This is a genomic window from Micromonospora sp. NBC_01796 (assembly GCF_035917455.1).
GTDB lineage: Bacteria > Actinomycetota > Actinomycetes > Mycobacteriales > Micromonosporaceae > Micromonospora_G.
Window position 1 is genome coordinate 2,579,953 of sequence record NZ_CP109078.1, and the last position, 57,671, is coordinate 2,637,623.

At 71.6% G+C, this 57,671-nt stretch carries 48 protein-coding genes, 1 tRNA gene and 1 pseudogene (2 of these 50 only partly in view); 22 read left to right on the forward strand and 28 right to left on the reverse strand.

The genetic code is table 11. The features are described 5' to 3' along the window. Positions 1-1,094, forward strand: partial view of a hypothetical protein gene (locus OIE47_RS11865; protein WP_326561554.1) — the 3' portion only. 295 nt of this gene lie to the left of the window's left edge; the window shows 1,094 of its 1,389 coding nt (coding positions 296-1,389); the start codon falls outside the window, past its left edge; its stop codon occupies positions 1,092-1,094. Further along, positions 1,091-1,705, forward strand: coding sequence for a hypothetical protein (locus OIE47_RS11870; protein ID WP_326561555.1), 615 nt, complete (start codon positions 1,091-1,093; stop codon positions 1,703-1,705). Before OIE47_RS11865 ends, OIE47_RS11870 begins: the two co-directional genes overlap by 4 nt. A gap of 64 nt (positions 1,706-1,769) precedes the next feature. Here OIE47_RS11870 and OIE47_RS11875 read toward each other — a convergent pair whose 3' ends face one another. The 5 genes from OIE47_RS11875 to OIE47_RS11895 form a co-directional block, all read right to left on the reverse strand. Next, positions 1,770-4,574 (reverse strand): hypothetical protein, encoded by a 2,805-nt coding sequence (locus OIE47_RS11875; protein ID WP_326561556.1) that lies wholly within the window; start codon positions 4,572-4,574, stop codon positions 1,770-1,772. Between the two features lie 579 nt (positions 4,575-5,153). Next, a tRNA-Lys gene (locus OIE47_RS11880) sits at positions 5,154-5,226 on the reverse strand. Between the two features lie 129 nt (positions 5,227-5,355). Continuing rightward, on the reverse strand, positions 5,356-6,678 hold the full coding sequence (locus tag OIE47_RS11885; protein ID WP_326561557.1) for an ABC transporter permease: 1,323 nt from the start codon (positions 6,676-6,678) through the stop codon (positions 5,356-5,358). Further along, positions 6,675-7,433, reverse strand: a complete 759-nt coding sequence (locus tag OIE47_RS11890; RefSeq protein WP_326561558.1) for an ABC transporter ATP-binding protein — start codon at positions 7,431-7,433, stop codon at positions 6,675-6,677. The genes OIE47_RS11885 and OIE47_RS11890 overlap by 4 nt, the downstream gene beginning before the upstream one ends. Beyond that, positions 7,430-8,314: an efflux RND transporter periplasmic adaptor subunit gene (locus tag OIE47_RS11895; RefSeq protein WP_326561559.1), complete on the reverse strand. Its 885-nt coding sequence runs from the start codon at positions 8,312-8,314 to the stop codon at positions 7,430-7,432. Before OIE47_RS11895 ends, OIE47_RS11890 begins: the two co-directional genes overlap by 4 nt. 449 nt (positions 8,315-8,763) lie before the next feature. Between OIE47_RS11895 and OIE47_RS11900 the strand changes: the two genes are divergently transcribed. Next, positions 8,764-9,129 (forward strand): signal peptidase I, encoded by a 366-nt coding sequence (locus OIE47_RS11900; protein WP_326561560.1) that lies wholly within the window; start codon positions 8,764-8,766, stop codon positions 9,127-9,129. Here OIE47_RS11900 and OIE47_RS11905 read toward each other — a convergent pair. Beyond that, positions 9,126-9,989 (reverse strand): SDR family NAD(P)-dependent oxidoreductase, encoded by an 864-nt coding sequence (locus OIE47_RS11905; protein ID WP_326561561.1) that lies wholly within the window; start codon positions 9,987-9,989, stop codon positions 9,126-9,128. The two genes, OIE47_RS11900 and OIE47_RS11905, sit on opposite strands and share 4 nt — an antisense overlap. Before the next feature lie 134 nt (positions 9,990-10,123). Between OIE47_RS11905 and OIE47_RS11910 the strand changes: the two genes are divergently transcribed. From OIE47_RS11910 to OIE47_RS11920, 3 genes are all read left to right on the forward strand, one after another. Next, positions 10,124-10,690 carry a TetR family transcriptional regulator gene (locus tag OIE47_RS11910; protein WP_326561562.1) on the forward strand — a complete coding sequence of 189 codons (567 nt, stop codon included), beginning with the start codon at positions 10,124-10,126 and terminating at the stop codon, positions 10,688-10,690. Positions 10,691-10,836: 146 nt separating this feature from the next. Further along, entirely contained in the window at positions 10,837-11,304 is a 468-nt protein-coding gene (locus tag OIE47_RS11915) for a hypothetical protein (RefSeq protein WP_326561563.1), read from the forward strand. Between the two features lie 67 nt (positions 11,305-11,371). Then, a complete protein-coding gene (locus tag OIE47_RS11920) occupies positions 11,372-12,205 on the forward strand; it encodes a class I SAM-dependent methyltransferase (protein ID WP_326561564.1) in 834 nt (277 codons plus the stop codon). Here the strand turns inward: OIE47_RS11920 and OIE47_RS11925 are convergent. Further along, positions 12,191-12,685, reverse strand: a complete 495-nt coding sequence (locus OIE47_RS11925) for a helix-turn-helix transcriptional regulator (protein WP_326561565.1) — start codon at positions 12,683-12,685, stop codon at positions 12,191-12,193. The two genes, OIE47_RS11920 and OIE47_RS11925, sit on opposite strands and share 15 nt — an antisense overlap. A 121-nt stretch (positions 12,686-12,806) precedes the next feature. Here OIE47_RS11925 and OIE47_RS11930 point away from each other — a divergent pair, with 121 nt between their 5' ends. After that, positions 12,807-13,970 (forward strand): NADH-quinone oxidoreductase subunit D, encoded by a 1,164-nt coding sequence (locus OIE47_RS11930; RefSeq protein ID WP_326561566.1) that lies wholly within the window; start codon positions 12,807-12,809, stop codon positions 13,968-13,970. 6 nt (positions 13,971-13,976) lie between these two features. On the opposite strand, the gene OIE47_RS11935 is transcribed toward OIE47_RS11930, so the two are convergent. The 4 genes from OIE47_RS11935 to OIE47_RS11950 form a co-directional block, all read right to left on the reverse strand. Then, positions 13,977-15,923 carry a hypothetical protein gene (locus OIE47_RS11935; protein ID WP_326561567.1) on the reverse strand — a complete coding sequence of 649 codons (1,947 nt, stop codon included), beginning with the start codon at positions 15,921-15,923 and terminating at the stop codon, positions 13,977-13,979. A gap of 133 nt (positions 15,924-16,056) precedes the next feature. After that, entirely contained in the window at positions 16,057-17,061 is a 1,005-nt protein-coding gene (locus OIE47_RS11940) for a glycine betaine ABC transporter substrate-binding protein (protein WP_326561568.1), read from the reverse strand. Positions 17,062-17,428: 367 nt separating this feature from the next. After that, positions 17,429-18,151, reverse strand: a complete 723-nt coding sequence (locus OIE47_RS11945; protein WP_326561569.1) for an ABC transporter permease — start codon at positions 18,149-18,151, stop codon at positions 17,429-17,431. After that, positions 18,148-18,837 (reverse strand): ABC transporter permease, encoded by a 690-nt coding sequence (locus tag OIE47_RS11950; RefSeq protein WP_326561570.1) that lies wholly within the window; start codon positions 18,835-18,837, stop codon positions 18,148-18,150. The genes OIE47_RS11945 and OIE47_RS11950 overlap by 4 nt, the downstream gene beginning before the upstream one ends. Before the next feature lie 116 nt (positions 18,838-18,953). On the opposite strand from OIE47_RS11950, the gene OIE47_RS11955 reads away from it, so the two are divergent. After that, positions 18,954-19,916 carry an ABC transporter ATP-binding protein gene (locus OIE47_RS11955; protein ID WP_326563064.1) on the forward strand — a complete coding sequence of 321 codons (963 nt, stop codon included), beginning with the start codon at positions 18,954-18,956 and terminating at the stop codon, positions 19,914-19,916. Positions 19,917-20,030: 114 nt separating this feature from the next. On the opposite strand, the gene OIE47_RS11960 is transcribed toward OIE47_RS11955, so the two are convergent. The 7 genes from OIE47_RS11960 to folP all read right to left on the reverse strand — a co-directional run bounded on the left by OIE47_RS11960 (position 20,031) and on the right by folP (position 25,113). Continuing rightward, the gene (locus OIE47_RS11960; protein ID WP_326561571.1) at positions 20,031-20,522 is read right to left on the reverse strand and encodes a hypothetical protein; all 492 of its coding nucleotides are present in this window, start codon (positions 20,520-20,522) and stop codon (positions 20,031-20,033) included. 174 nt (positions 20,523-20,696) lie between these two features. Then, positions 20,697-21,011, reverse strand: a complete 315-nt coding sequence (locus tag OIE47_RS11965) for a hypothetical protein (RefSeq protein ID WP_326561572.1) — start codon at positions 21,009-21,011, stop codon at positions 20,697-20,699. A gap of 78 nt (positions 21,012-21,089) precedes the next feature. Beyond that, positions 21,090-22,496, reverse strand: a complete 1,407-nt coding sequence (locus OIE47_RS11970; RefSeq protein WP_326561573.1) for an ABC transporter permease — start codon at positions 22,494-22,496, stop codon at positions 21,090-21,092. A 182-nt stretch (positions 22,497-22,678) separates the two neighbouring features. Continuing rightward, on the reverse strand, positions 22,679-23,197 hold the full coding sequence (locus OIE47_RS11975; RefSeq protein WP_442792077.1) for a DUF3180 domain-containing protein: 519 nt from the start codon (positions 23,195-23,197) through the stop codon (positions 22,679-22,681). Between the two features lie 187 nt (positions 23,198-23,384). Continuing rightward, positions 23,385-23,912, reverse strand: a complete 528-nt coding sequence (folK, locus tag OIE47_RS11980; protein ID WP_326561574.1) for a 2-amino-4-hydroxy-6-hydroxymethyldihydropteridine diphosphokinase — start codon at positions 23,910-23,912, stop codon at positions 23,385-23,387. Then, positions 23,909-24,274 (reverse strand): dihydroneopterin aldolase, encoded by a 366-nt coding sequence (gene folB / locus OIE47_RS11985; protein WP_326561575.1) that lies wholly within the window; start codon positions 24,272-24,274, stop codon positions 23,909-23,911. The genes folK and folB overlap by 4 nt, the downstream gene beginning before the upstream one ends. Next, complete coding sequence (gene folP / locus OIE47_RS11990; RefSeq protein WP_326563066.1) at positions 24,271-25,113, reverse strand: dihydropteroate synthase; 843 nt, start codon at positions 25,111-25,113, stop codon at positions 24,271-24,273. The genes folB and folP overlap by 4 nt, the downstream gene beginning before the upstream one ends. Before the next feature lie 461 nt (positions 25,114-25,574). Between folP and OIE47_RS11995 the strand changes: the two genes are divergently transcribed. From OIE47_RS11995 to OIE47_RS12025, 7 genes are read left to right on the forward strand one after another with little or no spacing between them, the layout of a single operon-like run. Next, entirely contained in the window at positions 25,575-25,889 is a 315-nt protein-coding gene (locus tag OIE47_RS11995; RefSeq protein ID WP_326561576.1) for a hypothetical protein, read from the forward strand. A gap of 16 nt (positions 25,890-25,905) precedes the next feature. After that, positions 25,906-26,268, forward strand: a complete 363-nt coding sequence (locus tag OIE47_RS12000; protein ID WP_121158026.1) for a hypothetical protein — start codon at positions 25,906-25,908, stop codon at positions 26,266-26,268. A gap of 49 nt (positions 26,269-26,317) precedes the next feature. After that, the gene (locus tag OIE47_RS12005) at positions 26,318-29,989 is read left to right on the forward strand and encodes an ATP-binding protein (RefSeq protein WP_442792078.1); all 3,672 of its coding nucleotides are present in this window, start codon (positions 26,318-26,320) and stop codon (positions 29,987-29,989) included. Between the two features lies 1 nt (position 29,990). Continuing rightward, entirely contained in the window at positions 29,991-31,952 is a 1,962-nt protein-coding gene (locus OIE47_RS12010; protein ID WP_326561577.1) for an MFS transporter, read from the forward strand. 6 nt (positions 31,953-31,958) lie between these two features. Beyond that, the gene (locus tag OIE47_RS12015; protein WP_326561578.1) at positions 31,959-32,507 is read left to right on the forward strand and encodes a hypothetical protein; all 549 of its coding nucleotides are present in this window, start codon (positions 31,959-31,961) and stop codon (positions 32,505-32,507) included. Between the two features lie 19 nt (positions 32,508-32,526). Beyond that, positions 32,527-33,690, forward strand: a complete 1,164-nt coding sequence (locus OIE47_RS12020; RefSeq protein WP_326561579.1) for a peptidoglycan DD-metalloendopeptidase family protein — start codon at positions 32,527-32,529, stop codon at positions 33,688-33,690. 37 nt (positions 33,691-33,727) lie between these two features. Further along, positions 33,728-34,345: a hypothetical protein gene (locus OIE47_RS12025; protein ID WP_326561580.1), complete on the forward strand. Its 618-nt coding sequence runs from the start codon at positions 33,728-33,730 to the stop codon at positions 34,343-34,345. A gap of 15 nt (positions 34,346-34,360) precedes the next feature. Here the strand turns inward: OIE47_RS12025 and OIE47_RS12030 are convergent, their stop codons facing one another. Continuing rightward, positions 34,361-34,927: a hypothetical protein gene (locus tag OIE47_RS12030; RefSeq protein ID WP_326561581.1), complete on the reverse strand. Its 567-nt coding sequence runs from the start codon at positions 34,925-34,927 to the stop codon at positions 34,361-34,363. Positions 34,928-35,136: 209 nt separating this feature from the next. Between OIE47_RS12030 and OIE47_RS12035 the strand changes: the two genes are divergently transcribed. Both OIE47_RS12035 and OIE47_RS12040 read left to right on the forward strand, forming a co-directional pair. Beyond that, positions 35,137-37,902 (forward strand): FtsK/SpoIIIE domain-containing protein, encoded by a 2,766-nt coding sequence (locus OIE47_RS12035; RefSeq protein WP_442792079.1) that lies wholly within the window; start codon positions 35,137-35,139, stop codon positions 37,900-37,902. Beyond that, positions 37,899-38,196, forward strand: a pseudogene (locus OIE47_RS12040) (hypothetical protein); the annotation flags it as partial. The gene OIE47_RS12035 and the pseudogene OIE47_RS12040, both read left to right, overlap by 4 nt. 160 nt (positions 38,197-38,356) lie before the next feature. On the opposite strand, the gene folE reads toward OIE47_RS12040, so the two are convergent. The 4 genes from folE to OIE47_RS12060 form a co-directional block, all read right to left on the reverse strand. Then, positions 38,357-39,025 carry a GTP cyclohydrolase I FolE gene (folE, locus tag OIE47_RS12045; protein ID WP_326563068.1) on the reverse strand — a complete coding sequence of 223 codons (669 nt, stop codon included), beginning with the start codon at positions 39,023-39,025 and terminating at the stop codon, positions 38,357-38,359. A gap of 29 nt (positions 39,026-39,054) precedes the next feature. Then, entirely contained in the window at positions 39,055-41,079 is a 2,025-nt protein-coding gene (gene ftsH / locus OIE47_RS12050) for an ATP-dependent zinc metalloprotease FtsH (RefSeq protein ID WP_326561583.1), read from the reverse strand. 486 nt (positions 41,080-41,565) lie between these two features. Beyond that, positions 41,566-42,141, reverse strand: coding sequence for a hypoxanthine phosphoribosyltransferase (gene hpt / locus OIE47_RS12055; RefSeq protein WP_326561584.1), 576 nt, complete (start codon positions 42,139-42,141; stop codon positions 41,566-41,568). A 98-nt stretch (positions 42,142-42,239) separates the two neighbouring features. Beyond that, entirely contained in the window at positions 42,240-42,383 is a 144-nt protein-coding gene (locus OIE47_RS12060; protein WP_326561585.1) for a hypothetical protein, read from the reverse strand. Between the two features lie 151 nt (positions 42,384-42,534). On the opposite strand from OIE47_RS12060, the gene OIE47_RS12065 reads away from it, so the two are divergent. Further along, positions 42,535-43,488: a GlxA family transcriptional regulator gene (locus OIE47_RS12065; protein WP_326561586.1), complete on the forward strand. Its 954-nt coding sequence runs from the start codon at positions 42,535-42,537 to the stop codon at positions 43,486-43,488. A 65-nt stretch (positions 43,489-43,553) separates the two neighbouring features. Here the strand turns inward: OIE47_RS12065 and OIE47_RS12070 are convergent, their stop codons facing one another. The 4 genes from OIE47_RS12070 to dacB form a co-directional block, all read right to left on the reverse strand. Beyond that, complete coding sequence (locus tag OIE47_RS12070) at positions 43,554-45,206, reverse strand: gamma-glutamyltransferase family protein (protein WP_326561587.1); 1,653 nt, start codon at positions 45,204-45,206, stop codon at positions 43,554-43,556. A 9-nt stretch (positions 45,207-45,215) separates the two neighbouring features. After that, positions 45,216-46,208 carry a tRNA lysidine(34) synthetase TilS gene (tilS, locus tag OIE47_RS12075; RefSeq protein ID WP_326561588.1) on the reverse strand — a complete coding sequence of 331 codons (993 nt, stop codon included), beginning with the start codon at positions 46,206-46,208 and terminating at the stop codon, positions 45,216-45,218. A gap of 9 nt (positions 46,209-46,217) precedes the next feature. Next, entirely contained in the window at positions 46,218-47,288 is a 1,071-nt protein-coding gene (locus OIE47_RS12080; protein ID WP_326561589.1) for a zinc-dependent metalloprotease, read from the reverse strand. Between the two features lie 93 nt (positions 47,289-47,381). Next, positions 47,382-49,004: a D-alanyl-D-alanine carboxypeptidase/D-alanyl-D-alanine endopeptidase gene (dacB, locus tag OIE47_RS12085; RefSeq protein ID WP_326563069.1), complete on the reverse strand. Its 1,623-nt coding sequence runs from the start codon at positions 49,002-49,004 to the stop codon at positions 47,382-47,384. A gap of 619 nt (positions 49,005-49,623) precedes the next feature. Here dacB and OIE47_RS12090 point away from each other — a divergent pair. Next, complete coding sequence (locus OIE47_RS12090) at positions 49,624-50,133, forward strand: inorganic diphosphatase (RefSeq protein WP_326561590.1); 510 nt, start codon at positions 49,624-49,626, stop codon at positions 50,131-50,133. 54 nt (positions 50,134-50,187) lie between these two features. Here OIE47_RS12090 and eccD read toward each other — a convergent pair whose 3' ends face one another. After that, on the reverse strand, positions 50,188-51,615 hold the full coding sequence (eccD, locus tag OIE47_RS12095) for a type VII secretion integral membrane protein EccD (protein WP_326561591.1): 1,428 nt from the start codon (positions 51,613-51,615) through the stop codon (positions 50,188-50,190). A 125-nt stretch (positions 51,616-51,740) separates the two neighbouring features. On the opposite strand from eccD, the gene eccCa reads away from it, so the two are divergent. The 3 genes from eccCa to OIE47_RS12110 form a co-directional block, all read left to right on the forward strand. After that, positions 51,741-55,751, forward strand: coding sequence for a type VII secretion protein EccCa (eccCa, locus tag OIE47_RS12100; RefSeq protein ID WP_326561592.1), 4,011 nt, complete (start codon positions 51,741-51,743; stop codon positions 55,749-55,751). A gap of 152 nt (positions 55,752-55,903) precedes the next feature. Then, complete coding sequence (gene mycP / locus OIE47_RS12105) at positions 55,904-57,259, forward strand: type VII secretion-associated serine protease mycosin (protein ID WP_442792146.1); 1,356 nt, start codon at positions 55,904-55,906, stop codon at positions 57,257-57,259. 36 nt (positions 57,260-57,295) lie between these two features. After that, positions 57,296-57,671 carry the 5' portion of a GNAT family N-acetyltransferase gene (locus OIE47_RS12110; RefSeq protein ID WP_326561593.1) on the forward strand. It continues 164 nt past the right edge of the window, so the window shows 376 of its 540 coding nt (coding positions 1-376); it begins with the start codon at positions 57,296-57,298; the stop codon falls past the right edge of the window.

Genomic DNA, 57,671 nt, shown 5'->3' on the forward strand with positions numbered 1-57,671 from the left:
TCGCGGTGGTGACCGCGTACGTCCTGGTGTTCCTCATCGCGGCCGGATGGGTGGTGCCGACATCGGAATACTTCCCGACCGCCGCGATCGTCGTCACCTCGGTCGGGGCCCTGTCCCTGGTCGCCGCCGGTTGGCTCGGGATGGCCGCCGGCCGAGCGGTGCCCCGGGTGATCACCGCGCCCGTCCTTGCCGTGATCGGGTTCGCCCTGGTGGGGTTGGCTCCGGAGCTGGTGATGACGCCCGACCTCAACGCCGAAATTGCCAGATTCCGGCCCGAGCCCTCGGCGGTGCTGCTCGTACCGGTCTTCAGCGGCGGCCTGGACGACCTCCAGACGATCGTGACGCGGATCAGCCTGCTCCAGACGCTGTGGCTGGTGGCCCTCGCGACCACCGGACTGCTGCTGCTGAGCGCGGTCGGCCGGCGTGCCACCGTACTGGCCGTACTCCCGGCGGTGCTCGGCGCGGCGGTGGCCGTACCGCTCCTGCCGGCCGGCGGGACCCGCGGGGCAGCCGCCGTCGACCCGGTCGCCGCCGAGCTGGTCTGTGACGCAGAAGGCCCGCAGGTCTGCGTGACGCGGGTGCACGCCGGGCTCCTGCCGGACCTCGTCGGCCCGGCCCGGCAGGCACTGACCATGATGGCGGCGAAGCTACCCAACGCCCCCACCCGGGCGGTGCAGAGCCAACAGGTCGCGTACTGGGCGCAGCTCGTCCCGGACTCGGCCCCGCCCCGGCACCAGGCCGACACGATCGTCTTCGACACCCCCACCATCGGCCGCACCGGGCACGCCGAGCTTTCCGCCGATTTCCTGCCGTCCCTGCTGCTGGCTCCGTGGGAGCAGGAATGCGGCGAAGGGTCGGACCTCGACGAGGCGTACCTCGCCCAGGTGGTCGCCGCCGCCTGGCTCAGTGGTCAACCACCAACCCCGCCGCCGGGCTGGGAACCAGTGGAAACAGAGCAGGCGAAGACCGCGTACGAGGCGTTGATGGCCCTGCCGGAGGCCGAGCAGCAGCGTCGGATGGCGGCGGCACGCGACGCCGCCATGGACTGCCGGGCCGACGGCCTCCTGGCGATCCTGCCGGAGGAGAACTCATGAGATGGCTGAAACTGCACCTGCGCTCCCGGCGGGTCCCCCTCGCACTGACCACCGCGACATCGACGATCGCGCTGGTGTGGGCGCTGTCACTGGCCTACACCGACTCCCCGACCATCAACGCCCGTACGGCCAGCGTCACCATCGTGCTCGCGGTGATCGCGCTCGGCACCACCCTCAGCGGTGCCGACGATGCCCTCGACCGCACCGCGTCGGTCAACTGGCCGGTACGCCGGGCCGGGCACCTGCTGCTCGGCGCCGCCGTGATCACCGCCCTGTTGCTCCTCACCACGGTCACCGACGCGAGCTTCGAGCCGCTTACGCTCGTGCTGCGCAACACGGCGGGTCTGCTCGGACTCACCGCCCTCGGCGCCGCCCTGTTCGGCGCCGCCCTGGCGTGGATCGCCCCGCTCACCTGGACCCTCGTCGCGGTCATGCCGTTCATGGGACCCAGCCGGGAACTGAAGATGCAGCTTGCGAGCTGGCTGATCCAACCCACCGGCACCACCGCCGCCACCGTCTGCGCCATCGTCCTGGCGGTGACCGGTCTGCTCGCGTACGCGTTGCGCGGGTGCCCCCTGCGACCCGCCTCCGAAACAGCCCCCGACCAGTGACGCTCCCCCACCGGCCGCAGCGGGCCCGTCCCAGTACGGACGAGCCCGCTGCGGCAACCAGGGGTCAGGAGTAGTTGACCAGGATGTAATGACTCGTCGGGTCGGTCCACACCCCGTCGGCGGTGCGTCCGCGCACCGACATCGTGTGCGGCCCCGGCGAACTCGGCACGTAGCTCACGGTGGCGGTGCCGGTCGTGCTCGCCGCCACCATGGCCGGCTCGCCGCCGTCGAAGCCGTACTCGAACTCCACGACACCCGGACTGCCCTGGGTGAGGGTGAACTCACCGGCGACGCCGACGCCACCGGCCCAGTCGCCGTACGGGTAGGTGCTCGACGACACCAACGGCGCCGTGCCGACCAGGAAGGCGTAATCGGTCTGCGGCGTGTACGCGCCCGCTCCGGTCCGACCCCGCACCGAGAAAACGTTCTCGCCGTTGCGATCCATGGTCACCCAGATGTCGGTCACCTGCGAGTTCGGCGTCTTCGGCACGCTCTGCCACGCCCCACCGTTGAGCTGGTACTCGAAGGTGGTCGCCTCGCTGATCTCGGTACGGACCTCGAACCGGCCCGACGTACCGATGCCACCGCGCGGGGTGTACTCGTCGAAGGCGCTCGACACCCGCACCTGCGGGTCGCGTACGTAGAAGTTGTAACGCCGCTCCGCGCTGACCGACCCATCGGCGGTCCGGCTGGTTACCGACAGCATGGTGCTTCCGGGATGCGTCGGGGTCAGCTCGATCGTCGCCTTCCCGTCCGTTCCCGCAGCGACAACCTGCTCCTCGCTGCTGTACTCCAGGGTGTAGCGGTACTCGACCACGTCGGAGCGGCCGGGGTTCAGGGTGAACCGCCCCACCTGACCGGGCTGGCCCGCCGGATCGTTCTCCGGGTAATCGGTGGAGACGACCACCGGAGCGTCACTGACCCCGAACGTGTAGGTCCGTACCGGCGAGAATGACCCATCCAGGAACCGCGTACGCACCGTCAACGTGTTGCTGCCGGAGCGGTCGGGTGCCAACGTCACCAGGGCGGAGCTGTACTCCGGGTCGGCGACCTGCTCCGGCCCACCGTTGAGCTGGTAGAGGTAGACGTCGACATCCGGCATGGCGGTGTCGAAGTTGAACTCGCCGGGGATGCCCACGCCACCCCACGAACCGAACTCGTAGTAGGTGCTGGAGTAGACCGTCGGCTTCGCGTCGATGACGTTGAACTGGTACTGCGCCGACTCGGAGTAGGTGCCGTCCGCGTCGATGCTGCGTACGTTGAGCGTGTACCAGTCCGGCTCCGTCGGCGTCCACTCCAGCACCGCACTGCCGTCGGCCCCCGCCTCGATGCGCTGCGGATCGTCGTAGCGGAACGCGTACTCGTACGCCACCACGCCCGCCCGGCCGGGTCGGAGGGTGAAGCTGCCCGAGCGGTCGACCACGCCGTCGGCGTCCGGGAAGGCGAAGTCGGTCGACTCCACGAACGGGGTGTCGGTGACCCGCACATTCTCCGTGTACGCACCGACGAACTGGGTGCCGACGTAGCTACGCACCTGGAGGTTCACCGAGCCGGCCTGCCCGAACACCACCGGGACGGTCGCGCTGCCGCCAGCGCCGGCCGCGACCCTGATCTCGGCGGCGTCGCCGATCCGGTAGCCGAACTCGGTAACCCCCGCGACATTGGTCGAGATGGCGAGCTGGCTCGGCAGCCCGACACCACCCACCGTCACCCGTACCGACGGCGCGGTGGAGCGTACGTAGAACTCGTACCGGGTCGTCGGTGAGGAGTTCGAAGCGCTGTCGACGGTACGCACGCTCAGAGCCTCGGAGAACGACGTCGGCGTGTATTCGAGCGTGACCGGTGCGCCCGGCGATGGCGCGGCAATGTAGTTGTACGTGTCGCCGAACCGTCCCCAGTAGTAGCCGACCACGTCCGGCGATCCGTTCGCCGTGAACGTGAACGTCCCCGGCACCCCCGAGCCGCCGTGCTGCTGACCGTCGTTCGGGTACGTGGCCGACGTGATGACGGGTGCGGCCGGGGCCTGCCCATCCACCTTCACGTAGCAGGGCTTGGCCCACTTCGAGTAGTCGTAGCCGTCGTACGCCCGTGCGGTCCAGGCCACCACCGTGCCGTGCGGGTATTGCGCCATGTTCCAGGTGCCCTTGGAAAGGGTGCCACCGTAGCTCTGCCCGAACTGCTCGGAACGCTGATCGTCATGGCCGACCGGCCACGCGGCGAACTGCCCGTTGAAGTTGTAGTCGTAGGGGTCGGCGTCCGCGCCCTCGACCATCAGCGTGTAGTTGCGTGCACCGACCGGCTGCGGGTTCGCCTTTGTGCCGCACCCCCACGAGGGGAATTCGAGGCCGATCCGCGTCACCGTCGGTGCGTGGTTGTACCGAGTGTTGATCGTGGGGAACGGGCGGAGCTTGCGGCCGTGGGAGAGCTCACCCTCGTAGCCGTGCGGCACCCGGATCTCGACGGTGAGGACCTGCTCGCCCCGGTCCGCCAACCGCTGAAGTGCGGGCTTGATGTCCCACACCAGATAGCCGGGGCAGGTGGCCTCGCCGCCGGCCTGGACGGTGCCGATCAGCTCTCGCCGCCGTGGCTTCGACTCCCAGCTCGTGGTCGCCGTGATCGGGTCGGTGCGCCACAGCTCGACCGGCTGGGCGGTCGCGCAGTCGGCCGCCGACCGCTCCTGGATCACCAGATCGGCCTGGTGGATGACAGTTGCGTCGAAACGCGCGACGTCGAAGCTGAAATAGGACCGGGACTTGTGCTTCTTGCCGTCCGTACCCGTCCAAGCCCCGATCGGCGCGTCCCCCTGCGGGTTGACAAACGACTCATTCGGCAACCGCGAGTCCGTGTACGCCCAGCCGGACTTGTTCACGGTGCGGGATTCGTAAGCCTGTGCCGGTGCGGCTGTGACGCTGAGTAAACCCGTTCCGACTATGACCCCGAGTGATGCGGCCATGAATCTTCGCGCGAGCAAGCGCAATCCACCTCCCCGTTGACGACGGCGTGCATGCCATCGATGGCGGGAGCATATCCGGCCCTGTCACACCTCAGGCATCCGATTTCCCGCTGCCCAGGGGCAAGATCCACACAGATACGACGAGGCCGTCACCCAGCCTCCTCAACCATCCCAATTGCCAATTACTGCTGTTATCTCCGGATACCGGTGCCCCTTGTGGATGTACCTCTACCTGACAACGATCGGGCACCTACAGATTGACATTCTCACTGAGCGTCATGCCCGAGTCCCGAATAAGGAGGCAGCGCGGTGGGGCCTGAGCCGGCCACCCACTTCGCCCCGTCCCGTTCTTCTCACGGCAAAGGAGAACACTCAGCGTGACCGTGCGACCACTGCCGAGCAGACACAGGGTGCTGCAACTGGGATTGCAACCACAGATCGCCCGGATCTTGGTCGTACCCGTCTGAGAGCCGGCCTGACCTGGTGTTACAGCGGTGGGCCGCCTGGGACTCGAACCCAGAACCCGCGGATTAAAAGTCCGCTGCTCTGCCAATTGAGCTAGCAGCCCGCGAGGGCCAAGACTACCGGATCACGTACCCGTCGCGCCCGGCTGGCCACCGGGGCACGGCGTACGGATATCCGACGCTCGGGCCCGCCGACGTGCTGGCCGGCGGGCCCGGAGACGACAGTGCTCCGCTCAGGCGCGCATCACGGTGGCGATCGGGATCCGGGCGGCCCGGATCGCCGGGATCAGACCGCCGAGTACCCCGGCGACGAGGCCGGCGACGACCCCCGCCACCCCCGCCTGCCAGGGGAAGACGAGGTCGGCCAGGAACTGCTCCCGGTCACCGAAGAGGGTGCTGATCGCGGTCAGGGCGGCGGCCGACAACCCGATCGCGGCAGCCGCCGTGAACAACCCGGTCAGCAGGGTTTCCGCCAGCACGATGCCGGCCAGCAACGACCGTGGGGTGCCGACCGCCCGCCTGAGGGCGAACTCCTCGACCCGTTCGCCGACGGTGGCGAGGCCGACGTTCAGGATGCCCGCGACACCGATGAGCAGCACCAGGCTGGCCATGCCGAGGAAGATCCAGCGCATCAGCGCCAGTTCCTTCGCGATCTCCTTGCGGGCCTGGATCGTCTCGGCGTGCATCTGGTCGGCGGGGATGCCGCTGGCAACCAGCCGGACCCGCAGCAGTTGTTCCACGTCGAGCGCCGTGGGCGCCATCATGATCTGCAAGCCGGGGCCGTAGTTCGAGTTGCCGGTCGGCGCCGGGAGCCAGTAGCCCAGCTCGTCGGCCCTGGCGTATGCGGCCGGCTGCGAGTTGCCGTCGTCGACCACCCCGAGGATCCGGGGCGTCGGGTTGGCGGTCGCCCCGTTGATCCGCATCTCGGCCGGCACCCGGTTGCGGCTGAAGCCCTTGGCCGCCTCGAGGTTGATCACGATGCCGGGGGACAACGACGGCTGGGTGGAGAAGTCCAGCCAGTTACCGGCAACCGACCGGAACGGCCGGAACTGCCGGATGTCACCGGTGAGCGCGCTCAGGCTCATCTCGATCGCCGCGCCGGGCACCTGGACGGCCGGGTCCTGGCCGTTCGTCGGTACGGGATAGCAGTTGCCGCTCTGGTCGCAGGTCACGTTGTAGCTCATGCCGTAGCCGCCGGGCTGGTCGAACGGCGCCCCACCGGGATTGATCGGCGTCACGCTCGGCTCGCCGATGATCACCTGGAAGTTGGTGACCGCGATCGCGTCCGGGCGTCCCTTCAGCGTCTCCTGGCTGATCCGGATCGAGTCCGCGGTGCCCTGGAGGTACATCTGCCGGGTGCCGTCCTTGCCCGCGTGCAGTTCGAGGTCGGCCAACCGGGCGCTCTTGGCGGTCTCGGCTCCGACCTGGACGACCACGACGGCGAGCACGCCCAGGAACAGGCTGACCATCGAGAGCAGGGTGCGCGTCTTGCGGGCCCGGATGCCCTGACCACCGATGATCAGCGCGGAACGGAACCGCCCGGACAGCCGGATCACCGGTACACCGCCGTGGCGTCGGCCACCGGTACGGGCTGGGCGGACGGGACGGTCTCCGCGACCGGCCTGGTGTCGGTGGCAGGTTCGAGCAGACCGTCGCTCAGCCGCAGCACCCGCTGCATCTTGTTGGCGTGGTCCCAGTCGTGGGTGACCAGGATCAGCCCGCAGCCCCGGTCGGTGGCGGCACGCATCACCTCGATCACCAGGTTGCCGGTCTCGGTGTCGAGCGCACCGGTCGGCTCGTCGGCGAGGAGCAGCCGGGGTTCGCGTACGAGCGCTCGGGCGACCGCGACCCGCTGCTGCTCGCCACCGGAGAGCCGGGCCGGCTTGTGCTTGGCCAGGTGGGCGATGCCGACCTGGTCGAGGGCCGCCATCGTCCTGGCCTTGCGCTTGCGACGGGACATCCAGCCCTGGCCGTTGACCAGGGCCATCGCCACGTTCTGCGCCGCGGTGAGGTGTTTGAGCAGGAAGAACCGCTGGAACACGAAGCCGAACTCGGCGCTGCGCAGCGCCGCCGCCCTACGCTCGGAGAGCTTGGTGATGTCCCGGCCGCCGAGCAGGTACTGCCCGCCGTCGGGCCGGTCGAACAGGCCGATCAGGCTCAGCAGGGTGCTTTTCCCGGAACCGGAACGGCCGAGGATCGCGACGCTCTCGCCACGGTCGACGGTCAGGTCGGCACCGGCGAGGATCGTACGCGGGGCCTGCTGTCCCTTGAGGGTCTTGGTGATGCCGTTGAGTTCCAGCAGCGCCGTCATTTTCCACCCATCGGCGCGTTCGGGTCACCCTCGCCGGGCTTCGCCGCGGGCAGGTTCGGACCGGGTACGGCAACCGTCTCCGTACCGGTCAGACCGGACTTGATCTCCACGACCTTGCCGTCGCTGAGCCCGAGCACCACATCCGTGGTCTGGCGTACGCCGTCCGGGCCAACCACGTCCACCTTGCCCTTGCCCTGCACCCCGGCAACCGCCTCGACCGGCAACGTCAGTACGTCGGCGGCCCGCTGGGTCACCACTTCGAGGGTCGCGGTCGCCCCGTTGATCAGCTTCACGTCGGCCGGGGCGGTGCAGACCACCCGCAGCCCGGTCGGCTCCGACGGCTCGGTCTTTCCCTGCTCGTCCGGGCGTACCGAGATCGGCGGTGCGACCGACGCACCCGGCACCGGCGCCACGGGCGGTGCGGCCGGCGGATCCGGAATGGTCCCGGCGGGCAGGGCCGCGATGGTGCCGAGCACCTTGCACGGGAACGGACCCGGGCCGTTCTTGATCTGGGCCTGTACGGTCGCGAGCCCCTCGGCGATCTGGTACGCCTGGGCCCCGTCCAGGTCGGCGACCAGCCCGTACCCGATCATCTTGGCTGAGACGATCGGCATGCCGACGGTCACGTTGGAACGGTCGTCCACCAGGCGGCCGGCGAACACCGCGCCGGCCGGCACCTCGATCCGGGTCGCCTTACCTGACACCCAGACGCTGGCCACCCTGGTGGGTTTGGTCGGGGTGCTCGTCGGCGTCTTCACGTCCAGGTAGCGAACCTGCCCCTTGACCGGCGCCACCAGCCCGAACACCGGGTTGACGGTGACCTTGCCGGTGAGGCTGACCTTGTTGGCCAGGTCCTGCCGGGTGGGCTGCACGGTGGTCATCGTCGTGCCCCTGGATTCGAGCCCCGGGGTTTCCGTCGCCGCGCCCGATTCGCTGCACCCGGCAGCGGCGCCCACCACCAGGGCGAGGACGCACGAACGGAGTAGCAATTGCCTTCGCACCGGTTCCCCTAACTCGATTGCTTCAGGCGTACATCTGAAAGACGCATGGCGATGGCGGTCCGTTGCGGCTGACACGCGACTATCTCGACGGCCATCGAAACCTGGCAAAGACTACCGTCGAAGATGGTTTCCCGAGGCCCGGCGAGCCCGGTCTTCATAGGAAATACACGACTCCCGAACGCATTCGCAGGACGATTGCACCGGCGGTAACGGTGCACAGCACGGCCGGCAACGGACCGGCCCCGGGCAGGTATTGCACCACCACCACCGCCATTCCCGCACCGACCAGAACCTCACCCGCCGGAACCGCCGTGTTAGCTTCCCGGACCATGATCGAGGATGTGTACGTCGGCAACGCCGGCCCGGACGCGGCGGGTGACCGGGGCTGGTTGCTCGGCCACTTCAAGCCGGTCGACGACGTACGGCACAGCACGGATGTCGAGATCAAGTGGGGTGTGCACCCGCCCGGTGACGAGCGGGCGGAGTGGGTCACCGGGGAACGGCGTACCGCCCTGCTCATGCTGATCAGTGGGCGTTTCCGGGTGGAACTGCCGGGGCGCAGCGTGCTGCTGTCGAAGCAGGGCGACTACGTGGTGTGGGGTCGGGGCGTGGACCACTCCTGGTACGCCGAACAGGAGTCGGTGGTGCTGACCGTACGGTGGCCCTCGGTCCCCGGATACGCCGTCGACGGCTAACTGTTGAGCGGGTCGAGTTCGGCGGCGGTGACGTCGTCGTGATTGGTCGAGACGCTGAGCGTGCGCCACTGCGCGTCGGTCTCGGCCCGGGTCCGCCCGGCCTGGGCGGCGTAGTTGACCGCGTCGGTGCCGAGCAGCAGCCGTACCGGGGGCTGGTCGAGGTCGGCGACGGTGAGCACCACCTGGGCGACCTTCGCCGGATCACCGGCGGCGTTGCCGGTGCCGCTGCGCAGCATCTTCGCGACGACCCCGACGGTCTGCCGGTAGGGCTCGCTGATCGGCGGGATCGCCATCGACGAGCCGGCCCAGTCCGTACGCATGCCGCCCGGCTCCAGCACCGTGACCCTGATGCCGAGCGGGGCGACCTCCTGGGCGAGGACCTCGGAGAATCCGCCCACCGCCCACTTCGATGCCTGGTACGCGGACAGTCCGGCGGTCGCCATCCGGCCGCCGAGCGAGGAGACCTGGATGATGTGCCCGGACCCCTGTGCCCGCAGTACGGGCAGCGCCGCCCGGGACACGTTGACCACGCCGAACAGGTTCGTGTCGACCTGGGCGCGGAAGTCCTCGGCGGTGATGTCCTCGGTCGAGGCGAGGTTGGCGTAACCGGCGTTGTTCACCACGACGTCGAGTCGGCCGAACGCGTCGACGGCGGTCCGCACGGCGGCCTCGGCTCCGGCGACGTCGGTGACGTCGAGCGCCACCGGTCGGATCCGGTCGCCGTACCTGTCGACCAGGTCGGCGAGCTGCTCCGGCGTACGGGCGGTGGCGACCAGTTGGTGCCCGGCACCGAGTACGGCCTCCGCGATGTGCCGGCCGAGGCCGCGTGCGCTACCGGTGACCAGGAAGACTTTTGACATGGTGTGGTGCCTTTCGTGACGTTCCCTGACTGACAGAGCACCCCCGGGCGATCTGCCAACTGACTGGTTAGTTGAAGTGAAGCACGGGCTTGCCGGAGCGTCAACTAGATGGTTAGTGAGCTAAGCTACGGGCCATGGTGGGGGACGCGCAGGCAACCAGACAGCGCCTGCTCGACGCGGCGACGAAGGAGTTCGCCGCGTACGGCATCGCCGGTGCACGGGTGGACCGGATCGCGGCCGAGGCCCGGTCGAACAAGGCGCAGATCTACCACTACTTCGGCAACAAGGACGGGCTGTTCGACGCGGTCTTCAACGCCCTGGTCGCCAACACCGTCCGCGAGGTACCGATCGACGTCACCGACCTGCCCGGCTACGCCGGCCGACTCTTCGACGGCTACGAGGCCCACCCCGAGGTGATCCGCCTGGCCACCTGGTACCGGTTGGAACGGGCCGGCTCACAGGCACCCCTTGAGTCGATCATGACCAGCAACCAGCACAAGATCGACGAGATCGAACGGGCACAGCGGGCCGGACAGCTCACCACCCGCTACACCGCGGTCGACCTGCTCGCCCTCGTGGTCCACCAGGCCGCCCTCTGGACCGCCGTCACACCCGAGTTCGCCACCCTGCTCGACACGCACTCGCGAAGCCACCGCCGCAGGATCGTCACCGACGCGGTCGCGGCCCTGCTGGCACCGTAGAAGACCACACCGACCGGTCCGCCGCCGGTCACCGTCGACCATCCACGGGTACGGGCGTACGCACGGTCGGACCGGGCGATCCACACGGGAAACCGGTGACAGTCCACGGGTGGGACCTGCGCGCCCCGACCGGCAGCCTCGAAGACATGACGGACAACGGAATCGAGCTGACCGCCCGACAGGACCGGCGGGATCACGTACACCCGGGGCTGACGGCCACGCTGCGGCGGCCCGCCGTGCACCTCGGCATCGCGCTCGGCGTACTCAATCTCCTCGACCTCGGCCGGTTCGAACCCGCCGGGTTCCTGACCTGGCTGCTGCCCCTGCTCGCGCTCTGCTACCTGGTGCTCGGCGTCGCCCGGCGGCGCCGCACGACCCGCGAGATCCTCACCCGCCAGAGCGCCGGGCTGCTGCTGTTCACGGTGATCGCGCTGGTCGCCCTGGTCGTCGACGCCACCATCGGGCAGTACGTGGTGGCCGCCGGCTACCTCGCCCACGCGGCCTGGGACTACGCCCACCGGGACGGCCGGGTGGTGCCACGCTGGTTCGTCGACTTCTGCGTCCCGTTCGACATCCTGATCGCGGCCTCGCTCGTCCTGGCAGCGCTGCGATGAGTACCGCCCCGGCTGCCCTGAGCAGAATCGCTGTCCGGACCCGGGAACCGGCTGCCAGGCTGTGGCGATGGCGCAGGAGCTGGGATTTCGCGGCGACGTTGTCGACTACTACCACCGGTACCGTCGCGGCTATCCGGCAGCGGTCATCGACGCCCTGGTGGCGGCCTTCGCACTGACCCGCGACGACACCGTGGTCGACCTCGGATGCGGCACCGGACAGCTCACCACCCCGATCGCCCACCGGGTACGCGCCGTGGTCGGCGTCGACCCGGAGCCGGACATGCTGACCCGAGCCCGATCCGCCGCCGCCGAGCGGGGCGTCGGCAACGCGACCTGGATGATCGGAACCGACGCCGACCTGCCCGCACTCGGCGCCCTGCTCGGCATGGGCGCCCTGGGCGCGGTGACCGTCGGCCAGGCGCTGCACTGGATGCGGCCCGACGAGCTGTTCCCCACCCTGTTCCCGCTGCTGCGCACCGGCGGCGGGGTGGCCGTGGTGACCAACGGAACTCCACTGTGGCTCCAGGACACCGACTGGTCCCGGGCCCTGCGCCGCTGGCTGGAGGCGTGGCTGGACAAGGATCTCGGCTACGCCTGCGGCACCGACGCCGACAGCCAGCTCCGCTACCGCGAAGCCCTGACCGTGTCCGGCTTCGACGTACGCGAACAGCACGTCGAGTACGCCGCCGACCTGGACCTGGAACACCTCGTCGGCGGCGTCTACTCGGCCCTGCCGGTCGACCGGCTACCCCCGCCGGACCAGCGCCCCCGGTTCGCCGAACAGCTCCGCCACGCCCTGCCCCCCGAGGACCGTTTCGCCGAGCACATCCGCGTCACGATGCTGCTCGGCACCAAGGTCCAGCACCAGGCAACCGAGCTGACCGGCCTACGCGGCAAGTAGATCCGACAGCGCGGCCATGTGCGCGACCCGTCCCCGGTGTTGACGAGCCTGAAGCACCAGGTTGGCCACCACGAGGGCGAAGTCCGTCTCCGGTACGTCCAGACCGAGCTTTCGATTGAGCCAGGGCGCCACCTCGCTCCACCGGTAGAACACCGTTCCCTCCCGAACAGGATCCACCGGAGGCGGAAAGTTGCCGGGCCCGCGGTCGCCTGTGGCGTATCGACGTACCGACTCCCGACTTTGACCGATCCGATCCGCGATGTCGGCAAGCGTCAGAAGATCCTGGTCCAGTACACGCAGTGCCACCAGGCCGACCGAGTCGATCGCACGAACCGCCGACGCGATGGCGTCCGCCAGGGTGGGCGCCTCCCGGTCAAACTCCGCGACGGGGAAGCCATGTTCCCGCCCGAACGCCGCGTCATCGAGCCCGGCGGCGAAGAGCGAGTCGAACTCCTCCTCGGCCGGCTCGCGATCGAGCACAACCGTGAACGTATGGGTTGTCACCGCCCACCTCCTACCACTCGCCCGGTGCAATAGTGCACCACCTCCTACCAATCGGAACGGGCGGGCCAGTCCCGTCGCGGGGGTGGGGCGTGCCACGATGACGGGTATGACCACCGACACCGGCGCCTTGCGGGAGCTGACCGTCGGCACCGGGGCGGGGCTCGACACCGCTGACATGGTGCTCAACATCGGGCCGCAACACCCGTCGACGCACGGCGTACTCCGGCTCAAGCTGGTGCTCGACGGCGAGCGGGTGGTCGCCTGCGAACCGATCGTCGGCTACATGCACCGGGGCGCGGAGAAGCTGTTCGAGGTACGCGACTACCGGCAGATCATCGTGCTGGCCAACCGGCACGACTGGCTGTCGGCCTTCGCCAACGAGTTGGGTGTGGTGCTGGCGGTCGAACGGCTGATGGGCATCGAGGTGCCGGAACGGGCGATCTGGTTGCGCACCGCCCTGGCCGAGCTGAACCGGGTGCTCAACCACCTGATGTTCCTCGGCTCGTACCCGCTGGAGATCGGCGCGATCACGCCGATGTTCTACGCGTTCCGCGAGCGCGAAACGCTCCAGGCGGTGATGGAGGAGGCCTCCGGTGGCCGGATCCACTACATGTTCAACCGGGTCGGCGGGCTGAAGGAGGAGGTACCGGCCGGGTGGACCGGTCGGGCCCGAGCCGCGATCGGCGAGGTACGCCGGCGGATGCCCGACCTGGACAACCTGATCCGACGCAACGAGATCTTCCTGGCCCGTACCGTCGGGGTCGGCGTGCTCTCCGCCGCCGACGCGGCCGCGTTCGGTGCCTCCGGCCCGGTCGCCCGCGCCTCCGGACTCGACCTGGACCTGCGCCGGGACGAGCCCTACCTGGCGTACGGCTCGCTCGACGTGCCCGTCGTCACCCGGACCACCGGGGACTGTCACGCCCGGTTCGAGGTCCTCCTCGACCAGGTGTACGTCTCACTCGACCTCGCCGAACAGTGCCTGGACCAGGTCGACCGGCTCGCCGGGCCGGTCAACGTCCGGCTCCCCAAGGTGGTGAAGGCCCCCGAGGGGCACACCTACGCCTGGACCGAGAACCCGCTCGGCATCAACGGCTACTACCTGGTGTCCAAGGGCGAGAAGACCCCGTGGCGGATGAAGCTGCGCACGGCGTCGTACGCGAACGTGCAGGCCCTGGCCACCCTGCTCCCCGGCTGCCTGGTACCGGACCTGATCGCCGTACTCGGTTCGATGTTCTTCGTGGTGGGCGACATCGACAAGTAGTGCCGCTCAGCGGCGGCGGGTTCCGCCCGCGCGGGGCACGTCGTCGTCGGGCGGATAGCCGTACGCCGGCTCCTCGGCGCGGCGGCGGCCCGGACCGGCCGGCTCGCGCCCCGCCGAGTCCCAACCCCCACGCCGCGAGGCCGACGGCTCCGCACCCCCGGCCGGCAGCGCCGGGGCACCGCCCCACCGATCCTGGCCACCGCCCGACCACGCCCCCGCATCCGCACCCGGCCAGTGCGCGTCACCGGAGCCCCCCGATCCGGGCCGGCGTGCCTCACCGGAGCCGCCCGATCCGGGCCGGTACGCCTCGCCTGAGCCGGCGCCGGTCGAGCCGGGCCACTGGGCGCCGCCCGCATCGCCGCGTGCACCGGAACCGGACCACTCGTCGGCCCTGCGGCGCCCACCCGATGCCCGGTCGTCGCCCGCCCGGCCGCCACTGCCGCCGGGTGCCCTGTCGTCGGCCGCCCGGCGTCCGCCCGGCTCGTCACGCCACGACTCGGCCCGCTGCGGCTCGCCTCGCCAGGAATCCTCCCTGCCGGACTGGGCGCGCCACGCCTCCTCGCGCCGGGGCTCGTCACGCCGGGCCTCCGCCCGTCGGGGCTCGTCCCGCCGCATGCTCGCCCAGCGGTCCTCCACCCGCATCTCGGTGCCCGAGTCGTCGGCACGCACCGCTGCCCGCCGCTCGCCCATCCGCAGCTCGCTGCCGTGCTCGTCCCGGCGTACCGAGGCCCAACGGTCGCCGGCCCCGCCCGACCAGTGCGGGTCGCCCTCGTACCCGGGGTCGTCCGGCTCGTCCCGGTCGTACCGGCCGGCACGCCGCGCCCCGCTGTCGCCACGGTCCCGGGGCCACTGGTCGGACCGGGAATCCTCGTCCGGACCGGCCCTGCGCCGGCCACGCGCCGGTTGCTCGGGCCAGTCGTCCTCACGGTCATCGCCCCGGCCCCCGTAGGCGTTGCCGGGCGGATAGCCGGCACCCGACGGGTACGCCGACCCGGAGTCGTAACCGGTCCCGCCGTAGACGGAGCCGGCCCCGCCGTCGTCACCGGGCGGGCCGACGATGGTCTGCCGGGTGGTGACCTTCACCGTCTCGGTGTGCCGGACCACCCCACCGGCCAGGTGCGGCCGATGCGCGGGGCCGGCGCCACCGGCGGGTGCCGACGCGCCCCGACCGCCGCCCCGGTCCGCGCCGTAGCCGGGTTCGGGCTCCCCGGCCGGATACTGGCCGCCGCCGTACTGCTGGCCGGAGCCGTACTGGCTGGTGCCGCCGTACTGGGCGGGGCCGCGCTGGGGGTTGCCGTACTGACCCGCGCCCTCGGCCCGCCGGGGGTCGGCCCGACCGAAGTCGCCCGGCTCGAAGTCCTGTTCACGTCCTGCGGGACCGGAGCGTCCATCCCGCTCCGGGCGGGGCGGCGTCGGAGCGGCACGTTCGGCGGCGGGGCGGGACGGGGCGCCGTACACGCCCTCGCGGGCCGGCTCCCGCCGCTCCGGCTCGACCGCTGGTCCGGCCGCCGCCGGGGCCGAGCCCGACCGGACGGCTCCGGCCGCCGGCACACCGGCCCGACCGGGTACGGCATCCGCCCGCGCGTCGAGCTGACGGCGCAGTGCCTCCACGTTCTGCTGCATCACCTGCAACTGCTCACCCACGGACTGGTGGGTGGCTCGGTTGGCGGTGCCGATGTCCTGGCGCAGTTCGCCGCGAAGTTCCTCGATCTCTTCGAGGAGGGTCTCCTCCAGCTCCGAACGTACGGTTTGCACGTCACCACGGAGTGTGATCGACAGTCCAATCAGGACAACCGCGAGTACGGCCAGCACGGCGGCGATCCGCAGCGGCCCGTTGCTCTGCCCGAACAGGAGCATCAGCGCAGCCAGCGGGGCCAACCCGACACCGACCCAGAACAGCACGGTCAGCAGTTGCCGGCGGTACGGCTGCTCGGTGTCATCCCCGGCGGGCATGGCACTGGAGCCTACCCACAGTTGCCGAATCCGGGGAGGGGGCGTCCACCGTCACCGCACACCGCCCGTACGCGACGCGGGGGCCGTCGCCGCGACCAGCGGCGCCGACCCCCACGGGCGGTGTACGGGTAGGTCAACCGACGGCGAGTTCACCGTCGGAGGAGAGCACCAGACCCACGCTGATCGCACCACTGGTCAGCGCGGACTTGGTCTGGGGACCACCGGCGTCCAGCGAGCTGAACGAACCGGCCTTGAAGTTGTAGACCTCGACCAGCCCGGCCTGGCACTTCGGTCGCTGCGGGCACTCCGGCGGCCCACCGAGGATGGTGGCCGTACCGGAGCACTTGGCGGCCAGGTCGGACAGGGTCTTGAGCCCGTGCTGGTCGGCGAAGGCCTGGGTGACCGCGAAGGCGTTCTGGTCCTGGGCGGTGGAGGGGGTGCCGAAGGTCAGGCCGACCTTCTCCCCGAGGCCCTTCAGGTTGGTGACCGTCTGGTTCAGGTCGGAGGAGGCGACCGGGGTGGTGCTGCCCTGGTTGATCTTGCCATTGAGGAAGGTGGCCAGGGTGGCGGCGTACTCCGGCACCACCTGGATCTCACCCTTCTCCAGCGCCGGCTCGTACAGTTCCCGGTTGCCGATCGTCTGGACCTTGACCTGGAAGCCGGCCGCGGTCAGTGCGATCGAGTAGAGCTCACCGAGGGTCTGGTTCTCGCTGAAGTTGGCCACTCCGACGGTGATCGGCCCACCCGCACCCTTGGTGATCCCGCTGGTGAGGTTGTTCGCGGAGGCGAACTCCTCCGCCGCCACCTTGGGGGTCTTCCGGTCGACGTCCACGGCCTTGTTGAGCTGGATCAGCTTCGGCGTGTCGACCGCGGCGGAGACCTTGTCCAGCGCGGCGACCAGCTCCGGCTTGGCGGCCTTGGCGTTGATCGCCGGAATGATGTTATCGGTGTCCTGCAGTTTCTTGTCGTCGTCGAGGACCACCAGCTTCTTGCCGGCCACCGGTGCACAACCGGCACCCGCCGCCGCGCTCGGTGGCGCCTCGGTCCCCGATGATCCTGACTCCCCGCATCCGGCGAGGAACGTGGCCGCCGCGAGTGCGCCGACCGCTCCCACCGCCAGACGTGTACGTGCGCGCATGACGCCCGCCTTCCGTGTCCCGGCGCGGCCCGGGGGCCGGCCGCGTGTCCGACGGACGATCTGACGTGGTGATCGCCCGCGACCTCCCACCCAACATCGTCGCGTACCGGCGGACAACTCGGGGGCGATGTCGTCACAGGATCGTCACACTGTTAGCCGGCCCGAATAACGGGTACGCCACCAGCCGGTCACGTACTGTTCCGGCGGGCCGGTCGCCTCGGCCCGGCGGACGGCGACAACCGCTCGCCCGGCGGTGGCCGGGATCACTCACCTCGGCGGTGCGAGCAACGACACCTCCGGGCCGGTCACCGGCGGTGTCGAACTCCCACCCGTCCCCACCTCGTCGGCCCGGCCGGACGGACTCCGCTCAGGAACCCCCGATGGCGGCGGCGGCGCGGCGGTCCGCCCGCCGGCTCCTACGGCGCAGCGGGCGCGGGGTGACCGCCCGCTCGACAACGGCCAGGATCGCCTCGACCAGCACCGCGAGCAGTGCCACCAGCAGGCCCCCGGCCAGGATCTGGCCCCCGCCGACGGCGATGCCGAGCCCGAACCCGGCGCTGATGATCTGCCCGAGGCCACCGCCGTTGACAAACGAGGCGAGCGCCGCGGTGGCGACCACCTGCACCGCCGCGGTACGGAATCCGGCGGCGAGGTACGGCACCGACAGCGGGAGTTCCACCCGCCGGAGCAGTTGCCCCCCGGACAGTCCCATCCCCCGGGCGGCGTCCCGCGTCTCCGGATCGACCTCCCGCACCCCCGTGTACGCGTTCGCGAGCAGCGGCGGCACCGCGAAGACCGCCAGCGCCACGATCACCGGCCGTTGGCCGAAGCCCAGGGCGGTCAGCGGGAGGATGGTCAGCAGGGCGATGGTCGGGATGGCCAGCGTCACGTTCGAGATCAACAGCACGAAGCCCCCGCCCCGGCCGATGTGGCCGAGCCAGAGCCCGATCGGCCAGGCGACCAGGCAGCCGAGCGCGACCGCGGCGGCGGAGATGGTGAGGTGCTCGCCCAGCCGGTCCAGGATCCCTCCCGGATTGGTCCAGTTCAGCGGGTCGTTGAGCCAGGTCACGGCCTGTTCGAGCGCGTTCATCGGGCCCTCCCCCGGACGATCCACGGTGTCAGCAGCCGGCCGATGCCGGCGAGGATCAGGTCGAGCACCAGGGCCAGGACCACGCAGAGCACGGTCCCGGTGAGGATCTCGGCCTTGAAGAAGTTGTTCCGGAAACCGCCGAGGATGAGCTGACCGAGCCCGCCGTGCCCGACCAGGACCCCGACCGTGACCAGCGCCACGGTGGAGACGGTGGCCAGGCGTACGCCGGTGAGGATGCCCGGCAGGGCCAGGGGAAGGTCGATCCGGAGCAGGCGACCCAGCCGGCCGTACCCCATTCCCTCGGCGGCGTCGCGTACCTCGGCCGGCACCTGGTTGAGCCCGGCGAGCGTGTTTCTGATGATCAGCAGCAATGCGTAGAGGACCAGACCGACCAGAACGGTCGTGGTGCCGATGCCGAGCACCGGAGCGAGGAAGGCGAACAGCGCGAGTGAGGGGACCGTGTAGAGAATCCCGGATAGTGCGAGAATCGGCCCGGCGAGAGCACGGAACCAGTACGCCGCGACCGCAAGCGGTATCGCTATCAGTGCGGCGAGTAACACCGCCTGCGCGGTCAGGCTCGCGTGTTCTCGCAGTGCGGCAAGAATGGTGTCAGAGTTGTCCCGCACGTACTGCCAGGAGAACCACGGATTGCCCGGGGCTTCCCGGTAGGCCAGGTGGAAGGACATAGGTGAACGCTACCCCGGAGGGCGATTCCGCGGCATCGCACCGCAGCGCGCCGAACAACGCCGGCGCGTCGAACAACGGCGGCGCGTCGAACAACGGCGCGCCGAGTGCGGCGTCGATCCGGCTGGACGGGGTCCGCAAGCAGTACCCGGACGGGACCGTCGCGGTCAACGAACTCGACCTGTCCGTCCCGGCCGGCGAGCTGGTGGTGCTGATCGGTCCGTCCGGCTGCGGCAAGTCCACCGTCCTGCGCATGATCAACCGGCTGATCGAGCCGACGGGCGGGCGGATCCTGCTCGACGACGAGGACGTCACCCGGGTCGACCCGGTCGAGCTCCGCCGCCGGATCGGGTACGTGATCCAGAACGTCGGACTCTTTCCACACCAGACGGTCCAGGCCAACGTCGGCACCGTACCGCGCCTGCTCGGCTGGTCCCGGGCCCGCATCCGGAGCCGCTCCGACGAGCTGCTCGACCTGGTCGGCCTCGATCCGGTCCAGTTCGGCCGGCGTTACCCGCACGAACTCTCCGGCGGGCAGCGGCAGCGGGTCGGGGTGGCCCGGGCACTGGCCGCCGACCCGGTGGTGCTGCTGATGGACGAGCCGTTCTCGGCGGTGGACCCGATCGCCCGCGCCCGGCTCCAGGAGGAGTTCCTCCGGCTGCAGGCGGAGGTGCACAAGACCATCGTGCTGGTGACCCACGACCTGGACGAGGCGGTCCGGCTCGGTGACCGGATCGCCGTACTCTCCCAGGGCGGGCGGCTGGAGCAGTACGACCAGCCGGCCACCCTGCTGGGCGAGCCGGCCTCACCGTTCGTCCGGGAGTTCGTCGGCGCCGACCGGGGCATCCGCCGGCTCGCGGTCACCCCGATCACCGCCGACCTGCTCAAACCGCTGCCGGAAACGCCGTCCGACGCCTCCCTGCCCCGGCTGGAGCTGGGCTCGTCGCTCTACGACGCACTCGCCACCCTGCTCATCACCAACGCCGACGAGGCCCAGGTGACCGAGGCCGGCAAGCCCGTCGGACTCCTCACCCGCCACCGCATCCTCAGCATCGACTACCCCGCCGACCCCGTCGCCTGACGTCCTCCTCCGCCGCGAGCGGGGCCTGATGTAGAGAAAGAGTGGCAATCCCCGAGGGAATTCCCACTCTTTCTCTACAACTGCGTGAACCCCGGCGAGGCGCGGGACGGGGCATCAGCGGCGGCCGCGCCAGCTGCCGAGGGTGGCGAGGCCGATGATCCAGCCGACGAAGAGGCCGTAACCGGCGCCGTCGCCGGCTGCTCGGAAGGCGCCGAGCAGCGTCGGGTTGGCCTGGATCAGGGTGGTGAACAGTGCCGCGAAGGCACCGGCGAAGACGTACGACGCCCAGCCGGCGAAGAGCTGGCTGAGGGTGCCCCGGGCTCGGGCGAGCTGTGAACCGGGCAGGAGATAGAGGAAAAGCGCGGTGAGTACGACGACCAGGATCGCCTTGAGGTCGGCGGCGATGACGTTCTGCACCGAGTCGTCGGAGTCGAACCGCCAGGCCGGCCAGGAGAGCAGCCGGAGGAACCAGCCACCCGCCGTGTTCGGATCGGTGTTGTCCGCGGCCCAGTTCACGTACCACGGGCTGCCGAAGACGAGGACCAGGATGAGTGCGGCCAGGGTGCCCGCACCCGTTGCGGTCTTGTAGCGATTGGTGAGAGCCATGGCGCGTTAGTTCCCAGCGCGCTCCGGCGGACAAACCTGAGAGTTGCTCACCCGTTGGTGCCCAGCCCGATGATAGGCATCAACGGGTCACAGCCGAACATCACCGCGGAACAAGCAAATATCCGGAAGAGTGGACATTCGAATGGTGCCCCGATTGGTGGTCCGGTTACCGGTTCAGTGCTTCAGCAGGTAGTCGATGAAGGCTGCCCGCAGCAGCGGTTCGGTGTCCGGCTCCGCGTACCCGTGGCCGGTGAGCTGCCGCCAGAGCGCCACCGCCTCGTCCACCGTCGGGCCGACCGAGTTCGGCGAGCCGTCCAACACGGTGAACTCGTCCGCGTTCGGCAGGTGGCGCAGCACCGACCAGAAGAAGCCGACATCGAGCCGCTCCCGAGCCCGGGTGAACGCCCGCTCCCGCAGCTCCTCAGTGGACAACGCATCGAGCTGCGCGAAGTCGGATCCGGCCCGGTCACCGCCTGACGATTCGGTCATAGCGCCGAGCCTAACCCGCACCGGTCCGGGCGGCACCGGGAGTCCCCAGGTGACCGGCCACCCCGACCGTCGGAGAGATCAGCGGTCCGAGCCCCACCGGTCGTTCCCCCACGGGTCCGTACGCCCGGACGGCGGCTGCTCGGGCAGCACCGAGGACCACTCCGGCCGCTCCGGCGGCTCCTCGCTCCAACTCGGTGCCGTCGGCCCCGGCCCCGGCGTGACGGGCTCGGGCTGCCACTCCTCTTCCGTGTCACCGGCCGAACGGGGCCGACCGAACGTCTCCACCAGCCGGGTCACGACCAGTCCGGCGGCCACCGTGACGGCGGCGGTGGCGGCGAGCGCGATGCCCCAGTCCGCCTCGTTCTCGTACGCGAGGAAGAGGGTGAGCGCGGTCACCGCGAACAGGGTGCCGAAGACCCCGCCCCGGCGGCCGTACGCGCTGGTCCCGCCGACCAGGGCGGCGCCGAGCGCCAGCCCGGACCACTCCAGCCCGGACGTCGGTGCCACCCGCCCGGTCCCGTCGGCGGCCAGCAGCACCCCGGCCAGGACCGCCGCGACCATCGAGATGACGATCGACAACGTGGTGATGGTCGCGGCCACCCCGCCCCGACGGCGGGCCGGGTCGGCCACCGGGCGGAACCGGCCGACCGAGCGGCGGACCGCCTTGATCATGCCGAGGAGTCCGCCCAGCAGCGCCAGCGCGGCGAAGCCGCCGAACAGGTAGAGGGCGTGCCTGGTCGGGTCGTAGTCGCCCTGCACGTCGACCGGGCCGGACCGCTGCTGGATGAAGACCAGCACCCCGAGCGCGGCGGCCAGGCTCGCGGCCCATCCCGGCACGTGGAAGCCGACCACCAGGAGCGCGACCACCAGCCCGAGCCCGATCGCGAACAGCAACGCCGGGATTATCGCGGTGATGACGCCCCGATCCCCGTTCTCGGCGAAGTGCAGGGCCGCCGCGACGGCGACCGGGCCGAGGGCGAGGTTCGGCGCTCCGGCGCGCAGGGTCAGGCCGGCGCCGAGGGTGAGCGCGCCGATCGCCGCCCCGTCGACCAGCAGCCGGTCCAGCGGTGCACCGCGCAGCAGGTCCGGGTCCGCCCGGTAGAGCGCGTACGCCAGCAGGCCCACGCCCAGCAGCAGCACGAACTCCCAGGCGAAGTGCACACCCAACCGGTCGCGGCCGGGCTCGCCGTGTGCCGGGTCGTCGAAAACGTCATCGAGTACGGCGGGCGGCACACCCGGCCGGACCGGGGTCATCGGCTCCGGGGCCTCGGAGAACTGGGCCGTCGTCGAACCCCTGCGGTAGTAGGTGTCGGAGGGGTACTCGTCGGCCGGGTAACCGGCGGCGTAGGCGGGCTGCTGGTAGCCGGAGGCGGGGTCGTCGCGGTAGTCGGGCTCGCCGTACCAGGAGTCGTCCCGGGGGCCCGGACCAGCCGGCTCCGGCCCGGCCGGCTCGTGCCGCCGATAGATCGACTCGTCGTACGCCATATCGCGCGCCTCCCGCGGTCGTCGTGCCGACCATCCCAGCCCCGCGACGGTCGCCGGGGCCCGAACCGGTCACAGCGCCGGACCCGACCCGACGGAACTCGAGTTTCCACCGGTCGCAGGCACGCTACTCGGATCCGGCACCGGCGTCACCCCCTGCGCAGGCCACGATTCACGCCTGTCCGCTATGGCTCGCGGTCGGTGTTTTCCCGCTCGTCGTCGGGGCGCTTCGGCACCCGGCAGGCCCGCTCCAACAGCAACGCCGCCACGACCAGCCCCAACGACGCGACCAGCCCGGCGGTGGCCGCCGGTACGTCGTCCACCGCGGCCCTGGTCCGCTCGACCAGCAGCCAGGCGTCGAAGCCGGCGTAGAACCCGGCGAAGATGGCCGCGGCGAGCGAGGACGCCTTGGCCAGTACGACATAGCGCGCCACGGTGAGCGGGTCCACCGGGTCCCTACCGGGCCGGCGCTCGATCCGCAGGCGGGTGTCGATCGCCGCGTAGCCCTCCAGGACCGCGAGCGCCGCGATGGTCGCCGGGGGCAGCCACGGCAGGTCGGGGAACTCCCCGTAGAACAGGCTGATCAGCAGCCAGGCCAGGGCGGCCGAGCCCAGGGCGGCGACCACCAGGGTGGACAGCCGGGTCGGGCCCATCCGGGGACGCTCGTCCGTCGGCCCGCGCGGTGGGGACTCCCGCTCGGTCATGAAGTCTCCTCGCTCCGCTCGTCGTCATCATGACTGCCACAACTGAGCCGACCGGTGACCTCGCTCCGCTCGGTCATGAAGTCTCCTCGCTCCGCTCGTCGTCATCATGACTGCCACAACTGAGCCGACCAGTGACCTCGCTCCGCTCGGTCACGACGTCTCCTCGCTCCGCACACTCACCAGCTCGTTATATCGACTCTAACTGGAGATCCGGCCGGGGGCGCATCTCAAGCACGTCGGTCGCGACCGGGTCGGTGTTCATCACGTCGGTCAGCCAGCCGTGTCCGGGGAGCTTGCCGTACGGCTGGATGTCGATCCACGGGCGCAGCACGAACGCCCGCAGGTGCGCCCGTGGGTGCGGCAGGGTCAGTTCCGGATCGTCGCTGTGCACCGGTGCACCGTCCTCGGTCCACACCCCGATGACGTCCACGTCCAGGCTGCGGGGTCCGTACCGCCGGTCCGGGTCGCGGGTCCGGCCCGCCGCGTCCTCGATCGCGTGGGCCCGGTCGAGCCAGTCCCGGGGGCTCGCCGCCGGGTCCGCGACCAGCAGCACGGCGTTGAGGTACGCGGGCTGGTCCGGGTCGTCGCCCCACGGCGGGGTCTCGTAGACCCCGGAGACCACCAGGAGTACGTCCCGGAGCGCGACGACGGCGGAGCGCAGGTGCCCGAACCGGTCGCCGAGGTTGCTGCCGAGCGACAGCACGGCCCGGGTCACCGCCGCCTCCGCCTGGTCAGGGTGACGGCCACGTCCGCGAACTCGTGCGGAATGGGTGCCTGTGGCTTGTGCACGGTCACGGTGGCCGCGCCGACCCGTGGGTCGACGAGGCAGGCGGCGGCGAGCCGCTCGGCGAGTGTCTCGATCAGGTTGACCGGTTCGCCGCCGACGATGGCGACCAGGGCTCCGGCCAGTTCTCCGTAGTGCACGGTGTCGGTGACGTCGTCCGAGCGGGCCGCCGGGGCGAGGTCGAGTTCCAGCACCACGTCGACGATGAAGTCCTGCCCCTGCGCCCGTTCGAAGTCGAAGACGCCGTGGTGACCTCGGGCGCGCAGCCCGGTGAGTTCGATCCGGTCGCTCATCGCCCGGGCTCCGATCCGACCGGCGCGGGTACCGCACCGACCAGGCGGGGTCGGCCGCTCGCCTGCCAGACGGCGAGCGCGTCCGCGGTGCCGCGTACGTCGTGCACCCGTACGCCCCACGCGCCGGCGGCCACCGCGAGCACGCTGGTGGCGATGGTCGCCGCCGCGCGTTCGTCGGTCGGGCGCGGGCTGCCGTCCGGCCCGGCCAGCAGCGCACCCAGGTACGACTTGCGGCTGGCGGCGAACAGCAGCGGGTAACCGAGCGCCAGCAGGTCGGGGAGGCGGGCGGTGAGCTGCCAGTTGTCGGCGGCCCGCTTGGCGAAGCCGAGTCCGGGGTCGATCACGATCCGGTCGGCGGCGACACCGGCGGTGAGCGCGTCGTCGATCCGCTGGCCCAGCTCGGCCTTCACGTCGGCCACCACGTCGGTGTAGTTGGCCAGGTCCCGCATCTGTTTGGCGTGCCCGCGCCAGTGCATCAGCACCCACGGGCAGCCGGCGTCGGCGACGACCTTCGCCATGTCCGGGTCGGCCAGTCCACCGGAGACGTCGTTGACGACCGTCACGCCCGCGGCGAGCGCGGCGGCGGCCACGCCGGCCCGGTAGGTGTCGATGCTCATCGGTACGCCGTGCGCGGCCAGTTCGCGGATGACCGGCAGCACCCGGGCGGCCTCGGTCTCGGCGTCCACCCGCTCCGCGCCGGGTCGGGTCGACTCGCCGCCGACGTCGACCAGCCGGGCGCCTTCGCGGTACATCTGCAACCCGTGCCGTACGGCCGCGTCGAGATCGGCGTACCGCCCGCCGTCGGAGAACGAGTCCGGGGTGACGTTGAGGACCCCCATCACGACCGGCCGGTCCGTACGCAGCAGATCGTCCGGTCCGGCCCCGGTGGGCGGGGCGTGGTCGGGGGCGTCCGGGGGCGGCCCGGGGGGCGATCCGGGAGCGCCGGCGGGGCCGTGAGCCAACTCAGTCACGGCTAGACGTTACCTACCGGCCGTCGGCGTACCACGCTCCACCTGGGCAGTAATTGGTCAACTAGACCGGACAAGCGAGCCGTAACGGTGACACTCCACTTGGCTTGTTCGAAGCAGGCACGGGCCGTACCCTTTGGAATTGCGCAACAGCCGGACGTCGAAGCTTGAGGAGATGGGCCGAAGCGGACCAAAACGCCCAGAAACCGTCACCGCTCGCGGTGATGGTCGAGACAGAGGGTCAACCCGGCACCGTTTCGCCGACCCGCTTGTTCGGCCGGGTTTGACAACTGCAGTGCGCGACTTTGGTCGCCGCACCGGGGAGGATTCCGATGATCGCCATGGAGCTGGCGGAGACGGCGTGGGCCAGCACCACGCACGCGCTCCACACGGTTGCCGTGCTCGCCGCCGAGCCGGAGCCGACGCCGGGTATCAACACCGAAGGCGTGGTCCAGTTCTTCGCCAGCAAGATCGCGCCCATCCTGCTTGCCGTACTCGGAGTGATCTTCATCGGTCGGGCCAGCCGCGGTGAGATCTCGAAGGTGCTGACCAGCTCGGCCATCGCCATCGTTGGCCTGGCCTTCATCGCCGGTGCCGCCACGCTCTTCTTCGTCGGCGACTACCTGATCAAACTGATCTTCGAGTAGACCGCGGAGCTTCCAGATGCGGCTGCGCACCGACGACGACATCTACCGAGCACGTCTGGTCTACCTCGGGCCGCCCGGCTACACCCTGCCGGTGCACCTGCCCTACGCCCAGTACGGCCTGTTCCTGCTGCTGGTGCCGCTGTACATCTTCATCCACTGGCTGTTCACCCTCAAGGTCGAACTCTTTCCGGCCTGGGAAATCGCACTCGCGATCGTCACCACGTCCTTCATCTTCCGGCACGTCGACCCGGACCGGCCCGCCCGCATGGTCATCCGCACCGCGCTGACCGACTGGCGGCGTACCCGCGAACCGGCCACGGAGCAGCGCGATCCCCGGTTGATCGCGACCCGCATCCGGATCCGGGAGGACCTGGCATGAGTAGGCAGCGGACGAGCGTAGGGCTCGGGGTGGCGGCCGGAGCGGCCGTGTGGAACGAATCGAGGCGGCGCGTGGACAACTGGTCGAGGTCTGTGGCGGGAGCGTTCCGGTCGGGCGAGGCGACGGCATGACCCGCCCCGCCACGCCGGGTTCCGCTCACCCGGCCGACGGTCCGGCCGGCCCCAGGGGTCACGGTACGCGACCAATCAGCTACGCCGAGCCTGATCTTGACGAGGACGAGACCGTCAACGACGCGCTCGTCGCCACCCCCGGCAACGGTGGCGCGGCCGTCTTCCAGGCACCCCAGCCGACGCGGGGACGCCCGACCGCACCGGCCACGCCCAGCGCCACCCCGCCGCCGGCCGACGGGCCGGACATCGACTCGCCCTTCCTCGACCTGTTCGGCGGCGCGCTGCCGGTCCCGCCGCCGCCCCGGACGATCGCACCGCCCGCGACCGGGCAGCCGCCGTCGGCCCCGCACACCGGAGCGACACCACCGGCGATCGCCCCGCACCAGGGACCGCCGCCCCGTCCGGTGGGGAGCCGACCCACACCCGGCCGGGCCGTCGCCGACCACCCCGAACCGCCCCGGACCATCCCGGAAGTCACCGTCGTGGCGGACACCGGATGGGCCGCGCACCCCGCCGAACTGCCGGCCTGGGAGCCGGACGAGCTGCCCGAACCGGCACCGAGGACCCGTACGACGGATCCGGCCATACCGGCGATGGACCCGGCCCGGCGACGGATCGCCGCCGGCCCGCCCACCCAACGCGCCGCCACCTCGGCCGGTGCACCCCCGCGTCGCCGCATCCCCGAGCAGGCGACCAACCCGGCGGTGGCACCGGAAACGGCGTACCCGCAGTCGCCGGGCGACCCGTACGCCGAACGGAACGCGGAGGCACGGACCTCGGCCCGCCCGGCGGACACCGACACCCGCGCACCCGGCGCGGACCCCCGCTTCACCGAGACCGGCTTCCGGCAGGGCCGTCCGGACCCGCGACAGGCCGACCAGGAGCCCCGGGAGGACTACCGGGACCCTCGGGAGGACGACCCGCGCCAGCAACCGGACGACACCGGGTCTAAGCGGGGCCGGGAGCGGACCGGCCGGTCCCGGCGCCGCGAATCGGAACCGAAGCCCACCCAGGTACGTCCACCAAAGGTGAAGTTCACCGACCGCGACCCCGCGATCGAACTCGCCATCACCGAGATCGCCGGCCACCTGACCTTCACCCCGAACACGGTGACCGCCTGGTACTGGCTGCCCGAGGTGCGCTGGGCGTTCCGCCCCGACGCCGAACGGGAGGCCCTGCTCGCCGCCATCTCCGAGCAGTACGCCGGCCTCGCCGGGTTCCGGCTGCACCTGCGCCGGACCACCCGCCCGTTCCCGGCCGACGAGTGGGCCCGCACCGTCGACGCCCACACCCCGAACCCGCTGGCCGCCGTACCCGGCGCGGCGAGTTGGTCGGACCACCTCGTCGCCGCCCAACGGCACCTGCTCTCGGTCAACCACGCCGAGGGTCAGACCTACCTCGGGGTCACCTTCGCCCGCCGGTCCCTGGGCAACTCGCTCACCGAACGGGTCCTGCGGACCTTCGGACGCGGGGTCGCCGACGGGGAACGCCGCAAGCTCGGCCGCACCGTCGAACAGTTCGACGAGGTGCTCGGCGCGTTCGGCATGCGCGGCCGGCGGGTCACCGCGACCGAACTGGAATGGCTGCTCTACCGCTCGGTGGCCCTCTGCATGGCCCCGCCCGGCACCCTCTCCCCGGTGACGAACGGCCAGTGGGAACGCGGCGACCTGCTCGCCCTGACCGAACAGGTCGAGCGTTACCGCAGCCCGTACGGGTCCACGGTCAAGCTGGTCAACCGGATGACCGGCGAGGAACGCCACGTGGCGGTGCTCGCCGTCGGCCGGATGGAGCCGCTGGAGATCCCCGAACGGCACGAGCCGTGGCTGCACTTCCACGAACGACTGCCCTGGCCGATGGAGCTGTCCACCCGGATCGACATCCTCGGATCGGGTGACTCGTTCCGGAACCTGGAACACCGGCTGCGGATGATCCGGTCACAGCAGCTCGACTACGCCGAGCACGGTATCGACGCCCCGCCCGAGCTGGAACGGCTCGCCAAGCGCGCCCTCATCATCGGCGACGAGATGACCACCGGCCTGCCCGTCGACTCCGCCCGCGCACACGGCTGGCACCGGATCGCGGTCGGCGGACGCACCCGCGAGGAGTGCCTCGAACGGGCCCGACGGCTCATCCAGCTCTACTCCCGGGAACTGCGCATCTCGCTGCAACACCCGAAGAACCAGGACTGGCTGGCCCGCGAGTTCATCCCCGGCGAACCGATCGCCAACACCGGCTACATCCGACGGATGCCGGTCAACCTCCTGGCCGCCGCGCTGCCCCAGGCCGCGTCCACGGTCGGCGACCGCCGTGGGGACCTGATCGGGCGTACGGCCGGAACCTGCCGCCGGCCGGTCTTCCTCGACCTGCACTTCCCCACCGAGGTACGCGAACGCTCCGGACTGGCCGTGTTCGTCGCCGAGCCCGGTGGTGGCAAGTCGACCCTGCTCGGCGCCCTGGGTTACCTGGCCGCCCGGCGGGGTGTCCAGGTGACCCTGCTCGACCCGTCCGGCCCGCTGGCCCGGCTCTGCTCGATGCCGGAGCTGCGGCCGTACTCCAGGGTGCTGAACCTGACCGGGTCGGAACAGGGCACGCTGGCGCCGTACGCGCTGATCCCCACCCCGCTGCGGTCGGAGTTCGCGACCGGGGCGGCCGGTGACCGGGAGTTCGAGATCTCCCTGTCCAACTCCCGGGCCGAGCGCCGGATGCTGGTGCAGGACATCTGCATGATGCTGGTGCCGCCGCAGGTGGCCCGCGAGGCGTCCACCGCCACCCTACTGCGGCACGCCGTACGCCAGGTGCCGGCCGAGGAGACCTCCACCCTGGACGACGTGGTCGCCTGCCTGGCCACCCTCGACAACGACGAGGGCAAGGAGCTGGCGAACCTCCTGCTCGACACCGCCGAGATGCCGCTTGCGCTGCTCTTCTTCGGCCGCCCGCCGGCCGGACTGCTCGGTGCCGACGCCGCGCTCACCGTGATCACGATGGCCGGGCTGCGCCTGCCCGACCTGAAGATCGAGCGCGAGTACTGGTCGGCCGAGGAGGCGCTCGCGCTGCCCATGCTGCACACCGCGCACCGGCTCGCGGTCCGCCGCTGCTACGGCGGGTCGATGGCCTCGCGGAAGATGGTCGGGCTGGACGAGGCCCACTTCATGGAGGGCTGGCGCTCCGGCCGGTCGTTCCTGGTCCGGCTGGCCCGGGACTCCCGGAAGTGGAACATCGCCGCCCTGGTGGCGTCGCAGAACCCGCGCGACATCCTGGGCCTGGACGTACAGAACCTGGTGTCGACGGTTTTCGTGGGTCGGATCGCCGAGGACACCGAGATCGCCTCCGAGGCGTTGCGCCTGCTCCGGGTGCCGGTCAACGACGGCTACGAGGCGACCCTCGCCTCGTTGTCCAACGTGGACACTTCATCGGCCTCCCGGCTGGGCTTCCGCGAGTTCGTGATGCGGGACGTCGACGGACGGGTGCAGAAGATCCGGGTCGACGTGTCGTACGTCGAAGGCCTGCTCGACCACCTGGACACCACTCCGGCGAGCGCGGCCTCGACTCCGGCCAACCTGCCGATCCCCCTCGCGGACCTGGAGGCTTGACATGGCGCGGGCCGGCGTACGCAGCATCGCGTTCCTCCTCGCCCTCGCCGTACTCGCGGTGGCGACCGTGTCCTGGCCCCTGTTCGGCGCGGCCACGGCGTCTGCCTCGGTCACGCCGACCGCCGGGCTGCCGACCCTGGCCCCCACCGACCTCTGCACCACGGAGGAGTGGCAGGCGGACTTCCGGACCTGCGTGGACAAGCTCCAGGACGTCACCGGTGGGGCCGCCGACTGCCTGGACCCGCCCACCCCGGGGACCCCGGACTCCGGCCTCGCCGGGTGGTTCGCCGCCCGCCCGGACTCGGTGACCACCCCCGGTGTACGCGGGCTCTACAGCGACTACGGCTACGCCGGGTACAGCTACGAGACCTACGACCAGGAGGGTGGCTGTGCCGCCGGTGTGGTCAACCCGGCGAGCCTGGCGCTGACCAAGGTGGCCAGCGGTGAGCTGATGGCGGCGACCGCGATCATCGGTGCGTCGAACGCGCTGCGTGAGCGGGCCTGGGATCCCCGGACCATGTGGGACTGGGCGAATCCGCTGGTCGAACAGGCGACCAAGGCGGTCTACGAGAAGGTCTTCAGCGTCTTCGGGATCATCACTCTCTGTATTGTCGGTCTCTATCTGCTGTGGCGGTCCCGGCAGTCCGAGATGAGCCACGCGATGACCACCGCCGCCTGGGCGCTGCTGGTGATGGTCGCGGTGACCGCCCTCGCCGCCTGGCCGGTCCAGTCCGCGAACGTGGCGGACAACGCCCTGATCACCACGTTGAGTGTGGTGCACGGCGCGGTCGGCCCGTCGAGCAAGGACGTACCGCCGGACGAGTGCGTGCTGCCCGACCCGACCTGGTGCGCCGACAACCGCCCACCCGCGGTACGGGCGAGCGACATCTCGACCGAGACCATGCTCTACCGGAACTGGCTGCGCGGGCTGCTCGGCTCGGCCGAGAGCGAGACCGCCAAGAAGTACGGCGAGGCGCTGTACGACGCCAAGTCGCTCACCTGGGAGGAAACCCAGGGGCTCCGGGCGAACCCGAGCACCCGGAACGCCATCTTCGCGGCGAAGAAGACCCAGTGGAACAAGGTCGCCCAGCAGATCAAGGTCGAGGACCCGGAGGCGTACGAGTACCTGCAGGGCACCCGGGACATGGAACGGATCGGCGCAGCCTTCATCGCCCTGCTCGCCGCCCTGCTCTTCGCCCTGTTCGACCTGACCGCGTCGCTGCTCGTACTGCTCGGTTTCCTGATCTTCCGGTGGGCGGTGATCGCGGCCCCGGTCCTCGGCACGGTCGGGCTGATGCGACCGGCCAGCGCCGGTCTGCGTCGACTGGCCAACGCGGTGGTCGCGGCCGTGTTCAACATCGCCATCTTCGGCACCGGCGCGGCCATCTACCTCTTCGCCGTCGACCTGGTGATGAGCACGTCCACCCTCCCCGGCTGGCTCCAGGTGGTCCTCGTCTTCCTGACCGGGGTGGTCGGGTGGCTGCTGCTGCGGCCGTACCGCCGGATCACCCAGCTCGGCGGCAAGACCAGCACCCGGACGGTGGAGGCCGAGCAGTCCTGGCACCGCAGGTTCCTGCGCGACCTGCGCGAGTCGTCCCGGTCGGACCAGTCCGACTCGCGCGGCGACCGGGCGGCGGGCAAACGCCGGGAGGTGGTTGCCGAGCAGACCAACCTTCGCCCGGAAGCCCGGTTGGAGGACCCCTCCCACTCGGCGGACACCCGCTCCAACGAGCGTCCGGACGGCCGGGAGAACGCCGGTGGATCGACCGGGGCGACCGAGGAGGCCCCGTCTACGCAGCCGGCCACGGCACCGGCTCCCCGGCGGAACCGGGCGGGTGAGTGGACCGACCCGGACGTGCCGGCGGAGAAGCCGACCTACGTCCTCTACCGTCCCGATTCCGCGCCGAGGCCGGAGACCACTCCGGCACCGACCGCTCCGCGGATCCGGACCGAGGCGAGGTAGGTCGTCGTGCGGCGCGCGCTTGAAACCCTGGTCACCGGCATCCTGCGGTCCCGGCTCGGGATCGCGTTGGCCCTCGCGGTGGTGATCCTGGGCGTGGTCGGGGCGGCCCGACTCTTCTCCGGCGTAACCGGCGACGACGGCGGGCTGGCCGGCGCACCGGTCGCCCCGATCTCCACGGTCGATCCGACCGCCGGAAACGACGGCATCCTCGCCACCGAACCGCCCCCGACACCACGGACGAGTCCGGGGGCGCCCGCACCGGAGGAGATCGCCCGCAAGTTCGCCACCTCCTGGCTCAAACACGACGGAGTGCCGGCCGAGCAGTGGTACGCCGCGCTCCGACCACTGTCGACCGGCGGGCTGGCCGATCGGCTCAGCGGGGTGGACCCGGCGGGCGTACCGGCCAGCCGGCTCACCGGCGAACTGGCCGTCATCACCCGCAGTGAAGAGTTCGTCGAGGTGACCGTGCCGGTCGACGCCGGCACGCTCCGCCTCGAACTGGTCGCGCCGCAGGGGCGGTGGCTGGTTGACGCGGTGGACTGGGAGCGCGGATGACCACGGTCCGGGGTGAACGATGAGCGTCGACGACGGTGACCGGGATCCGGACGGTTCCGCTCGGCGCAGACGCCTACCGGCGCTGGCGGTCGCGGTGACCGCCGCGCTGGCCCTGCTCTGCTGCACCGGTGGGAGCGGGGTGTTGCTGCTGTCGGAGTTCCTCGGCAGCTCCGACGACCAGTTGGTGACCACGCTCGGCTGCGGTCAGGACAAGCCGATCGAGATCAAGGACGGTCTGCCGATCGTCGAGCCGTACGACGCGGCACAGATGCGCAACGCGGCGGTCATCATCAACGTCGGGGCGCAGATGCGGGTGCCGCCACGCGGCTGGGTGATCGCGGTGGCGACCGCGATGCAGGAGTCCCGCCTGAGCAACCTGCCCCACCTCGGCTCGAACAACGACCACGACTCGATCGGCCTGTTCCAGCAGCGGCCCAGCATGGGCTGGGGCACACCCGCCCAGCTACAGGACCCCGAGTACACCTCGCGCAAGTTCTACGAGAAGCTGGTGGGCGTCAGCAACTGGCAGAAGAAGCGGCTGACCGACGCGGCCCAGCGGGTGCAGCGCAGCGCCTTCCCCGACGCGTACGCCAAACACGAGGCGATCGCGACCCAGATCGTGAACGCCCTCACCAAGGGCGGGGCCAAGGCTGCCGGCGGCGGACTCCCGGTGAACGGCGCCGACCTGCAGTGCGCGTCCGGGGCGGACATCGCCGCCTCCGGCTGGACGTTGCCGATCCCCGGCTCGGTCGGCTCCGGTTTCCGTACCGCCGAACGGCCGGCGCACAACGGGGTGGACATCGGGGCGGCGAAGGGCACCGAGATCCACGCCGCGGCCAGTGGCCGGGTGCTGGTGTCCAGATGCGACCCGGACCGGCGCGGGGTGCACAGCTGTGACGTCGATGGTTACCCGGGCAAGGGCGGGTGCGGCTGGTTCGTCGACATCCTGCACGCCAACCAGGTCATCACGCGTTACTGTCACATGGTCAGGAAGCCCATGGTGAGTGTGAACGACATGGTGGAGGCCGGGCAGGTGATCGGGATCGTCGGGTCGAGCGGAAACTCGTCCGGTCCGCACCTGCACTTCGAGGTGCACTTGAAGGCCGACCGGAGCAGCCGGGGCGCGATCAACCCGGTGCCGTTCATGCGTGACCGGGGCGCGTCGTTGCAGGGCAAGGGATGAGGCTGGTCCGCATCGGCACCACGTACGGAGCCCGGCCGTGACCGGCGATGCCCTGCCGGACCCGTTCGCCGATCAGCCGGACTGGGCCCCGCGTCCGCCCCGACCGGTGGCGCTCACCCCCTCCGGGGAGCAGCTCGACCTGCGCGGCCGACGGGTCCTGGTCGGGCTTCCCGGACTTGGTTGGCGGGCCGACCTGCGCTCCGACGAGCGGGTGGTGCAGGGCAGCCGGACCTACGTGCCAGTGATCGCCGAGCAGGAGTGGTACCGGGCGGAATCCGAGCAGGTCGAGGTCTTCGCCCCGCTGGTGCCGGCCGACCGGGTCTGGGTGGAGACCCTGGGCGAGCCGGCCGCGCCGGATTTCGGCGTACGGATCACGGCGTCGGACGTACTGTCCCGGTTGGTGTCGCTGGATCGGCCGGCGCACCGGCCCCCACTGCCGGTGGTGGACGCGGACTCGGTTGCCGGTCGGCGGGTGGTGCACGTGGCGGACACCGTCGAGCGGCGTGACCTCCGCGCGGTCACCGAGGTCTACACCAGCAACGACGGGGACATCTGCGTACGGGTCACGCCCGAGTTGGACTGGTACCGGTGGGCCTGGAGCGGGCAGCCGCCCACCACTTTGGAGATTCCGGTACATCTGCTCTGGATCGAGTGACACCCGGTCCGACGGTCACTTGACCTGCGTCGCCTCGCACACCCGCCACTTGCCATCACGCTCGGTGACGAACCGCCAGGACTGCCGGCCACTCTGGGTCAGGTTGTTGACCCTGCTGGAGATGACCAGGTCGACCAGGACCTCCGCGGTGTCGCCCTGCTCGGCCGCCTTCAGCTCGCCCCACTTCACCCGGATGGTGGTCTGGAACCGCTCCTCGCGTGCGACCAGGTCGGCCCGCAGCGCCGCCAGCTCGGCCATCTTGGACGTGTCGTCGCAGGCCAGCTCCTTGGCCCGTACGTCGTTGCGGTCCGCCATGTACGCCTGGAGGTAGTTGTTGACCGTGATGTCCGGCGCGCTCTGGTCGGGTGCGGTGTAGCGGTCGTAGACGACGTACCCGATGGCCACCCCGGCCGCACCGAGCACCGCGAGCGTCCCGGCGATCACGGCCAGGATCAGGCGCAGCCGGCGCCGTTTCGGCGCGGGTGGAGTCGCGACCGGATCGGGAGCGTCCTGACCCGGTCGGGTGCGTTGCGCCGGGACCCGCGACACCTGGGAACCGGCGGGGGGTTGCACTGACTCCACACCCCGAGGCTATCGGTTGCCGAGTCTCCACCCAATGGGCGAGAAGCACAGGTTGATAACTCAATGGCAGCAAAACATGACGATATGCAGTTGATGCGACAAGCTCCCCATCGGAGCGCCGCTGCGCGTCCACGATGATCCGCTCCGGCTGGGATAACGTCTGCACCCAGAAGAGGTACCCGCCCCGGGTGACCCGCCACGAGTGAGAGGTGGAGGGGGTGACCCAACTGAAGACGCGGAACAGTCAGGCCGCCGCGCTGCACCGGCAGGCAGCGGCTACCGCCGTGGCCGCCGCCGCCACGCTGGACGCCACCCAACCGGCCGCCGCCGACCAGCGCGAACAGCACGAGCTAGCCGAGCGGCTGCGGGCCGCCGCAGCCACCCTGGTGCCCGGCTGGCTGGGCGCACCGCTGGGCGCCCAGTCGGCGGACACCCCGCTGGGCGGGCCGGGGCTACCCGAGTTCGTCCGGATCGGCACCGCGCAGCCCCTCGACGACGCCCGGTTCCCGGCGATCGTCCCGCTCCTCGGCACCGGCCACCTGACCATCGACGCCGACACCCGCGATCCTCGGGTCGCCGGCCTGGTCCGCGCGGTCCTGCTCCGGTTGCTCGCCGCCGCCCCCGCCGGGTCGCTGCTCGTACGCGGGGTCGACGCGGCCACCGCCGGGCAGGTGTTCGCCCCGTTCGCACCACTGGCCGACGCCGGACTGATGCCACCCCCGGCAACCGACCGGACCAGCCTGCGGGCCATCCTCGCCGAGGCCGAGCAGTGGGTACGCCCGACCCGCCCGAACGCCACCCGGCACCACCGGCACGAGCGCACCCTGCTGCTGGTGATCGCCTCCCTGCCCGAGCTGACCGAGGCCGCCGACCTCGTACGCATCGGCGCCCTCGCCCAGCACGGTCCCGGCGCCGGGCTGCACCTGATCATCGCCGGCTGGCCCCCGCCACCGCTGACCGCGGAGACCACCCAGCCGCCCCTGCCGGACAGCACGATGATCGCCCTGAGGAACCCGTACGCCCTGGTGGGAGATCCGCCCGGCGCCTCGTTCGGCAATCCCGCCCCGCACCTGCCGTCGACCGGCCTCAACTCACCCGTCTTCCTCGACGAGGACCCGCCGGCCCAACTCTTCCACCGGGTCTGCCGGGAGCTGACCGCGCAGGTCAGCGCGAACTCGCGACCCCGGTTGGCCGAACTCCTGCCGGACGGGGCGGAGGCGCTGTGGGAGTCCGACCCGGCCGACGGGTTGGTGACCACGGTCGGCCGCGACGGGGAGATCCCGGTGACCGTACGGTTCAACGACCTCACCCCGCACTGGCTGGTCAGCGGGCGGCCCGGAGCCGGCAAGTCGGCGTTCCTGGTCAACGTGCTCTACGGCCTCTGCGCCCGGTACTCCCCCGACGACCTGGCGCTCTACCTGGTCGACTTCGCCGACGGTTCGTCGTTCAAGGAGGTCCTGCCGGCCGGCTCCGACCCGTCCTGGCTCCCGCACGCCCGCGCGATCGGGATGGCGGCCGACCGGGCGTACGGGGTGGCCGTCCTCGAGGAACTCGACGCGGAAGTGAACCGGCGGGCGGCGCTGGCCGAGGCGGCCGGGGTCACCCGCTTCGCCGACCTGCGCGCCCGGCACCCGATGCCCCGGATCGTCTGCCTCCTGGACGGATTCCGCCACCTGATCGACGCCGACGACGATGACGGCACCGGCGACGAGCGCACCGACGGCGGCAGCGCCGAGTCCACCGTCCGGGACCCGGATCCGCTCGCCGCCGAGGCGTCGGGACTGCTGGAGTCGCTGGCCCGGCGCAGCCGCCCGTACGGCGTCCACCTGGTCCTGGTCAACCGGGCGGTGTCCGAACCCGGGTACGGCCAGCGTGACTCCGTCTACGGGCAGTTCCCGGTCCGGGTCGCCCTCCCCGGTGGCGGCGAGGTCCTGGAGCCGAACAACGACGCGGCGGCCGGTCTGCCGATGGGCAGTGCGGTGGTGAACACCGCCGGTGGCCTGGGCGGGCCGCGCGGGGCGACCAGGGGGCACGAGCGGGTGGTCCAGTTCCCCGACCCGCAGGCCGACCCGTACGCGCTCGGCACGCTGCGCCGCCGGCTCTGGCAGGCCCGCCCGGAGCACGCCGTACCGCCGACGGTCTTCGCCGGTCATGCCGCGCAGTACCTGGACGACGATCCGGCCTACCGAGCCGCGTACGAGGGTCTGGGGGACCATCCGGCGGCGTTGGTCGGGCGGGTGGTCGGCCCGGCGCTCGACACCGCCACGATCCCGTTCGACAAGGCGCCCGGTCGGCACCTGGTGATCCTCGGGCCGGGCCCGGTCGGCGCGGACGTGCTCGACGCAGCGGCCCGCAGTCTGGCCGCGCACCACCCCTCCGGCACCGCGCGGTTCGTGATCGCGTCGCTGGTGCCGGCGGGGACCGGACCGGCCGATCGGCTCGCCGCCGACCTGGCCGAACGGCACGTGGTGGCGACGGTCGACGCCGCCGAGTTGGCGCACGAGTTCGAGCGGGAGGAGCCCGGTTACCTGGTGGTCTTCGGCCTGGACGGACTCGACCCGGAGATCCTGCCCGGCGACCGGCTCACCGGGCTGCTGGACGCCGGACCGGCTCGGGGCGTACACCTGCTGGCCTGGGCCCAGCGGCCCGGCCGCCTCGCCGCGCTGCTCGCCGCCACGCCCGCTGCCACCACTACCGCCGGGGTGGCCGGTGCCGCCGCTGCCGCACCCGGTGCCGCCGCCGCACCCGGTGCCGCCGCCGCCGCAGCCGGTGCCGCCGACGCACCCGGTGTCGAGACGGCCGTCACCGCCGCGGTGAGCGATCTGGTTCTGCTGGACCTGCCGGCGGCGGAGGTCGCCGCGTTGACCGGTCGGCCGGTCCGCCCACCCCGGCCCGGCCGGGCGCTGTGGCACGACCGGCTCGCCGACCGGACCACGGTCATCGTGCCGTTCGCCCGTCCGGAGGAGGTCCGATGAACGCCTGGGAGGAGTACCTGTCCGCCGCCCGGCGCCTCGACGCGGTCCGCCGGGGCGCGGCGACCGCGGCCGGCGAGCAGGCGGAGGCGGTCCAGGACGCCCGGGAGGAACTGACCGCCGTACGGGCCCGGCTGGTCCCGCAGCAGGCCCGGTTGCGGGCGCTGGGCGTACCCGAACCCGAACTGGTGCCGGCGCCGGCCGAGGTGGCCGCGGCGAGCCAGGCGATGGCGGCCGGACCGGCGGCGGTGCTGGCCGGGCTGCGTCAGGCCCGGGGTACGGCGGACGTCGCCGACGTGATGGTCACCGCGACCCGGGTCCCGCCGTCGACGGGTGGCCGGAGTCACCGGCGCCGGACCTGGGTGCACGGGCTGGTGGTGTACGGGCCGTTCGCCCTGGCGGTGCTGGTGCTGGTGAGCTGCCTGGGGGCCGGGGCGTACGCCCTGTTCGGCTCCGGCTAGGAGTGCATGATCAGGGCCATCGCCTCGGCGCGTGACTTCGAGTCCCGCTGGAGCGAGCCCCGTACGGCCGAGGTGATGGTCTTGGCGCCGGACTTCTGGATGCCCCGCATCGCCATGCACATGTGCTCGCACTCGAGCACCACGACCACACCGCGCGGTTGCAGCTTCTCGGTGAGCAGGTCGGCGATCTGGGTCGTCAACCGTTCCTGCACCTGCGGGCGCCGGGCGAAGACCTCGACCAGCCGGGCGAGCTTGGACAGCCCGGTTATCCGGCCGCTCGCGCCGGGGATGTAGCCGATGTGGGCCAGCCCCCGGAACGGCAGCAGGTGGTGCTCGCAGAGGCTCATCACGTCGATGTCGCGGACCAGCACCAGCTCGCTGTGGTTGGCCTCGAAGGTGGTACGGAGCACCTGGGCCGGGTCCACCCGCAGGCCGGCGAAGAGTTCCGCGTACGCCCGCGCTACCCGGGCGGGGGTCTTCACCAGCCCGTCCCGGTCGGGATCCTCGCCGACCGCGATGAGGATCTCGCGTACGGCCTTCTCGATCCGGGCCAGGTCGACCGCCTGCTCCACCGGTGTCCCGGTCAGCTTGCCGTCTACCAGCCGGGCGGCGAGGTAGTCGAGGGTGTCGTCGCCATCGGGCTCGGTGGACGAGGCGTCGTGCACCTCGTCCACCGGGCCGGCGATGTCACTGCTCAGTGCGGGCCGTCCGAGTTCGGCGGGGGCGTCGTGCCACCGCCACCCACGGTCGCCTCGGCGCCGTCGGCCTCGGCCTGCGCCTTGAGCTTGTCCTTCTCGGCCGGGGTCAGCACCGGCGGCTCGGTCGACGGCTGCCGCTTGCCGAACCCGTTGTACGGGGCCAGCGGCGGGCGCTTGACCACCCGGGCGCAGATCCGGGCCATGTCGGCGGTGGAGAGGGTTTCCTTCTCCATCAGCTCGAGCACGAGGTTGTCCAGGACGTCCCGGTACTCGACCAGGATCTCCCAGGCCTCGTCGTGCGCCAGCTCGACCAGTGCCCGCATCTCGCCGTCGATCTCGGCGGCGACCGAGTCGGAGTAGTCCCGCTCGTGGCCCATGTTGCGGCCGAGGAACGGTTCGTCACCGGTGGTGCCGTACTTGATCGCACCGAGCTTGGAACTCATGCCGTACTGGGTGATCATCGCGCGGGCCAGTGCGGTGGCCTTCTCGATGTCGTTGCCGGCACCCGTGGTCGGCTCGTGGAACACCAGTTCCTCAGCCGCCCGACCGCCCAGCGCGTACGCCAGCGTGTCGACCATCTCGGCCCGGGTCTGGGTGTACTTGTCCTCGGTCGGCAGCACCAGGGTGTGGCCGAGCGAGCGCCCCCGGGACAGGATCGTCACCTTGTGCACCGGCGCCGAGTGCGGCAGCGCCCAGGCGACCAGCGCGTGCCCACCCTCGTGGTACGCGGTGATCTTCTTCTCCTGGTCGCTCATTACCCGGGTACGCCGCTGCGGGCCGGCGATGACCCGGTCGATCGACTCTTCGAGCTGGTCGTTGGTGATCGCGCGCAGGTTGCCACGGGCGGTCAGCAGGGCCGACTCGTTGATGACGTTGGCCAGGTCGGCACCGGTGAAGCCGGGGGTCCGCCGGGCGACGGAGTCGAGGTCGACGTCGGGCGAGAACGGCTTGCCCTTGGCGTGCACCCGCAGGATGGCCTTGCGACCCTCCATGTCCGGGCTGTCCACCGCGATCTGCCGGTCGAACCGGCCCGGGCGCAGCAGCGCCGGGTCGAGGATGTCCGGCCGGTTGGTCGCGGCGATCAGGATCACGCCGCCCTTGGTGTCGAAACCGTCCATCTCGACCAGGAGCTGGTTGAGGGTCTGCTCACGTTCGTCGTGGCCACCGCCCATGCCAGCGCCCCGGTGCCGGCCGACGGCGTCGATCTCGTCCACGAAGACGATCGCCGGTGCGTTCGTCTTGGCCTGTTCGAACAGGTCACGCACGCGGCTCGCGCCGACGCCGACGAACATCTCGACGAAGTCGGAACCGGAGATCGAGTAGAACGGCACTCCCGCCTCACCGGCGACCGCCCGCGCGAGCAGCGTCTTTCCGGTACCGGGCGGGCCGAAGAGGAGTACACCCTTGGGGATCTTGGCGCCGAGCGCCTGGTATTTCGCCGGGTTCTGCAGGAAATCCTTGATCTCGTGCAGTTCCTCGACAGCTTCTTCGGCGCCGGCGACATCGGCGAAGGTGGTCTTCGGCGTGTCCTTGGTGATCACCTTCGCCTTGGACTTGCCGAAGTTGAGCACCCGGGAACCGCCGCCCTGCATCTGCGACATGAACAGCAGCAGCAGGATGACCAGTACGGCAATGGGCAGCAGGTTGACCAGCAGCGTGAGGAAGACGTTGTCGCTGGAGACCTTGACGTCGGCCGGACCGGTGATCCGGTTCGCCGCCTTGGCCGCGAGCACGTCGTTCCACACCTCGTCGCCGACCTCGGCCGGGAACTGGGCCTGGATGCGGTCGGTTTCGGTGTCGCCGAACTTGGCCTTGTTGGCCAGGTCGAGCTGGAGCGTCTGCTCCTTGTCCTGGAACACCGCCTTCTTGATACTGGCCGTGTGGAGCTGATCAAGGGCGACTGAGGTGTCGACCTTGTGGTAGCTCGGGCCGCCGGTGAAGAACGAGCTGAGCGCGATCGCACCGATGATCACCAGGATGATCCAGACCACCGGGCGGCGGAAGAAACGCGTACGTTCCATACTGTTGTCGAGCGCCGCGGCGCCCGGACCCTCCTGATCGACGTCCTGACCGTCTGGCTTGGCTTGTCGCCGCGGTAGCGGCGGCCGGGGCCGCCTTGCGGGCCGGCCTCGACCTCGACGCGAATATCTCGCCGGGGTGATTCGACGGTACACCGTGACCGCGAGGAGTGAGCTTGCGAGCCCCGCAGTCGCGATCCGGTGCCGCTCCGTGAGCGCTGGAGGAAACCCTCCGGGGACGCCCGCGGCTCGCCCGTCGTGCCAGCGTGACGGCGGATTCGCGCCCGGTTCCCGACCTGTCCGGTCTAACAGGGCGGAAAGACCCGGCGCGGAAATACATCCGCGCCACCACGCATACCGTAGCCGGTGATACTGAGAGCGCGCTGTACGTCCGCTCGATATTTCCTTACGCCAATGCCCAGGATCGGCCCCCGGGGGCACCTGAGAGCGGGGCAAACCGGTCTCGATCGGGCCGGCGGAGCGCCCGGATCAGGCGCGGGCGTAGACCTCGGGCTTGAGCACCCCGACGAAGGGCAGCTCCCGGTAGCGCTCACCGAAGTCGAGGCCGTACCCGACGACGAACTCGCTCGGGATGTCGAAGCCGACGTACTTGACCGGGACCGTGACCTTGATCGCGTCCGGCTTGCGGAACAGGGCGACCACCTCGACGCTCGCCGCCGAGCGGGACTCGAGGTAGCGCAGCAGCCAGGAGAGGGTCAGGCCCGAGTCGACGATGTCCTCGACCACCATGACGTGCCGACCGGCGATGTCCCGGTCCAGGTCCTTCAGGATGCGGACCACGCCGGAGGAGGTGGTGCCCTGGCCGTACGAGGAGACGGCCATGAACTCCAGCTCGGCCGGGGGGCCGTGCCGACCCAGCGCCCGCGCGAAGTCGGCCATGAACATGACCGCACCCTTCAACACGCACACCAGCAGCAGCCCGTCGGTCACCGAGGCGTAGTCGACCGCAACCTGCTTGGCCAGTTCCTCGGTCTTCTCGCGGATCTGCTCCTCGGTGATGATCACGTGGTCGATGTCGGCGTCGTACCAGGAGCCATCAGCCATGCACCTAGCCTGCCGTACGCCGGTAACGGCCTGTCGCCGGGGCGGCCAGTTCGTGACGTGACCACCCCGGCGGGGATCCGGCGCATCGGACAGACCGGTCAGTAGGGGCGGGAACGCCACCCGAGGCCGGCGTCGGCCGGCTCCCGGGGCGCCCACTCGCGGGACTCGTGGGTGTCGGCGGTCAGCCCGAACACCGAGGCGAGGGCGATGACCAACAGGAACAGTGGGACGAGGATTTCCATGGCGGCGTGGACCTTTCGGAGAGTCTCGGTTGGTTCGCCGCCGGTGCGCACCGGACGTCCTGTTCAGTTTCCGCCGGGCGCGAACACCCGGACAGTGGCAGAAATGACAGACATCCTCGATTTCCTGCCACCTCCGGGTTACCCTCGCCACATGCTGAGCAAAGTCGCGGTGATCGCCCTCGACCCGGTGGCCGCGTTCGAACTGGGCGTGCTCTGTGAGGTGTTCGGCACCGACCGGAGCGCCGACGGGTTCCCCACCTACCGCTTCGACGTCTGCTCGGTCGACGGAAAGCCGGTACGCAGCCGCTCCGGGTTCGACGTGGTGCCCCACTCCGACCTCACCCCGACCGAGGACGCCGACCTGGTCGCCGTCCCGGCGTACGGGGACAGCGCGGGCTTTCCGGAGCCCGTACTGGAGGCGCTGCGGCGGGCACACCGGCGCGGGGCGTACGTGCTCAGCGTCTGCTCCGGCGCCTTCGTCCTCGGTGCCGCCGGGCTGCTCGACGGCCGCGAGTGCACCACCCACTGGAAGTACGCCGACCAGCTCGCCGAACGCCACCCCCTGGCCCGGGTCCGGTGCGACGAGCTCTACGTCCAGGACGGCAACCTGCTCACCGGCGCCGGGACCGCCGCCGGTATCGACGCCTGCCTGCACCTGGTACGCCAGGAACACGGCTCCGCCATCGCCACCAAACTCGCCCGGCGGATGGTCGTACCCCCGCACCGTGACGGCGGTCAGTCCCAGTACATCGAGGCCCCGATCCCGCGTACGCCGGATGCGCCCACCCTCGAACCGGTGCTCGGGTGGCTGGTGAGCCACCTCGACCAGAACCTGACCGTGGACGAGTTGGCCGCCCGCTCCCACATGGCACCGCGTACGTTCGCCCGGCGGTTCCGGGCCGAGACCGGCACCACCCCGCACGACTGGCTCACCAACCAGCGGATCCTGCTCGCCCGGCGGCTGCTCGAGGAGACCGAACTCGGCGTGGAGGCGGTGGCGACCCGGGCCGGGTTCGGTGACGCCGCCACCCTGCGCCACCACTTCACCCGCCGGGTCGGCACCACCCCGCACGCCTACCGCACCCTGTTCCGCGAACGGGTCTGAGGTCGGACCGCCGGGCACAGCGCCGGACCTGACCCGCGCCACGCACAGGCGTCAGGACGACCCGGTCAGTAGACGACCGCGCAACCGTCGGCGCGGGGGTCGGAACCGGCGACGTAACCGCCCTCCGGCAGCCGCCAGATCGCCTGGCCGTAGCCGAACGGCGGGGAGTCGTCGTCGTCCGCGACCGCCAGGGCGTGACCCCGCTGACGCAGCTCCCCGATCGCCATCGGCCCGGACCGGAGCGTGAGCAGGTCCGGCTCGACCAGCACCGACCGGTCGGTGTGCCAGTACCAGCGGGGGGCGTTCAACGCCGCCTGCGGATCCAGGCCGTCGTCCACCGTGTGCGACACCAGTTGCAGGTGCCCCTGCGGCTGCATGTGCCCACCCATCACCCCGAACGGGCCGACCGGAGCACCGCCACGGGTCAGGAAACCCGGGATGATCGTGTGGTACGGCCGCTTGTTCGGCGCCACCACGTTCGGGTGGGCCGGGTCGAGGCTGAACCCGGTGCCCCGGTTCTGCAACCCGAACCCGAAGCCGGGCAGCACCACGTGCGAGCCGAAGGCCAGGTAGTTGGACTGGATCAGGCTCACCATCATCCCGCCCGAGTCGGCGGTGCAGAGGTAGACCGTGCCGCCCCGCCCCGGACTGCCCGGCTCGGGCGTACCGGCGCGGTCGCCGATCAGCGCCCGGCGGGTGGCCGCGTACTCGGGGCTGAGCAGTTCCTCGGTCGGTACGGACACCTTCTCCGGGTCGGCCACGTACGCGTGCGCGTCGGCGAAGCCGAGCTTCATCGCCTCGATCTGCCAGTGCAGCCGGTCCGCCAGCGACATCCCGGCCAGGTCCACCCCGTCGAGGATGTTCAGCGCCAGCAGCGCCGCCACACCCTGCCCGTTCGGCGGCAGCTCCCATACCTCGTGCCCCCGGTAGTCGGCCCGGATCGGCTGGACCCAGGTCGACGAGTGCCCGGCCAGGTCGTCGGCGGTGAGCAGGCCACCGGTCCGGGCCGCGTACTCGGCCAGGGCCTGCGCGATCTCACCCCGGTAGAACGCGTCCGCGTTGGTCGCGGCGATCCGGCGCAGGGTCCGCGCCGCGTCCGGGTTGCGCCACCGCTCGCCCGGCCGGGGCGCCCGCCCGCCGTCGACGGTGAAGACCCGCGACCACTCCTCGAACTCCGGGCCGGTCAGACCGGCCTGCACCTCGACCGACCGGGCCCAGCCGGCGGCCACGTTCGGGGACACCGGGTAGCCGTTCTCGGCGTACCCGATCGCGTCGGCGAACAGGTCGGCGAAGGGCAGCACCCCGAACCGGTCGTGCAGGTCCCGCCACCCCGCCGGGGCACCCGGGACCGTCACCGGCAACCAACCCCTGGCCGGCATCCCCGGACCGGAGCCCTGGGCCCCGCCGAGCGCGTCCACCGGTTCCGCTCCCCGGCCACCGGTCGCGGCCAGCACCGCGTCCAGGGTCAGGGCGGACGGTGAACGCCCGGAGGCGTTCAGGCCGTGCAGCCGCTCACCGTCCCAGACGATGGCGAACAGGTCGCCGCCGATGTCGTTGGAGCCGGGTTGGACCACGGTCAGGGCGATCGCGGCGGCCAGCGCGGCGTCGACCGCGGTGCCGCCCTTGCGGAGTACGGCCAGCCCGGCCGCGGCGGCAAGGGGCTGGCTGGTGGCGACCGCACCGTGCGGCGCGAAGAGAGGTTGACGGGGATGTGCCATGCCCCCTGTCTACCCCCTGCTCAGAGCGTCACCGCGTCGGGCCACCGTTATTGCCCCGGGCAGGTGTACCGGCCCCTGCCCGTGCCAGTCGGTGAGCAGCGCGTCGAGGGCGGCCACGTGCCGGGCCGACAGCGCCGCCGCCGGTACGCCGAGTTCCAGCGCCCACCGGTGCAGCACCCGCGTACGCACCGCGCCCGGCAGCCCGACCAGTTCCCCCACCGCCAACCGTGCCGGGTTCTCGGGATCCGTACGCGCCGCAACCAGGGCTTCGGCGGCCAACCCGTCCAGTACGGCGGTGTCCTCGGCGATCAGCCGCGCTGTCCTGGCGAGGTTCGCCACCACACCCGTACCGAGGGTGGCGACCAGGGCCGGCATCAGATCCGCCCGTACGCGGGCACGGGCGTAACCGGGGTCGGTGTTGTGCGGGTCCTCCCACGGGCTCAGCCCGAGCGCCGCGCACGCCTTGCGGGTCTGGTCCCGGTCGACGTCCAACAGCGGCCGGAGCAGCGGCACGCCGTCGAGTTCCCGGCGTACCGGCATCCCGGACAGGCCGTGCGGGCCGGCACCACGGGCGAGCGCGAGCAGGACCGTTTCGGCCTGGTCGTCCCTGGTGTGCCCGAGCAGCACCGCCGCCGCCCCGTGCCGCCGGGCGACCTCGACCAACGCCTGGTACCGGGCCTGCCGGGCAGCGGCTTCCGGCCCACCCGGGCGGCCGGCGACCACCACCGTGGCGACCTCGACCGGGGCGAGCCCCTGCGCGGTAGCCCATCCGGCCACCTCCAGGGCACGTTCCGCCGAGCCCGCCTGAAGACCGTGGTCGACCGTGACCAGCCCGGCGGTCAGCCCCAGCCGGGGCGCGACGAAGGCGGTGGCGGCGGCGAGGGCGAGGGAATCGGCACCACCGGAGCAGGCGACCAGGATCGGACCGGGTGGGCGTACCCCGGTCAGGGCCGAACGGACCGCGGCCCGGACGGCCGCGACCGGCGGGGCGAGCGCGGCCATCGGGCTGGGTCAGCCGGCGGCCGACGAGCGGCCGACCGAGCCGTGCACCCGGGCCACCCAGGCGTCCGGGTCGGCCAGTTCCTCCAGCCGGGGCAGGGTCAGCGGCGAGCTGAAGACCCGGTTGAAGCCGTCCATCCCGACCCGGTCCACCACACCGTGGACGAACTTGCGTCCCTCGGCGTACTGGCGCATCTTCACGTCCACCCCGAGCAGCTTGCGGATCGCCTTCTCCAGCGGGTTGCCCGACTCGCGGCGACGGTTGAACTTGGACCGGATCCGCTCGACGCTCGGGATCACCTCCGGGCCGACCCCGTCCATCACGAACTCGGCGTGCCCTTCGAGCAGGGTCATCAGCGCGGTCAACCGGTCCAGGACGGCCCGCTGACCGGGCGTCTGCACGATGTCCAGCACGCTCGCCCGGCTGTCCGGGTTGCGGACCGAGTCGGCCAGCGTCGCCACCCCCCGGCGCAACCGGTCGGCGAAGTGCTCGCCACCGGCCTGGGAGGCGTCGACAAAGGCCTGGACCTCGCCGAGGAAGTGCCCCCGCATCCACGGGACGGCGGTGAACTGGGTGCGGTGGGTCACCTCGTGCAGGCAGACCCAGAGCCGGAAGTCCCTGGGCTCCGCCTCCAGCTTCCGTTCCACCTCGACGATGTTCGGCGCGACCAGGAGAAGCTGCCCCGGATCGGCGGAGAAGACCTCGTACTGGCCGAGGACCCGGCCGGAGAGGTAGGCGAGCACCGTACCGGCCTGCACCCCGGTGAGGCGGGAGCCGATCGCGTCGCTGATCACGCCGGGCTGCTTGTCGCCGGAGAGCCGGGTGACCAGCGGAGTGATCACCTCACGCAGGCCGGCGATGTTGGTCGCCGCCCAGTCCCGGCGGTCGACCACCCGTACCGGCGGGTGCGCCACCTGGGACCGCAGCCCGGTGTACGCGACCACGTGCCCCGCCGCCTCGTCGGTAAGCTGCCGCAGGTCGCCCACGACCTCGGTGGCTTCGTCGTACGAGACCTTCGGTCCCGACTTTCCCAGCGCGCCCGCGGTGGCGGCGGCCAGATCCCAGTCCACGAACTGCGCCATGGCACCCACCGTACCCGCGCCCGCACAACCTCACCCTTGTCGTACGCGGATGGGCGGATTGTCGTACGCGGATGAAGGCCGGTCCCCGGCAGGTCAGCTACCGCAGCCGCAGGAGGCGAGGGCGGCGGCGATCCGGTCCAGCGGAGGCTGCGCCTGTTCGAGCCCGACCGGCACCTGATCGGCCAGTACGGAGAACGCGAGCAGCCGACCCTGTGCCGTGGTCACCACCCCGGCGATCGCGTGCACCCCGGTCAGGGTGCCGGTCTTCGCCCGTACCACCCCGATCGCGGCGCCCGCGTCCTGGCCCTCGAACCGTTCGGTGAGCGTCCCGGACCAGCCGGCCACCGGCAGCCCGGCGAAGATGCCGGCCAGCTCGGGGCGGGTTCCGTCGGCGGCCAACGCGAGTACGTCGGTGAGCAGCTCGGGACTGATCCGGTTGTTCCGGGACAGGCCGCTGCCGTCGCTGAGCGTGCTCTGGTCGGCGGGAAGCTTCAACTCGGCCACCACCGCGTCCATCGCGGCAGCGGCACCGTCGAACGAGGCCGGCTGGTTACGGGCCAACGCCACCTGCCGGGCCAGCGCCTCGGCGACCACGTTGTCGCTGTCCGCCAACATGAACTCGACCAGCCGCCCCATCGGCGGCGACTCGACCCGGCCCAGTTCGGTGCCCGGACCAGCCGGTCCCGTACCGGGGCTGGCCTGGTCCGTACCGGGGGTGGCCTGGTCCGTACCGGGGGTGGCCTCGGAACCGGCCGGTGGGGCGGCCGCGTCCGGGGGTGCGGTGCCACGGGCCACCGCGTTCACCGCGGCCGTCGGCAGTCCGAGCGCCCTGGCCAGGGCACGTCCGGCGGCGATGTCGGGGTTGGCGTACCGCTCGGCGCCCTTGACGTTGTCCTTGGGGTCGACCCGGCCGCCGTCGGTCATCAGCGCGGTGATCGGACCGGCGAAACCACCGGTCGGGATGTCGGCGTCCCAGCCCGGACCGTAGACCGGCTTCGGGAACAGGGACGAGTCGACGGTGACCTTGGTCGGCGCGACCCCACCCAGTGCCTGTTTCACCTGGGCCGCGAGCTGGTCCAGCCGGCCCGCGCCGGGGTAGATGCCGGTGGCGTTGATCGCGAGCGTCGGGTCGCCGCCGCCGACCAGGACCACCTCGCCCGGTGCCGTACCGGCCACCACCCGGGTGGCGATCCGGTACGCCGGGCCACGGGCCGAGAGCACGGTCGCCGCGGTGATCAGTTTGGTGGTGGAGGCGGGCACGGTCGGAGTCTCCGGACCCTGGCCGTAGAGCAGCTCACGGGTGGCCACGTCGAGCACGGCGACGTGCACCGAGGGGCCCAGCACGTCGGCGCCGACCAGCGGGTCGAGCACCGTACGGAGGCCGTCCGGGGTGGGGGTGGGGGCACCGTTCCCGACGGCGGCGAGCACCGCACCGGGCGGCGGCTCGGGCGGGTCGGCGGCGATGGTCGGGGTGGGTTCCGCCCCGCCCATCCAGCCGGCCACCGGCCCGGGTTTGACCACCACCACCCCGGCGGCGGCGAGCGCCACCGCGACGACGGCGGTGAGCCCGACCAGCAGCCCGGTCCGGCGTCTCGCGGGACCAGCCGGCGGCGGCGTGACCGGGTCCGGCGGATTGGCCGCCGGAGGTGCGGGAGGTGCGGGCAGGTTCGGCGGAACCGCCGTCCGCCCGGACTTACCGTCTTCCGGGGATCTCATCGACGGGACGCTCGCCCGTCCGGAACCACCGTTCTCCGACGGCGGCACGGACTGGACGGTCGCCCGCCCGGAACCGCTGTTCGGCGGTGCCGTCGACTGGACGGTCGCCCGGCCGGAACCGCTGTTGGTCGGCGGCGTGGGCGTCACGGTCGGGTACTGGGCCGACGGGTACGTGGTGCCGGCCGCCCCGGCGGCGGGCGGGACGACCGCCCGGCCCTGCGAGGCGGGCTGGACCGGTCGGGCCGACCCGGCGGCCGGCGGCGGACCGGGGCGCTGCGGACCCGCCGGCGCCGGCCCGGTCTGGTTCGGCACGGGCGGCGGCACACTCGCCCGGCCCGGTGCCGACCGGCCACCCGGTGGCACCTGGGCGGCTTGCGGATGATGGGGTAATGGCTGCTCGGGCCAGGAGGGCCCGGCCGGCGGTGGCTCGTTCACCCACCCCGAGTGTGAATCTTCACTCTCCACCGGCCCCTCCTCCCAGTCGGTAAATGGCTCTAGGTGACACTACTTCCGTCCGAACACTAAGCGGCGCCCGGATCGAGCGAGTGGGACAACACTCCTCCGGTACACGCCGCCTGGATTCCGTTAGCCAGCGTCGGCGAACGAGGGAGCGTGGAAGATGGATTTCGACGTCACGGTTGAGATCCCGAAGGGTCACCGCAACAAATACGAGGTCGACCACGCGACCGGCCGGATCCGGCTGGACCGTACCCTCTTCACCTCGACCCAGTACCCGGCGGACTACGGCTTCATCGAGGGCACCCTCGGTGAGGATGGCGACCCGCTCGACGCACTGGTCCTGGTACCCGAGCCGACCTTCCCGGGTTGCCTGATCCGCTGCCGGACCATCGGCATGTTCCGGATGACGGACGAGAAGGGCGGGGACGACAAGGTCCTCTGCGTGCCCTACGAGGACCCGCGCCAGGAGCACCTGCGCGACATCCACCACCTCGGCGAGTTCGACCGGCTGGAGATCCAGCACTTCTTCGAGGTCTACAAGGACCTGGAGCCGGGCAAGTCGGTGGAGGGCGCGACCTGGGTCGGCCGTACCGAGGCGGAGGCGGAGATCCGGGCGTCGTACCGGCGCCAGCAGGAGGCCGTCGAGCGCGGCGAGGGCCTGCCGCACTGATCACGTACTGAACCCGCCGGCCGGAGCCCGGCCGGCGGGGAGCAGGCCGGTGGGTCAGCCGAGCAGGCCGCGTACCTGGGCGTAGAGACCGAGGACCGCGCAGGCCACCGGCACCACCGAGACCACCATCAGGGTGTCGACCAGGTCGGCGGCCCGACCGAGGTACGGCGACGGAACCCGGTTCGCGTACGTCGCCCCCGCGCCGACGGTCACCAGAGCGAGCACCAGCCCGGCCCCGGTCAGCAGCAGCAGACCGTCGGCGCCGGAGCGGGTGACCAGCGCCAACCCGAGCACCACGAAGCCGAGGATGCCGGCGACCACCAGCGGCAACCGCTGACGGAACGTGACGAACAGCCGGGAGCGCAGCAGCAGGGCCGCCGCAGCGACCGCGACCAGCAGCCGGCCGGCGAAACCACCGGCCACCACGAGCAGCCCGGACGCCACCGTGGCGAGCACGGCGTGACCGATCAACATGCCGGTGAGCAGTTCTTCCGTACGGGCCACCGCGGCGAAGACCCGGTTGCGTTCCGGCCGCTCGCGGGCCCCTTCGAGGGAACCACCGGCGGCGGTGAACCCCTCGCTGCCGTCGGTGCCGGCCGGGAGGGTGATCGGCGGCATCGGCAACTTGCCGAACCGGATCGCCAGCAGCGGCAGCACCCCGATCCCGCAGACCAGCACCGACAGCAGGACCGCGGCGGCCCCACCGGCGCTGAGCACGAACCCGCCGAGCGCGGTCAGCGCACCGAGCAGGCCGACCGTGGCACCGGCCGCGAAGACCCGCAGGCCCGCGGCCACCCCGACCGCCCCGAGTACGGCAACCAGCAGCACCGCCACCGACCCGGCCAACGCCTCCGGCGCACCGAGCCAACGCACCGGGCCCAGCACACCGGCCGGATCCCCGGAGGCGATCAGCATGGCGCCGCCGAGGAAGGCGTACGGCAGGGCGTACCCGCCCAGCGCGGCGCCGGCCGGCGCGTCCCCGTACGCGCGGGAGGCCACCACCCCGGCGAGCGCGAGCAGTATGGCGATCCCGAGCGCGGCCACCGAGGCACCCCGTGCCCCCGGCCCACCGACGAGTACGGCGAACAGCCCGACCGTGAGCAGGGCACCCGCCCCGGCGAGGCTGGCCGCCCTGGTGGCCGCCCCGGACCAAGCCGCGCCCCGGCGTCTCGCCCCGTCGGCGATCGCCTCGACCACGTCGTCGTACTCCAGCTCGGGCCACTGGGCGCGGGCCGGTACGAGGTGCAGGACGTCGCCGTCGCGTACGCCCTGGGGTAGCAGTGCCTGGCCGGCGAGCAGCGCGGCCCCGTCGGTACGCCGGAGCACCCAACCGCCGTGGCGTTCGCCGTCGTCGGCGAGCCCGTCACCGGCGTGTCGCAGCACCTCGGGCAGCAGTTCGGCGAGCGGGAGGTGTTCGGGCAGAGCGACGTCCACCCGGCGTTGGGGCGCGCTGATGGTGACCCGGGCGAGCCCGCTACTCATCGACTTTCCTCCATCACCGGCCGGCCACGGCTGCGCGGACGACCGCACTTTACCTACCATGGGCCCGGCTTGGTCGACCGAGCGTCAGGGGGAGATCGGATGAGCGGACTCGGCGAGGCGGGGGCATGAGCACGATCGTCATCAAGCGACCGCCCCGACGGCCGGCACCGGACATCCCCACCGGTGAGTTGCCGGTCGACCCTCCACCGGAGATCCCGGCCGCCGCCGGTGGCCGGATGCAGCAGCTCATGATGGTCCTGCCGATGCTCGGCGGGTCGGTCGCGATGGCGATGATGTTCGGCCGGGGCGGGGGCGCCTACTCCTACGTGGTCGGTGCGATGTTCGGCGTGTCGTCGCTGGCCATGCTCGCCTCCTCGTGGGGCAGTGCCTCCGGCACCCCGAAGAAGGCCGAGATGATGGCGGCCCGCCGGGAGTACCTGCGGCACCTGGCGACCCTGCGCCGACGGGTCCGGGACACCGCCGGCAAGCAGCGCGCCGGACTGTTCTACCGGCACCCCGACCCGGCCCGGCTCTGGTCCACGGTGGGCAGTCACCGGGTGTGGGAACGCCGGCCCGCCGATCCGGACTTCGGCGTGGTCCGGGTCGCGGTCGGCCCGCAGACCCTGGCGACCCCGCTGATCCCGCCGGTCACCCGGCCGCTGGAGGATCTGGAGCCGATGACCGCCGGTGCGCTGCGCCGGTTCCTGGACGCGTACGCGGTGGTGCCGGACCTGCCGGTGGCGCTCTCCCTGCGCGCCTTCGCCCGGGTCTTCGTCCGCGGCGAGGCGACCCGTACCGAACTCGGTCGCCCCGAACTGGGCTGGACCGACACCGGACGGACCGACCCCGGCACCGGTGCGGAGGGGCCGCAGGCCCTGGCCCGGGCGATGCTGACCCAGCTCGCCGTCTTCCACGCCCCGGACGAGCTGCTGATCGCGGTCTGCGCCGGGCCGGAACGCCGGCCGCTCTGGGAGTGGCTCAAGTGGCTGCCGCACGCCCAGCACCCGGACCGCTCCGACGCCCTCGGCCCGGTACGCCTGGTCGCCAGCTCCGCCACCGAACTCGAAGCACTGCTGGAGGACGTGCTCGGCAACCGGTCCCGGTTCAGCTCGGCGGGTCCGGCGACCGACGGGCCGCACGTGGTGGTCGTACTCGACGGGGGTGACCTGACCGGTGCCGCCGCGTTGATCAGCGACGGTGGCATCGACGCGGTGACGATCATCGACCTGGACAGCCCGCCGCCCCGGCTGCTGGACCGCTCCATGCTGGTCCTGGAGGTACGCGGCGGCCGGCTGAACACGTACACGATGGACGGTCAGGCCGAGGTGGGCACACCCGACCGGCTGACCGTGGTCGAGGCCGAGGCGGTCGCCCGACGACTCGCCCCGCTGCGGCTGGCGGCGGCAGGCAAGGGCGGCGCCGACACCCCGCTGAACGCCGAGATGGGCCTGGCCGAGCTGCTCGGCATCGGTGACCCGGACAACTTCACCACCGTGCAGGGCTGGGCGCCGCGCCCCGGCCGGGACCGGTTGCGGGTGCCGATCGGGGTGGCCGGTGACGGCGGGGCGATCGAGCTGGACCTGAAGGAGTCGGCGCAGGACGGCATGGGCCCGCACGGGCTGCTGATCGGCGCGACCGGGTCGGGCAAGTCGGAGCTGCTGCGTACGCTCGTCCTCGGGCTGGCCGCCACGCACTCGTCCGAGGCGCTGAACTTCGTCCTGGTCGACTTCAAGGGCGGGGCGACCTTCTCCTCCCTGGACCGGCTGCCGCACACCGCCGCGGTGATCACCAACCTGGCCGACGAGCTGCCGCTGGTCGACCGGATGGTGGACGCGATCAACGGTGAGCTGATCCGCCGGCAGGAACTGCTCCGCCGGGCCGGCAACTTCGCCAGCCTCCGCGACTACGAGAAGGCCCGGGGCGGTGGTGCGGCGCTCGCCCCGCTCCCGTCGCTGCTGATCATCTGTGACGAGTTCTCCGAGCTGCTCTCCGCCAAGCCCGACTTCATCGACCTCTTCGTCCAGATCGGTCGGTTGGGCCGGTCGCTCGGCGTACACCTGCTGCTGGCGTCGCAGCGGCTGGAGGAGGGGCGGCTGCGGGGGCTGGACACGCACCTGTCGTACCGGATCGGGTTGCGTACGTTCTCCGCCCTGGAGTCGCGGGCGGTGCTCGGGGTGCCGGACGCGTACGAGCTGCCCCGCTCACCGGGGCACGGTTACCTGAAGTTCGGCACCGAGCCACTGGTCCGGTTCAAGGCCGCGTACGTCTCCGGCTCCTTCCGCCGGGCGGGGCTCGGCGGTGCCGGCGGCGGCCAGTCCGGTGCGCCGCGCCTGCTGAACTACTCGACCCACTTCGTGCCGGTGCCGGACCCGGTGACCACCGCGGAGCCGGTGCCGGAGGAGGTGCCGGCCGGGCAGAGCCTGCTCGACGTGATGGTGTCCCGGCTGGTCGGCCAGGGTCCGCCGGCCCACCAGGTGTGGCTGCCGCCGCTGGCCCAGGCCCCGGCCCTGGACGAGCTGCTCGGCCCGGTGGTCACCGACCCGGCGCGCGGGCTGACCTTCGGCAACCCGGAACTGCACGGTGGCCTCCAGGTGCCGGTGGCGCTGATCGACAAGCCGTTCGAGCAGCGTCGGGACCTGCTCTGGTTGGCGCTGGACTCGGCCGCCGGGCACGTCGCCGTGGTCGGTGGGCCGCAGAGCGGCAAGTCGACCCTGCTCCGGACGCTGATCTGCGGGCTGGCGCTCACCCACACCCCGGCCGAGGTGCAGATCTACTGCCTCGACTTCGGTGGTGGCGCGCTGGCCGCGCTGCGCGACCTGCCGCACGTCGGCGGGGTCGCGGGCCGGCTCGACACCGCCGCCGTACGGCGCACCATCGGCGAGATCTCGACCCTGCTCGCCGAGCGGGAGCGGCGCTTCGCCGACCTCGGGGTGGACTCGATGGTGGCGTACCGCAAGCGCCGGGCGGCCGGTGGCGTCGGGCCGGGCACCGATCCGTTCGGTGACGTGTTCCTGGTCGTCGACGGCTGGCCGACGCTGCGCGGGGAGTACGACGACCTGGAGCCGATGATCACCGACCTGGCCACCCGTGGCCTGTCGTACGGCGTACACGTGGTCGGTGCCGCGCCGCGCTGGATGGACTTCCGGCCGGCGATCCGGGACCTGTTCGGCTCCCGCCTCGAACTGCGCCTCGGTGATCCGACCGACTCGATCGTGTCCCGGCGTACTGCGGCGAACGTGCCGGAGAAGACGCCGGGGCGCGGTATCACCGCCGAGAGCCTGCACTTCCTGACCGCTCTGCCGGGGCTGTCCAGCCTCGGTGGGGACACCCCGTCGCTGGTCAAGGCGGTGGCGAGTTCGTGGACCGGTGCGCCGGCTCCCCGCGTACGGCTGTTGCCGCCGGTGCTGCCGTACGCCGAGCTGGACCTGTCCGGGACGTCCGGCCTGCGGCTGCCGATCGGCATCTCCGAGGCGGACCTGCGGCCGGTCTCGATCGATTTCGCGAGCGAGCCGCACTTCCTGCTCTTCGGCGACGCCGAGTGCGGCAAGTCGTCGTTCCTGCGGGCGCTCGCCACCTCGATCACCGGCCGGTTCACCCCGGAGCAGGCCCGGGTGATCCTGGTCGACTACCGGCGGAGCCTGCTCGGGACGATCCAGACCGAACACCTGATCGGGTACGGCACCGCAGCCGCCGCCACGGTCGAGCTGATCGAGTCGGCGGCGGGTTACATGCAACGCCGACTGCCCGGCCCGGACGTCACCCCGCAGCAGCTCAAGGACCGGTCGTGGTGGACCGGCCCGGAGCTGTTCGTCCTGGTCGACGACTACGACCTGGTCGCCACCGGCCCGGCGAACCCGCTGCGTCCGCTGGAGGAGTTCCTGCCGCAGGCCCGGGACATCGGCCTGCACCTGGTGCTGACCCGGCGGTCCGGTGGCGCCTCCCGGTCCCTCTACGAGCCGATCATCCAGCGGTTGCGTGAGCTTTCCTCACCCGGCCTGGTGATGTCCGGCGACAAGGACGAGGGCGCCCTGGTCGGTGCGGTACGCCCGGCGCCGATGCCGCCCGGACGGGGTCGGCTGGTGACCCGCAAGGAGGGAACACGCCTGATCCAACTCGCCCATCTGCCTCCGGTCTGATCGATTCGTCGCGAACGCCCCGCCACCACAGTGAAAAGGGGTAACCTCCGTGCATCACGTGTCCACCGGGGTGAAATGGCCAAGCTGTGACAGGGCTGGTGTACCGAGACGAGCGTGCCGGGCCACGGGCTGCCGTGGCGGCGCTGCTCGCCATGCTCGGGATCGGGGTGACGCTCGCCGGGCCGGCGGTGGCCACGGCCGCGCCGCAGACCCCGCAGGCGATGCTGCGTGCCCAGCCGGCGGCCCTGCCGATCCGGGCCGACTCGGTCCGGGACGAGCAGTGGCAGCTCGACGAGTTCGACGCCAAGGCCCTGTGGAAGGTGTCCACCGGTAAGGACGTCACCGTTGCGGTGATCGATTCCGGGGTGGACGGCACCCATCCGGATCTCGCCGGTCAGGTGCTGCCCGGGCTCGACCTGGTGCAGCCGGGTGGAGACGGGCACGCCGACCCGGTCGGCCACGGGACGACGGTGGCCGCGCTGATCGCCGGGCGCAACGACGACAGTCGCGGCGTCGCCGGGCTCGCCCCGCAGGCCAGGATCCTTCCGGTACGGGTGCTCGACGCGCAGAACCGCTACGACGACGCGATGATCGTGGCGAAGGGTCTGCGCTGGGCGGTGGACAACGGCGCACGGGTGGTGAACCTGTCGCTCGGCGGTGCCGGGAACAGTCCGGCGCTCGCCGCCGCGCTCGACTACGCGTTCGTCCGGGACGTGGTTGTCGTCGCCTGCACCGGCAACCGGGGCGTGTCGACGTCTACCGACGTCTGGTACCCGGCCCGGGAGCCGGGTGTGGTGGCCGTGTCCGGCATGGAACGCGACACCGACGGGCTCTGGTCGGGTTCGATCAGCGGGCCGCAGACCGTACTGACCGCCCCGGCGACCGGTCTGCTCGGCGCCGGCCGCGACGGCGGCTACTGGCGGGTGCAGGGCACCAGCTTCGCGGCTCCGCTGGTGACCGCCTCGGCGGCGCTGGTCCGGTCCAAGTGGCCGCAGATGTCCGCGGCCGACGTGGTGAACCGGCTGGTGCAGACCGCCCGCGACCTCGGCCCCGCCGGGCGGGACGACCAATTCGGCTTCGGTCTGGTCAATCCGCTCGCCGCACTGTCGAACCCGGTCGGGCCGGTGGCCCGCAACCCGCTCGATGACAACCTGTCCCCCGGTGAGGCCGGCTTCGGTCCGGCTCCGGGCGTGAACGCCGCGAGCGGGTCGGGCAGCCAGCAGACGGATGCGCTCAAGGTCGGCCCGCCGGGTGACCGGATGCGCTGGTCGGCGCGACCGGCCGGTGGCCTGGAGGGTTCCGCCGGGCAGCGGGGGGTCTGGACCGGCACGGTGGTCCTGTTGGTCGTACTCACCGGCAGTGTGCTGCTGGTGAACCGGGCCCAGTTCGCGCACGCCGTACGGAACCGGTCGTGGCGGTTGCGCCGGCCGTGGGACCGGGTGACCGCGCCACCACCGCCACCGCCCGCCGGTACGCACAACGACGACAAATCGTCAGGACAAACCTGACACCGGTTCGCCCGTACGGGGACTACTGTTCGCCCCGTGGTGGAGATCGACACTGAGCGGCTGGTCCTGCGCGACTGGCGGAAGTCCGACCTGGCGCCGTGGGCGGCGATGAACGCCGACCCCGAGGTCCGGGAACATCTCGGGCCGGTGCTCACCGCCCACGAGGCCGCCGCCTCGATCGAGAGCTTCCAGCACGACCTGGACCGCAACGGCTTCGGTTTCTGGGCGGTGCAGGTCCGGTCGACCGGGGAGTTCATCGGGTTCACCGGCCTGGATCCGGTGGACGAGAACATGACCTTCACCGGGGTCGAGGCCGGGTGGCGGCTGGCCCGTACGGCATGGGGTCACGGGTACGCCACCGAGGCGGCCCGCGCCGCCCTGGCGTACGGCTTCGACACGGTCGGCCTGCCGG

What these genes read in the sequence shown, in the direction of transcription:
- OIE47_RS11870 (WP_326561555.1), top strand. Translation starts at nt 1,091, where the DNA reads ATGAGATGGCTGAAACTGCACCTGCGCTCCCGGCGGGTCCCCCTCGCA.
- OIE47_RS11890 (WP_326561558.1), bottom strand. Translation starts at nt 7,433, where the DNA reads ATGACGGCGCTGCTGGAACTCAACGGCATCACCAAGACCCTCAAGGGA.
- OIE47_RS11895 (WP_326561559.1), bottom strand. Translation starts at nt 8,314, where the DNA reads ATGACCACCGTGCAGCCCACCCGGCAGGACCTGGCCAACAAGGTCAGC.
- OIE47_RS11900 (WP_326561560.1), top strand. Translation starts at nt 8,764, where the DNA reads ATGATCGAGGATGTGTACGTCGGCAACGCCGGCCCGGACGCGGCGGGT.
- OIE47_RS11905 (WP_326561561.1), bottom strand. Translation starts at nt 9,989, where the DNA reads ATGTCAAAAGTCTTCCTGGTCACCGGTAGCGCACGCGGCCTCGGCCGG.
- OIE47_RS11910 (WP_326561562.1), top strand. Translation starts at nt 10,124, where the DNA reads ATGGTGGGGGACGCGCAGGCAACCAGACAGCGCCTGCTCGACGCGGCG.
- OIE47_RS11915 (WP_326561563.1), top strand. Translation starts at nt 10,837, where the DNA reads ATGACGGACAACGGAATCGAGCTGACCGCCCGACAGGACCGGCGGGAT.
- OIE47_RS11920 (WP_326561564.1), top strand. Translation starts at nt 11,372, where the DNA reads ATGGCGCAGGAGCTGGGATTTCGCGGCGACGTTGTCGACTACTACCAC.
- OIE47_RS11930 (WP_326561566.1), top strand. Translation starts at nt 12,807, where the DNA reads ATGACGGGTATGACCACCGACACCGGCGCCTTGCGGGAGCTGACCGTC.
- OIE47_RS11935 (WP_326561567.1), bottom strand. Translation starts at nt 15,923, where the DNA reads ATGCCCGCCGGGGATGACACCGAGCAGCCGTACCGCCGGCAACTGCTG.
- OIE47_RS11940 (WP_326561568.1), bottom strand. Translation starts at nt 17,061, where the DNA reads ATGCGCGCACGTACACGTCTGGCGGTGGGAGCGGTCGGCGCACTCGCG.
- OIE47_RS11945 (WP_326561569.1), bottom strand. Translation starts at nt 18,151, where the DNA reads ATGAACGCGCTCGAACAGGCCGTGACCTGGCTCAACGACCCGCTGAAC.
- OIE47_RS11950 (WP_326561570.1), bottom strand. Translation starts at nt 18,837, where the DNA reads ATGTCCTTCCACCTGGCCTACCGGGAAGCCCCGGGCAATCCGTGGTTC.
- OIE47_RS11960 (WP_326561571.1), bottom strand. Translation starts at nt 20,522, where the DNA reads ATGGCTCTCACCAATCGCTACAAGACCGCAACGGGTGCGGGCACCCTG.
- OIE47_RS11965 (WP_326561572.1), bottom strand. Translation starts at nt 21,011, where the DNA reads ATGACCGAATCGTCAGGCGGTGACCGGGCCGGATCCGACTTCGCGCAG.
- OIE47_RS11970 (WP_326561573.1), bottom strand. Translation starts at nt 22,496, where the DNA reads ATGGCGTACGACGAGTCGATCTATCGGCGGCACGAGCCGGCCGGGCCG.
- OIE47_RS11975 (WP_442792077.1), bottom strand. Translation starts at nt 23,197, where the DNA reads ATGACCGAGCGGGAGTCCCCACCGCGCGGGCCGACGGACGAGCGTCCC.
- folB (WP_326561575.1), bottom strand. Translation starts at nt 24,274, where the DNA reads ATGAGCGACCGGATCGAACTCACCGGGCTGCGCGCCCGAGGTCACCAC.
- folP (WP_326563066.1), bottom strand. Translation starts at nt 25,113, where the DNA reads ATGGGGGTCCTCAACGTCACCCCGGACTCGTTCTCCGACGGCGGGCGG.
- OIE47_RS11995 (WP_326561576.1), top strand. Translation starts at nt 25,575, where the DNA reads ATGATCGCCATGGAGCTGGCGGAGACGGCGTGGGCCAGCACCACGCAC.
- OIE47_RS12000 (WP_121158026.1), top strand. Translation starts at nt 25,906, where the DNA reads ATGCGGCTGCGCACCGACGACGACATCTACCGAGCACGTCTGGTCTAC.
- OIE47_RS12010 (WP_326561577.1), top strand. Translation starts at nt 29,991, where the DNA reads ATGGCGCGGGCCGGCGTACGCAGCATCGCGTTCCTCCTCGCCCTCGCC.
- OIE47_RS12020 (WP_326561579.1), top strand. Translation starts at nt 32,527, where the DNA reads ATGAGCGTCGACGACGGTGACCGGGATCCGGACGGTTCCGCTCGGCGC.
- ftsH (WP_326561583.1), bottom strand. Translation starts at nt 41,079, where the DNA reads ATGGAACGTACGCGTTTCTTCCGCCGCCCGGTGGTCTGGATCATCCTG.
- hpt (WP_326561584.1), bottom strand. Translation starts at nt 42,141, where the DNA reads ATGGCTGATGGCTCCTGGTACGACGCCGACATCGACCACGTGATCATC.
- OIE47_RS12060 (WP_326561585.1), bottom strand. Translation starts at nt 42,383, where the DNA reads ATGGAAATCCTCGTCCCACTGTTCCTGTTGGTCATCGCCCTCGCCTCG.
- OIE47_RS12065 (WP_326561586.1), top strand. Translation starts at nt 42,535, where the DNA reads ATGCTGAGCAAAGTCGCGGTGATCGCCCTCGACCCGGTGGCCGCGTTC.
- OIE47_RS12070 (WP_326561587.1), bottom strand. Translation starts at nt 45,206, where the DNA reads ATGGCACATCCCCGTCAACCTCTCTTCGCGCCGCACGGTGCGGTCGCC.
- tilS (WP_326561588.1), bottom strand. Translation starts at nt 46,208, where the DNA reads ATGGCCGCGCTCGCCCCGCCGGTCGCGGCCGTCCGGGCCGCGGTCCGT.
- OIE47_RS12080 (WP_326561589.1), bottom strand. Translation starts at nt 47,288, where the DNA reads ATGGCGCAGTTCGTGGACTGGGATCTGGCCGCCGCCACCGCGGGCGCG.
- dacB (WP_326563069.1), bottom strand. Translation starts at nt 49,004, where the DNA reads ATGAGATCCCCGGAAGACGGTAAGTCCGGGCGGACGGCGGTTCCGCCG.
- OIE47_RS12090 (WP_326561590.1), top strand. Translation starts at nt 49,624, where the DNA reads ATGGATTTCGACGTCACGGTTGAGATCCCGAAGGGTCACCGCAACAAA.
- eccD (WP_326561591.1), bottom strand. Translation starts at nt 51,615, where the DNA reads ATGAGTAGCGGGCTCGCCCGGGTCACCATCAGCGCGCCCCAACGCCGG.
- eccCa (WP_326561592.1), top strand. Translation starts at nt 51,741, where the DNA reads ATGAGCACGATCGTCATCAAGCGACCGCCCCGACGGCCGGCACCGGAC.
- mycP (WP_442792146.1), top strand. Translation starts at nt 55,904, where the DNA reads ATGCTCGGGATCGGGGTGACGCTCGCCGGGCCGGCGGTGGCCACGGCC.